This window comes from Desulfatibacillum alkenivorans DSM 16219 (assembly GCF_900142135.1).
Taxonomy (GTDB): domain Bacteria; phylum Desulfobacterota; class Desulfobacteria; order Desulfobacterales; family Desulfatibacillaceae; genus Desulfatibacillum; species Desulfatibacillum alkenivorans.
Map to the genome: position 1 here is coordinate 1 of NZ_FQZU01000030.1, position 51,808 is coordinate 51,808.

Below are 51,808 nucleotides of genomic sequence, written 5' to 3' on the forward strand. Positions count from 1 at the left end.
ATACCAAGTTGCTGTCATTTGAGTAATTTGCTCATTCGTTTTCCGGGCTTTGGATCCACACCCCGGCGCTATTCGGGAAAGACGATGGGTCCCCGTTTCCGGGATTGCGTCACGATGATTGCAAAACAACCGCAATCATCCCGCCGCCCTCCCTCCACGGGGATGACGGAGAGCGGCGGCCATGCCGGACAAAGAGGGGGAGAGGCCGCCCCCGGCATCCTCATAAAAGGGCTTCAAGCGCCCTTTGCTCTTTCGCTTACCGCAAATAATCGTCATCCCGGCAAGGGCGATCCTGCTTTTTAGGATCGTCCGCAAGCCGGGACCCAGCGTCTTTTTGATTTTTTCCTGAAATATTCTTACCTTTTTGAACGCAACTTGGTATAAGAAGTCCGGCTTTGCACTTCACACGGGCGAAAGCGCTGATGGACTTCAAACCCGACATGAAACCGATCTCGGGGTGTATTGCTTGAAATAGATGTGCAAGGGATCATTTTGTTGGGTTTCGCAGGGAGAGAGAACCACCTGAAAGAGATCCCTCAAAACATATAGGTCATGGGACTTCAATATGCCGTCCCCACGCTCTACCCAACCTACATTTTATATGTAAAAATAGTAGGTTGGGTAGAGTTTTGGAGACCTTTCCTCTGAGGCTGTTTTCTTTGCGCCGGGAGCAATGCTCAAAGCCGGAAGCATATGGACGAAACCCAACAAATACCTTTTAAGTTGGAATGCCGCATCTTGTTTGCCGGCAACCTGGCGTCATTCCCGGAGGCATCTATTCCTTGTTGGTCACGCCCGCCTGCTCAAAGGTCAAAACCTCCTTGAACACCTTGACCGACGCTTCCAGAATATTCATGGCCAAGGCGCCTCCGGTGCCTTCGCCCAGCCTAAGGCCTAAATCCAGGATGGGCTTAAGGCCCAAATGGTCCAGCATGAGCTTGTGTCCCGGCTCTTCCGAGCAATGCCCGGCGAACATGTATTGCCCGGCCAGAGGGCATAAAGCCTGGGCGATCAAAGCGCCCGCCGTGGAGATGAACCCGTCGATAACCACTGGCTTCTTATGATAAGCGGCAGCCAGAACGATGCCGGCAATGCCCGCGATTTCGTAGCCGCCCACCTTGGCCAAAACGTCCAGGCCGTCCTTGGGATTGGGCTGGTTCACGTCGATTCCTTTTTGGATGGCGGCCTTTTTACGCTTGAGGCCTTGGTCATCCACGCCCGTGCCCCGGCCGGTCATGTCGTCCAGCCCGGCGCCGGTCAAAACCGCGCCGATGGCTGCGGAAGGGGTTGTGTTGCCAATGCCCATGTCGCCGGTTCCAAGCACCTGAACGCCTTCGTTTATCAGAGCGGACGCCCTTTCAAACCCGCACAGGATGGCCTTTTCCGCCTGCTCTTTGGTCATGGCCGGGCCTTTGGCGAAATTCTCCGTACCCGGAGCGATTTTGTGGGAAAAGAAAATGTCGCCGGTTTCCAGCCCCAGGCTCGTCGGGTCCACCTTCATGCCCATGTCCACCACGATGACCTTGGCGCCCACATGCCGGCACAGGCAATTAATGCCTGCGCCGCCCGCCAGGAAATTCTTGACCATCTCCCCGGTAACCTCCTGGGGAAAGGCGCTCACGCCCTCGTCAACAATGCCGTGATCTCCGGCCATGACGATCACGGCCTTGGAGGAGACGTCCGGATCCTGGACGCCCATAATTCCGCACAACTTTTCTCCAATATCATGCAACCGGCCCAAAGCCCTGGGCGGCACGGCCAGCTTGGCCGTGTGCTCTTTGGCTTGCTCCACCATGGATTCATCAATGGGCTGGATGCTGTCCAGGACGTCCTGAAGGTTTTTGATCTTTGTCTCCACTGCTAAACTCCTTTGATTATTTTAAGATGCCGCCGCTGCCAAGACGGCGAAAAGCAATCCCAAAAAAGACGCGGCCAGCATGAGGCGCCGCGCCTTTGTGATGTGCTCCGCTCCGGGATCGCCGAATTGTTCTCCCAAAAAGGGCTTGTCCACCAGCTCGCCGTGATACACGGCCGGGCCGTTCAGCCTGATTTCCAAAGCGCCTGCAAAGGCGGCTTCAGGGTATCCGGCATTGGGGCTTTTGTGGTTTTTCCCCTCCAACACGGCCGTCTTAAACGCCTTTTGGTGCGCAAGCCCCATCATGCGGGCCGCCAGGGCGATAATGGGGATGGAAAGGCGCGCCGGGATGAAATTGGCGGCGTCGTCCAACCGGGCCGAGGCCTTGCCGAAAAGGATGTATTGCTCGTTTTTGTAGCCCACCATGGAATCCAGGGTGCTGGTCATCTTGAACGCCATGGCCGCCGGAGCGCCTCCCACGGCGATCCAGAACAAAGGCGACAGAACCCCGTCCACAAAATTTTCCGCCACGGTTTCTACGGCCGCCTTGCACATCTGAGTAGGCGTTAAATCCCTTGTTTCCCGCCCAACAATCATGGAAAGCTCGGCCCTGGCTTTTTCCGTTTCTCCCTGGCGAAGGGGCTTCTCCACGGCGTAAGCCGCCTTGTCCAGGCACCGGGGGGCGATGCTGAAATACAGGATGACTATTTCCAGAACGGCGCCCAACCAGGGATGAATTGCGGCCCCTAAAGCCAAAACCAGCCAGCCTGAGAACCAAACCAGGGCAACAAGGCATAACGTGAACAAAGCCCCGGCCCAGACCGTAGGGACTGAAAGGCGCCGAAAAGGCTGCTCCCAGCCTTCAATCAACCGCCCCATAAGACGGATGGGATGGGGCATGCCCTGGGGGTCGCCCAGGATCATGTCCAGGACGAATGCGATGATAAGGGCCTGCCACAGAGGCAGGGGCAAATCGGGGGTCATGCACTTTCCTTTTCCATAAAATCGTTCGCCAGCGAGGCCAACAGGTCCGCGGCCCTGGCGTTGGATTGGGGATCTTTCAGGGAAATGCGAACGTAGGCCGGACCCAATCCCTGGAAGTTGGAGCAATTCCGTATCAATAGACGTTTTTCCAGCATCTTTTGCCAGACGATCTGAGAGTCGAGGCCTTCAGGGAGTCTAAAAAGCACAAAAGGCGTTGCACCGGGAAAGGCTGTCAGACCATCGGCCCGGGCCGCCCTGTCCTCCATGGCCTTTCGCTCCCGGGCCGTGTATTCGGCTGTTTTTGCAATATAAGCCAGGGCGTCTTCCCGGTTGTCCAGAGCGAATTGCACCGCCTTTTGGGCCAGGCTGCCCACGCTCCAGGGGAGTTGAAAGGCCTCCAGCTTTTCTTTCAGTCTTGGGGGAGAGATAGCAAAGCCGATCCGCAGGCCGGGAACCTTGAAAATTTTCGAAAAGGAACTCAGGACAATCACGTTATCCATCCCGGCTTTCGCCAAAGAATAGTCCGCATAGTCCCGGACAAAGGGAAGGTACGACTCGTCCACCACAAAAACCGTCCCGGGGCATTTCCCCGCCGTCCATTGGATTTTGTCTCGGGAGTACAGATCGCCCGTGGGGTTGTTGGGATTGCACAAAAAGACCAGCTGGCTGTCCTTGGCGGCTTTGACCATGTCCGGAAGATCGTGCTTGAAGCTGTCGCCTGGTTCCGTAAAGCCTCGGGCGAAAGGCATCTTATTCATGGCGCAGGCGTCGGCATAATCCGCATAGGTCGGCCCCAAAACCAAAGCTTTGCCGGAGGAAAGAATCCTTGGCAAGGAGTATATGAACTGGGTGGTTCCGCCCGCGGCCAGCACCTTTGCCGGGTCCATGCCGTGCAAATCCGCAAAGGCCCGGGTTGTGGAGCCCGCGTCCGCTTCGGGAAGATTTACGGCGCAGTCCATGGAGTTTTTAAGATGCTCCAGCATGCCCGGCATGGGCCCCAGTGGGTTGGTGTTGGAGCTCATGTCCATAATGCCGGAGGGCGTCAGACCCATTTTCGCCGCTGCTTCGGCGATGTTTCCGCCGTGTCCTGCAATCATGTCCAGGCTCCTGACAGCATGAGCAAGGCCAGAGCCTCGTTCACTTCGTTCATGGCGCCCAACATGTCGCCGGTGATGCAGCCCATCTTGGCCTTGTAAAAGGCCAGGAGAGCAAAGGTGGAAACGCCGAAGGCCGCAATGGTCATCACCCCGGCCGCGCCCATTCCCAGGATCAAGCATACGGGGATCGCCAAAGGGAAAAAGGCTTTCATGGGCAGGGGCTTTTCAAAAAACGATCCGCCCGTGCCGCTTGGCCTGCCGTAGGGCAAAAATCTCATGCCGAAAAGCATGCTTCCCCTGGCCAGGGCAGGCGCCGCCGTAATCGCTAAAAACCGGTGATGCTCCAGGCCTGACAGGCCGCCCCACTTGATCCCCAAGCAGGCGGCCGCGGCGACCAGCCCCATGACGCCTATGCGGCTGTCCTTCATGATTTCCAGGGCGCGCTCCCGGGGACGGTGGGAAAACAGGCCGTCGGCCGCATCGGAGAGTCCGTCCAGATGCAAGGCGCCGGATAGGGCCGCCAGCAAAACCACGTCCAAAACCGCAACCGTGGAAGGCGGCCAGACGTTAAGCGCCAAAAAATCAAAGCAAGCCGTGATAAAGCCCAGGATCAACCCCGCCACGGGAAACCAGGCGACCATGACCGAGGCGTCAAAATATTCAACCTCGCCCGCAGGCAGGGTGGTGAGAAACTGCGTGGCGCCCCGCAGTCCGCACAGGCGCTCCATGAAACGAGAATTTGTAAGCCGCTTTTTTAAATCCATTCTAAAACCAACTATCCTTTGATGGTTACGGGAATGCCCGCAACCACCCACTGCACCTGATCGCAGGCTTTTGCCATGATCTGGTTGACCTTGCCCGCCGCGTCCCGAAAAAGGCGCGACAAGGCGTTTTCCGGCACGATTCCGGCGCCCACTTCGTTGGAAACCAAAATGACCGGGCACGGCGCCTTTTGAATGGCCTCAGCCAATTCCTTCGCCTTATCCGCGATTTGATCCTGAGTCTTGTCCGCCAAAACCAGGTTGGAAATCCATAGGGTCAGGCAGTCCACCAGAATCACCCGGCCCGGACGGGCGTTGTCCGCAACGGCTTTGGCAAGTTCCACGGGTTCTTCCACGGTTTGCCAGTCGTCGCCCCGATCCGCCTGATGCCGGGCCACCCGATCCTCCATTTCATCGTCCAAGGGCTGGCATGTAGCGATGAAAACTTTTTCCGAAACATCCTGAGCGTTAGCCAAGTCCAAAGCAATGGAGCTTTTTCCGGACCGGCATCCGCCAATCACCAAAACCGGCTTCATTATTCCATGGCCTCCTTGATGAGGGCGTCAACATCCACGTGCTTTTCAAAATGCCGGGCCAGCATGTCGTATTGCCGGTCCCTGGCCTGCATGCCGGACTCTTCCGTGATTTCCAGACCTTCCAGGCCCAGGCTTTTCAGCCACTTCTTCAGGACCGCCGGAGAATCAAAGAGGCCGTGCATATACGTCCCCATCACCCGGCCGTTGTCCGACATGGCGCCGTCGTAGTCCTGACAGGCTTGCTGGTTGCGATCCAAAACCTTGAACAAACCTTGGGACCGCTCCTTTCCGGAATTCAAATCCTCGGGCAAGGCGGTCTGGCCCATGTGGATTTCGTATCCAGCGCCGGAAACGCCGTCCCATTCAAAGTTGGACAAAGTGGTGGTTTTGGGCGCCTTGAGAACCGTGACATGAGGCAGAAGGCCCAGGCCTTCGGTAGCGCCGGGCTTTCCTTCCAGGCCGCCTGGGTCCTGCACTTCTTTGCCCAGCATCTGGTAGCCGCCGCAAACGCCCAAAACGCGCCCGCCGCTTTGCACATACTCCCTAATTTTGGCGGTCCAGCCCGTCTGCTCCAGCCAGTCCAGGTCGTTCCGGGTGCTTTTGGAGCCGGGCAGGATGACTGCCTTGTACGGCGTCAGGTCCCGCACGCGTTCCACAAAATCAACGCCCAGGCCTTTCACCTGAAACAAAGGGTCGAAATCCGTAAAATTGGAAATATGCGGAATGCGGACCACCAAAACCGTGGGGGTTTTGGAGGGATCGGTTTTGGCCTCGGGGTGCTCGATCACCACCGAATCCTCGGACTGAATATGAAAATGATCGAACCAGGGCAGCACCCCGAAAACCCGTTTGCCGGTTTTCTTTTGGATCCAATCCACGCCGTCCTTGAACAGGGTTATATCCCCCCGAAAACGGTTGATGATGAATCCGGCTATCTGGTCCTGCTGCTCCTTTTCCAGGCAGGCCAAAGTGCCCACAATCTGAGCGAAAACCCCGCCCCGGTCGATGTCCGCGGTGAGGATGACCGGCGCGTCCGCATAGGCGGCCATTTTCAGGTTTACGATGTCCCGTGCCATGAGGTTGACCTCGGCGCAGGAGCCCGCGCCTTCCATAACCACCACGTCGTTTTCCGCGCGGAGGCGGTCCAGGGCCTGGCAGGCCGCGTCAAACAGCCGGGCTTTTTCCTTGTGGTATTGCACGGCGGAAAAATCCTGCAAGACCTTGCCCAGCAAAACCACCTGGGAGCCGATCTGGGTTACGGGCTTTAAGAGCACCGGGTTCATATCCACATGGGGGGGAACCCGGGCCGCCTCCGCCTGGACGATCTGGGCCCGGCCCATTTCCAACCCTTCGGGGGTGACGCCCGAGTTGTTGGACATGTTCTGGGCCTTGTACGGGCTGACTGCATAGCCTTTGTCGGAAAAAATCCGGCATAAGGCCGTGGCGATCACGCTTTTTCCCACGTCCGAGCCTGTGCCGAAGGCGGCCAGGCATTTGGCTTTTTTATTTTCCTGCTTCATATATCGTACTTCTTGCTGTATCCCCGGGGGGTGATCATCAAATCCCCATGGATGAAGGTTGAGGAGTTCCCTATAAACACGATGCTTTGCATGCCCACGTCCGCCTTATCCAAATCCTGCAGCGAAGATAACTGAATGCGCTGATTCTCCCGCATGGCGCCAGTGACGACGCCCACAGGCGTGGCGCCCGCCCGATGCTCCAGGATGATCTCCCTGGCCCGGTTCAACTGCCAGTCGCGCTTTTTGCTTTTGGGGTTGTATATGGCGATGACGAAATCCGCCGAGGCGGCCGCGGCAATGCGCTTTTCGATCAATTCCCAGGGCGTGAGCAAATCGCTCAGGCTGATGGCTGCAAAATCGTGGGTCAAAGGCGCGCCCAGCAAGGCCGCGCCCGCGCATAAAGCCGGAATGCCGGGGACCACCTCCACGTTCAGGCTTCCCTCAGCGCCGGCGTCACACGAATTGCAGGCGATATTACGGGTCGCCAAAATTTCCAAAACCAGACCGGCCATGGCGTACACGCCGGGATCTCCGCCCGAAACCAAGGCGCAGGATTGGCCTTTCAATGCTGCGTCAATGGCGGCCTCCACCCGGTCCACCTCTTTAGTCATGCCCGTGGCCAAAGTTTTCTTGCCCTGGATGACCGGTTCGATGATCTCCAGGTAGGTCTTGTAACCCACCACAATGTCCACAAACCCGAGCACTTCTTTGGCCCTGCCGGACATATGGAATTCGGCGCCCGGGCCGGTCCCCACTATGTAAAGGGCATTGCCGCTATGGCTACGGTCGCCGTTTTGCCGGCCTGTTTGGGCGTTATCAGGTTTCTCCGGCCCGTCGCCAGAATGGCTGCTGCTTCGCATACGCTTTTTACTCCTATGTGCTTGTCCACCAGGGGAGAGGGATTGGGAACCATCTTCACCTGATCCAGTTCGTCGGTTGAATAAAAATGAATGGGAACGTCCAGATCTTCGGCCAGTTGAAGCAGGCCGGGCTCATCCGCCTTGAGGTCCACGGAGACGATCCGGGCCAGGCTGTGCATGGACAAGCCCTGCGCCTTAAAAACTTCTCGAACGTGCGCTTCCAGCTCGTGTTTGGAAACGCCCCTCCGGCAGCCGATGCCCGCCACTAAACACTTGGGCCGTAAAACCAGCACCAATCCGGGCAGGTCCCGCGCCTGGTAATCCACAAACACCCCGGACCGGGTTGGGGTGAACATGGCCGGCTCCTCGATCAATTCGTGAGGGATGTGGGGTTTGATCAGATTGTAGGGGTCGTGCATGGGCAAGGCCTGGCCCTTGATGTACGCCATGCTCACGTGCTTGATGGCCCGCTTGTTTTCAATATACAGCCCCTGCTCCCTGGCGATGACGTCAATGCTGGGCGCCTGGTTGACGTCCGTGGACGTGGTGATGACCGGCTGGGCGTCCAGGATGGAGGCAAGCTCCCTGGCTAATTCGTTGGCGCCGCCGATATGACCGGAAACCAGGCTGATGACAAAATGCCCGGCCTCGTCGCCGCAGATGACCGCCGGGTCCTTGGTTTTGTCCTCCATCAGATTGGCGATCACCCGGACCACAATGCCCGTAGCCATGATAAAATAATGGCCGTCGTATTGGCTCCAGACCTGGCCCAGAGTTCGGGAGAGCAACGTGAACTCACCGTCGGCCCCGTCCATTTTCAGCTTGGAGGAGAAATACAACTCCACGCTTGGCCATGCAGCCTTAACCTTTTGGGCCAATTCTGCGGCGTTGGGCGTCATGGCCCAGACCGCCAGTTTTTTTTCGGACCAATCGGTCATGCTTCCTCCCGGTACCCATGGGAAAAGCTCTTGTTATACAGCAGGGACTGGGCGTTTCCCTTGGCGTCCAGAAACGGGCCCACAATGATCAAAGCCAGACGGTTGATCTTGTTATCTTCCATGATCCCGGCCATTTTGTCCACGGTTGTGAGGATGATGTTTTGCTCCGGATGACTGACCTTGTAAGCGATGGCGCAGGAAGCCTGCTCGCCGTAGGTCTTGGAGAGGATGTCCGCCACCTCGTCTGCCATGCTCGCGCTCAAGTAGATGGCCAGGGAAGCCTTGTGCTCGGCCAATGAAAGAAGGGATTCCTTCTCCGGCACCGGGGTGCGGCCGGAAATTCTTGTGAAAATGAGCGTCTGGGAGATGTTGGGCACGGTGTATTCCGCCTTCAGCTCGGCGGCTGCGGCAAACGCCGCCGTCACCCCGGGGATGACTTCATAAGGGATTTCTCGTTCGTCCAGTTTGGCCATTTGCTCACGCACGGCGCCGTACAAGGACGGATCGCCGGTATGCAGCCGGACAATTTTTTTTCCTTCGCTCCAGGCCTGGGCCATCTTCTCCACCATTTCGTCCAGGTGCATGCCCGCGCTGCTTTCCACTGCCGAGCCGCTCTTCGCCCATTGGAGCACAGCTTCCGGAACCAGCGACCCGGCGTAAAGGATGTAATCCGCGTTTTCCAGGGCTTTCATGCCCCTGACCGTGATGAGGTCCGGCGCTCCCGGGCCTGCACCCGTAAATATGACGGGATGTTTTTCCATATTATTTTCCTTTTTCTCCCATTATAATCCACACGGGGTTCAACGCCTCCATGCGCCTGCCCCATGGCATGTTTTTGGATTGACTGATCTGGGCCTGGGTCAGGCTGACCGCAAAACCCTTTTCCTCCAGTAAGGAGACGGCCTGATTCAGGGTTTCCAGCAAAACCGTGTTGATCACGATGTTTCCCTCATGATTCAAAGCCTGCATGGCTGCGCCCAATACATCAGAGAGGCCTTTCCCTCCGCCGCCGATGAACACCCGATCGGGCCGGGGTAAACCGTCCAGGCCTTCCGGCGCATCCGCCTGGAGAACGGATAGATTTTTCACATTGAATCGCTCTGCATTGGCCTGGATTTGCCCTACCCGCGCTGGGTTTTTCTCCACGGCGTATACAAAGCCCCGGGGCAAAAACAACGCGGCTTCCAGACCCACGGAGCCGCTGCCCGCGCCAAGGTCCCAAAGGATATGGGCAGGCTCCAGTTGCAGCATGGACAAGCTGAGGGTTCTAACCGGCGCCTTGGTAATCAACCCTTTTTCGTGAATGAACCAGTGATCCGGGGTTCCAAGCCGCAAGGGGCCGGGAGGATCGGATAGGTCCCCTTTTTGAAGCACAACCACGTTGGGCTGGGCGAATGCAGCGAAATCAAAGGCGCATGGATCGATTTGCGATACCTTTTCCTCGTCATCGCCCAGTTTTTCCAGCACCCGCATGTTCCAGGAATAGCCGTGCTTTCTAACAACCTCTGCGATGACTTCCGGGCTGTTGGCCGGGTCGGTGAGCACGCACAACAAGTCGTGCTCATCCATGGCTTTTTTCAAGGGAGACAAGCCCTTTTTACCGTGCAGGCTGACCCAATAAGCCTCCTGCCAGGGCAGGTTCAGCCGGGCGAAGGCAGCGGCCATGCTGGTGACGTTGGGGTGGATGACCACGTTTTCAGCGCCCAGGCGGTTGATGAGCGTCTTGCCGATGCCGAAAAACAGCGGATCGCCCGAGGCCAGCACAACCACCCTTTTATCCGCCATGCTTTCCTTAATGAAATCAACCAGTTCGGATATAGGGCCGGCAATCTCCCGTTTGATAGCATCCACGCCTTCAAAAGACTCCAAATGCCTTTTGCCGCCAACCAGCACCTGGGCCTGTTGGATGATTTCCAGGTGCGTCTGGGTGAGATCCCTGGGCGACAATCCCATGCCGACTACTTGAACCCGGTTACTCATGAGTTTGACTCCCTTCCATGGAATCAAAGGCCATATTACCCTCAAAGTCGAATATGATCGCCCGGATTCGAGACTTTCCATCGCAAAAGCCGGACGCGGATTTGATCATATGCTCCCCCACCCGTTCCAAAACCTTGGGATGGTCAGGATAAACCATGCCGAAAGCATGGCGGGCCGTGTTGGCCCGGGCGACTTCCCCGGCCAGGGCATCATCCTCTGTAAGCTCCCGCACATGCCCGGCCAGCCAATCCATGGTCAGGCTGGACTTGGATGCATGGGTGTGGGGTATGCCCTGGGCCATTTTCAGGGCTTTGCCGAAAAAAACCGCCAAGGTGGTTTGGGCCAACTGATTTTTTAACACGCCCTGCATGGACATTTGAAAAAAATCCCCAATCTGGATGAACGCCTCTTCGGGCAATTCCTTAAAAAAGGCCTGGGCGTGCTTTTCGGTCCGGCGCCCGGTGGTCAAAACCACGTGGTCCGAACCGCAGGCTTTGGCCACGGACAGGGCCGACTCGATGGCGGCGATGTAGGCCTCATGAGACAAAGGCTTGACCAGCCCCGTGGTGCCCAATATGGATAGGCCGCCCTCAATGCCCAGGCGATGGTTCAGGGTTTTTTTTGCCAGCTCCCGGCCGTTTTCCACAAAAATCTCCACGCTGACGCCCAAGGCGTTTTCGCAAAAAGCCAGGGCCTGTTCAGCGGACTGCCGGATCATTTGCCGCGGCCCCAGGTTGATGGCCGGCTCTCCGGGCGGGATTTCCAACCCCGGCTTGGTGACCACGCCCACGCCCTGGCCGCCGGTTATCTTCACCTCGCCAGGCTCCTTGATCAGACAAACTTTGGCGCCGATCCGGGCTTTGTGGGTGATGTCCGGGTCGTCTCCCGCGTCCTTGATGATGACCGCCTCGGCCTGGCCGTTTTCAACAAACACGGAATCCACAGGAATTTGCATGGATTGGCCGTTCAGCAAATCCACCTCCACAAATCCGGGCGCCTCCCGGGTCAGCAGATGCAGCAAGGCCGCCTTGGAAGCTGCAGCGGCGGCGGTTCCCGTGGTGAAACCCTGTCTCAGTTTCTTTTTTTCCTTAGCCTGCAAACCAGTAAACCGCTCCTGCCAAAATAATGCTAGCCACCCGAAACCCCTGGCCCATCAACAGCATTTGCAGGCCCATACCGGGGGAAAAAATGCCCATGTAACGGGGCAGTTGATGCCTGATCGCCCGAATGGGAAAAGCGATGATGTTCCCCAAAAGCAAGGCGATGACGGTTTGCTTGACCGTGATGCTTCCCGCGTCCATCAAGGCGCCGGCGGCGGCGAAACCGGCCGTAAACTCCGAGGCGAAGCTCAAAACCACCACGCTTAACGATTCCACCGGGATGAAAGCCTGAACCGCAAACCGGGTCATAAGGGTTTCCAACGCGTCAAAGGCGCCCGCAACGGTCAAGACGTAAACCACCGTATAAGTCGGGACCACAAAGGCGACAACCCGTACAAACCGGCTTGGAACCTTTGCCTTAAGCCCTTCCCAAAAGGGTTTTTTCTTTTTGCGGGAGGCGGGCTTTTTTACCTGCTCATCGAAATTCTGCTCGCCCTTGTTTTCCGGCTTCATGAAAAAATGCCCGTAGGACGCAAACAGCGCGGTCCTTAAGCAGGTCGCCAAAAAAGTCAGTAAAAAATACAGCAATCCGGCCGTTTTGGTCAGCGGAACCACGATGAAAAAACTCACGGGCAGATGCAGAAAATAAGCCGGAAACTGATTGATGAAATTGGTCAGGAACAACTGCCGTTTTGTGATCCGCTCTTCCTTGTAAAAATCCAAAAGCATGGCGTTGGCCGACACCCCGGAGAAAAAAGCCGCTGTAAACGCCGCGCTGCAGTGGGCGCCCAGATTGGCGAAGCGAAACATGGGCGCTGCCAAAAACCCCAGCTTCTCCGTCCAGTTTGTGGAGTCAATGGCCTGAGCCGCAACCAATCCAATGCTGACGAACAACAAAAGCCGGGCAAGGGGCAGCAGCAATTTGGAGGGAAGTTTGGCGGCTTCCAGGCCATCGACGGCCATGAGCCCCACGCCGAGCGCTGCAAAGGTTATTAGCAGTCCAATGGCCAGGGCTCTGGGGTTATTGTTCTTTTTTCTGCGCGACAAAATTCTTGCTCTTCTTGGAGATAATCAGGGTCCAGTAATTGGGGGCTTTTTCGCGAAAAACGTTGATGTCGGTGATGATCTGCTCGTCTTCCAAGCCGCATTTAACCACGCCTACGCTGTTTCCGTCCATGCCCGCCTCGCCCAAAGACTGGGCGATGTCTCCGGCGTTCTTGTAGGCTTTGAGAAAGACCACGTTGTCGGCGTGATCCGCTACCTCCCGAAACCGCCCTCCCCCGTTCACGCCGGAAAGCAGGGTCAGGGATTCCTCCCCTTCCACCAAAGGCGTGTTAAGACGGGAGGCCGCCGCCTGATACGACGTGATGCCGGGCACGGAGACCACGGCAATGTGCGGCGCCAGCCGCTGGATGTTCTTCAGCACATACCCGAATGTGGAATAGGTCATGCAATCCCCAAGGGTGATAAAAGCGGCGTTCCTGCCCTCTTCCAGAACGGCGATGATGTCCAGGGCGTTTTTCTCCCAGGCCTTTTCCATGGTTTCCATGTTCTTGGTCATGGGAAAAGGGATCATCTCGACCGGGACGGACTCCTTAAGATGGGGCTTTGCGATCTCCACGGCCTGGCTATGGGAGTTCTTTGTGGAGGATGCAGCGAACACCACGTCCACTTCGCCCAGAATGCGGGCCGCTTTGAGGGTTATGAGGTTCGGGTCTCCCGGCCCAACGCCTATTCCATATAGGGTTCCTGGATTCATACTAAGTCCTTTCGCGCGCGATCAATGCCAGGGCGTTGATCACGCTGACAGCCACGTTGGAGCCGCCTTTACGGCTCAGGTTGGAGATGTAGGGAATGTCGGTTTTAATAAGAGCCTCCTTGGACTCCGCCGCATTGACAAATCCCACGGGCAGGCCCACCACCAAGGCGGGCTTGGCGGCGCCGCTTTCGATCAGGTCCAGAAGATGCAGCAAGGCAGTGGGCGCATTGCCCACCGCGTAAATGCCGTTTTCCACCAGGGCGGCGCCTTTTTCCGCGGCCACGTGGGCGCGGGTCAGGCCTTTTTCCTTGGCTTCCTTGCCGACTTCCGGGTCAGTCATGAGGCAGGAAACCGTGCAGCCAAAAGGCGCCAGGTTGTCCTTGCGGATGCCCACCCTGGCCATGTTGGTGTCGGTGACGATGGCGCAGCCGCTTTGAATGGCCCTGACGCCCTCCTCAATGGCTTTGGGATGGATTCTCACCATGTCGATGTATTCAAAATCCGCCGAGGTGTGGATCATCCTGCGGACAATCTTCCATTCGTCCAGGCCGAATCCATGATTTCCGGCCTCTTCGTCAATAATTTCAAAGCTCTTCTCTTCGATTTCATGGGGCAGCATCAGCGGTTTTTCCTTTCTTTTTGATACTCAAGACAAGCCTGCACAAAGGCCTGGGGCGCCTTGGGCTGGCTCATAAAATGCAAGTGCAGGTAGCTGCCCAGGCAGCGGTTCACCTGAAACCCGTCCACGCTTCGGGCGCCGCCGGACCGGTCAACGGCGTCGTAAACCGACTTCCGGCCGTGTTCGTCCAGTTGGGAGTAGTGAAACTCATGCCCCCTGACGCACAGGCCGGCCTCGCCCAGGACGGTTTTTTGATTAAAGGTGACTTCCCGGTATCCTAAGGCCCGTAACCGGGAGGACATGCGGCAGGTCAGGTCAAAGCACCCGATCATGGGGTGCTCCCGGCCGTCCAGGTCTTCCAGGGTTTTGCACAAAACCATAAAGCCGCCGCACTCGCCGTAGATGGGCATGCCCTCCTGGCACGCCTGTAAAATTTCCTCTTTCAACGCCGTATTTCTTGCCAACGCCTCGGCGTGAAGCTCCGGATATCCTCCGCCCAAATACAGGCCGTCCACATCTTCGGGCAGGCCAGAGTCTTTCAAAGGGGAAAATTCCACAATCTCTGCGCCCCAGGATTCCAGCAACTCCAAATTCTCGGAATAATAAAAGCAAAAGGCCTGATCCCGGGCCGCGGCCATGCGTACGCGAGGCGCTGCTTTTTCCATCTGAGGAGCGGGTTCCAAAGCAATATCCGGCAGGGACGCAAGAAGATGGTCCAGGTCCAGGTTGTTCTCCACCAGGTCGGCCAGGGCGTTTTGGATGCCCGGGTCAAGGCCGTGGTCTTCGCTGGTGACAAGCCCCAAATGCCTGGAGGGGATGGATATGTCCTCGTTCCGGATAACGCCGCCCAGGCAGGGCATGGCGACTTTGCCTTCCAGGGCTTCCTGCAAATAGCGGTAATGGGTGGGGCTCCCGGCTTTATTGAACAAAACGCCGGCGAATTGCAGGTCGGGATCAAAATTTTCAAAGCCCTGAACCACGGCCGCTGCGCTTCGGGCCATGCTCCTTGCGTCCACAACCAAAAGCACGGGCAGGCCCAGCCACTTGGCCATCTGGGCCGTGGACCCGGCTTCGGTTCTGCCGTCGTATCCGTCAAACAGGCCCATGACGCCTTCCACCACGGCGATGTCTGCATTAGCGGCGTTTCTTAGCAAGATATCCAGGCTGCATTCCCGGGGCAGCATCCAGCCGTCCAGGTTGCGGCTTTGCACGCCTGTAATCGCGGTATGGTGGCCGGGGTCGATGAAATCCGGCCCCACCTTGAATGGCGCCACGTTCAAACCGCGCCGGCGCAAGGCGGCCATGAGGCCCAGAGTAATAGTGGTCTTGCCGCACCCGCTATGCACGCCCGCGATGACGATTCCCTTCATTGCACGCCTCCTTTGCCAAAGGCTTCGGGATACAGGATTTCCCCGATAATCCGCACGCCGTCCAACAGCGCCGCCGTTGGCCGGGAAACCAGCCTTTCCTCCACGATATAAACCTGGCCCTCGCGCACGGCTTTGATGATTTCAAAACCCGGCTCGTTGATGATCATGGAAAGGGTGGGCTGGTTCATGGCGCCGTCCTGGGAGAGAAAGACATCGATTTCACTGGCTTTGGATAAAATCCGCTCCTTGCCGTAATAGGCGATGTTGGTGCCTCGCACGGAGGTTGCGTCCGCCGCCGCGTTTACGCCTCCTGCGGCTTCCAGGGCGTAAACGGCCATGGAGCCCGGCGTGAAGGTCCTCATGCGGTCGTGTATGGCCTCGAAATAAACCCGCTTCTTATTAGGCAGGGCGTCGGAGATTTTTCTGATCCGGGCGATCTCTTCCTTGAAACGGCTGACCATTTCCCGGGCCTCGGCGGTCTTCCCCGTAAGCATTCCCAAGGAAACCCAATACTCGAACATTTCCTCCACCGTGGACGGCTGAAACGAAGCCACCGCGATCCCGGCCTTTTCCAGGCCCTCAATAAGCCTGGGATATCCATGGTTGATCATAGGACGCGTAAAGACCAAATCCGGCTTGTACGCCAGGAATTTTTCCAGACCGTCGTGGTAGGAAAACACGGCTTTGCCTTGCCAGTGGTCGCTTGGGCTGACGCCGATTATTTCCTCGTCCAGGCCGAGATTCCTCAGGTTATCGGTGTGAGCGCCGTATAAAGAGATGATCCTTGTGAACGGAGCCTTAACCTGGAGCGAAGCGCCGGTGTGATCCTGCAGCACAAGAATATCGTCATTCTCTGCAGCCTGAACAAAACCCGCCGAAAAAACAAGGCAGACAATCAAAATCGCTGTATTAACAAAAAATCGAATCATTACAAAAACACCACCTGCTTGCGCTGAATGGTTTCGTCAAAATATACTTTGGATTTCACCTCAAACACCGCTTGAATCACCGGCTCGGTCAGAATGTCATCCACCGGCCCGTGGGCGGCGGCCTTGCCGTTTTTCAAAAACAATAGGGACTGGCAAAACCGGGCCGCCAGGTTGATGTCCTGCATCACGCTGATGACGGTCAGGCCCGCCTCCCGCACCTTGTCCGCCGCCAGCCTCATGAGAGCCAGGGTGTGGCGGACGTCCAGATTGGAGGTGGCCTCGTCCAGAATCAGGGTTTCGGCGTTCTGGGCCAAAGCCCGGGCGAAAACCACCCGCTGCCTTTCCCCGCCCGAAAGCTCCGTGACGTTACGCTGGGCGAAATCCCTGGTCCCCGTGGACTCCATGGCCTCTTCCACCATGTCCCAATCCTCCTGGGAAGGCGCGCCGAACCGGCCTATGTGGGGATACCTGCCCATCATCACCACCTGGGCCGCGGTAAAGGGAAAATTCACCCGAAAATCCTGGGGAACCAAAGCGCATTTCCGGGCAAGCTCCCTGCGGGCTGCTTTGTCCACGGCCCGGCCTTCCAGAAAAACCCGGCCTTTGTTGGGCTTCAAGTGCCCGGAGATTAAATCCAGCAAGGTTGTTTTTCCGCTGCCGTTGGGCCCAAGCACGCCATGAAACAAACCGGACTCCAACTCCAGGCTGACGCCCGACAACACGCTCCGGTCGCCATAGGAAAACCATATGTCCTGCAACTCATGCCCCATGCGCCTAAAACCCGGTCTTTTGGGAAAATCCCCGTTTAAACACGTAACAGAAAAAAGGCCCGCCTATGAGCGCGGTCAATACGCCGATGGGCAGTTCCGAAGGAAGCACGGCCCGGGTGAATGTGTCGGCGCACAGCAATAATACGGCCCCCGCCAGTAACGAAGCGGGCATGAGCCTCTGATTGTCCGCACCCAATATCCCACGCATCATGTGGGGCACCAAAAGCCCCACAAAACCGATGATGCCGGAAACCGAAACGCACACCGCAGCTATCAGCGAGGCGGCCGCCAGCAAAATCAAACGCGATTTTTTTACGTCCACGCCCAGGGAGGCGGCGGCCCGGTCTCCCAAGGCCATCAAGTTCAAATCCCGTCCAAAGCACAGGCAAATGAAGGCGCCCGCACTCACAAAGGCCAGCACCAATCCTGCATCGGCCCAGGTTTTGGAAGCAAAACTGCCCATGAGCCAAAAAATGATGACCGACACCCTTTCGTCCGCCACGTATTTTAAAAAGCTGATTCCAGCGGATAAAATGGCGGCCACGATAATCCCTGAAAGAATCAGGTTGTTGGAGGAATATCCTCCCACCGAGTTCGACAAGTACAAAACCACCGCCAAAGTTATCAGCGCGCCGGCAAAGGCGCACATTCCCACGCTAAGGCCCTGGAAATGGATCATGTTGAACAAAAAAGCGATGCAGGCCCCAAAAGCGGCGCCCGCGGAAATGCCCAGAGTGTAGGGATCGGCCAGGGGGTTTTTCAAAATTCCCTGAAAAACCACGCCGGAAAGGGACAGCCCGGCGCCCACGATGGCCGCGGTAAAAATCCTGGGAAGACGCACGTCCCAGACCACGGCGGAAATCAACGGATCGACCCCGGCGCCGCCGGCAACCCGCTCCCAGATCACAGCCAATACCTGCCTGTAAGGCACGGACAAAAAGCCCATGCCGGCGGACCCAACAACCACGCATCCCAAAATCGCCGCCAAAACGGCGATGATGAGTGCGGGGGATTTTGCTTTGTCCATTTTAACCGGCATGAGCTATATTTCCTTTATACGTCAATCAGCCTCTATAGATGGGCGAAGGCCTTGGTAAGCTGGCCGACCCAGATGTCCACGAATTCATCGTACTCTGCGGCGCCTTTGAGCACGGTCTCGCATTTGAAACCCGCCTTGGTAAGCTGGGTTTTCCATGAGTCGTCCTCGGGACCGGCCATGTCGTTCTTGGCGTGATCGCCGGCGACCGACATAAAAGGCATGATCCAGACTTTCCTGATCTTGTTGGCCTTCAAGTAATCAATCACGTCGTTCAGTTCCGGATAGCCTTCCACGGTTCCCATGATGATGTTGGGATCCTGCTGCTGAAGCTGCCAGTTCATGGCCGAATAATAGATGTTGCCCGGATGATGAGTGCCATGGCCCATGAGCACCACGGCTTCGTTGGCTTTGCGGGCTTTGGGGATGGTTGCGATGACGGCGTCCACAGCCTTGGCGACGGAATCCTGAGCGCCCAGCATGGGATAGCCCAAGGTCAGCCTTTCGAAGCCTTCCGGCATGGCCCGGAAGCCGTTCACGGTCTGCACCAGGGCATGGTACTCTTCGCCGGGAATGGTATGCAGCGACTGGACCGCCACGTGGGTGTAGCCTTCATCCATCATCTTGGCCAATGCCTCCGCCGGAGACGGGATGACTTCTCCCTGCTTGGCCAGCTTGCGGCGGATGATGTGAGAAGTATAGGCCCAACGCACGTCCACGCCCGGAAAGGCCTTGGCGACTTCTTCTCCAATGTTCGTAAACGACACCTTGGCGGACTCCTCGCTGGTGCCGAACGCCGCCAGCAAAATGCCTTTCTTCACTTCCTTGGCTTCTCCGTGTCCGGCGTAAGCATTGAACGCGCAAAAAACCAAAGCCAAAACCAACGCTGCCGACAAAATCTTTTTCATGCAACTTCCTCCTCTTGCTCCTGGATGTTAAATCACGCGGCCAAACCCATGTTCCTCTTCATTTTTCACCGCGCCTTTTAAATTTCCGGCGGAAACGAGTCCTTGAACCCGCTCCCGCCGCCCATATTCCAGGGAGGCGGTCCCGCTTTTTCCCGGCCCCAAAACAAAAACAGCCCTTCAAGCAAAACTGCTTGAAGGGCTGCACCCAGTTTCTTGGCCCTGTAATTTAAAAACCAGCGCACGCGTTCCATCGCGCATGTCCGGATTATACGGTTAAGGCAGGTCTTCTGGCTCTCGGATCATCCCAAAACCTGCGCCTTCCCATCCGCCTTTTAGCGAACAGTGGCAATGTGCAGGTTTGGTCCCCGATTACAGCGGCGGGACCGCTCCCGAATTTAACGGGATTCCCTGTTAGGCCCTATTGGGCGCCTCAACTGTCAATCGTGTTATTCGATCAATGAGTTATTGTCAAGCCTCATCTTTCTTGTAAATACTTGCCGCAAACCATAGCAATGAATGGCGTGATTTTCCCGATATCAGGCCTTGACTCCTGCACTCAAAGCCTCGTTAAACAACTTGCCCGAAGCCCGGTTGGCGCAGAACTCGCCGCACATGGTGCACACCTTGTCGTCGCAGGAGGGAGAACGGTCGTCACGGATTTTCCGGGCGTCCTCGGGAAACAATGCATTGGCGAACTGGCCTTCCCAATCCATGTCCCGGCGTGCGCGGCTCATGTCCATATCCCGCATGCGGGTTTTCTCGGGCAGCTTGCCCATGTCGCCGATATGGGCCGCCAAACGGGCGACCTTTACGCCTTCCACCACATCGTCCACGTTGGGCAGGGCCAGATGCTCGGCCGGGGTGATGTAGCAAATCAGGTCCGCGCCGTAACGGGCCGACTGGGAAGCGCCAATGGCCGCCGCCAGGTGATCGTATCCCGCGCCCACGTCCGTGGGCAGGGGGCCGAGCATGTAGTACGGAGCATTGTTGCTCATGCGCTTTTGCAGGATGATGTTGGCTTCGATTTCGTCCATGGGCACGTGGCCGGGGCCTTCCACCATCATCTGGCATCCCATTTTACGGCCCAATTCCGCCAGCTCGCAATTTGTCAGAAGCTCCTGAACCATAGCCCGGTCAAAGGAATCGGCCACGGCGCCCGCCCGAAGCCCGTTGCCCAGGGAAAGCACCACGTCGTATTTCCGGAGAATCTCCACAACCCGGTCGAACTCTTCGTACAGGGGATTCTCACGCTTGTTGGTCTTCATCCAGGCTACCATGGAAGCGCCGCCCTTGCTCACAAGGCCGCCGTAACGGTAGCCCTGCTTTTCCAGGCGCTCGATGGTGTACAGATTGATTCCGCAATGGACCGCCATAAAAGATATGCCGTCCGCGCACTGCTTCTCGATGATGTCGAAAAGCATGCCGGAGTCCAGCTTGTTGGGATCGCCGTATTTTTCCGTCGCCTCGCAAAAAGCCTGATACAAAGGCACGTTGCCCACGGGCAGGTCCACGGCCGCCAGCACTTCCCGGCGCACCTTGTCCAGGTCCCCGCCCACGGAAAGCTCCATGAGGGTGTCGGCGCCGGCTTCCTGAGCCGCCTTGGCCTTGGCCACTTCAAAGTCAATGTTGCTGATGTCGGTAGAGGTGCCGATGGAGGCGTTGATCTTGGTGCAGAGCCCCGCGCCGATGCCCACGTTCCGGCACGGCCTGTTGGCGTTTTGAGGGCAGACGATCCGCCCCTGGGCGAAATGCTCGCGGATTTCCGAGGCGGCAACGCCCTCCTTGGCCGCGATTTCTTCCATCACAGGGGTTACCCGCCCCTCGACAGCCCATTGAACCTGGGTTTTTTCCATTGTCATACATCCTTTCCCTGACAAGCAGGATGTCGGCGAAGCCAAGGAAAATAAAAAAGCCCCAGCCGACAAAGATCATCAGCTTGGGGCGTTGCCATAACTCCAAGTTCGTTTCATGGACGCCGGGCAGGTCTTCTGGCTCACGGATCCTCCTAATCCCCGCGCCTTCCCGGGCCGCTAAAACTTCAGCCCAGTGACATAATGCGGGTTTCGTCCCCGTTCACAGCGGCGGGACCGCGCCGGAATCTCGCCGGCTTCCCTTTTCAATCCCCCTGAGAGGATCACCTTGCGTCCGCTCCGAATTTTGGGTGGTGGTAGCACCGGAAAAACAAGCCTGTCAAGCGGGAATTTTTTGGAAGTAAAAATTCCCGCTCATTTTCACACCTGTCAGGGATATAATTTTTATATTTGATATTAAATACTTACAAATACAAAGCATCCGGCTGAAAATTTTCTTTCCTATCGGCCAGCCGTAACATGCAATGCTGGGGGCCGCATGCCAATAAAGGCGACCCGGAAAGAAGATCGAAGTTGTTCCTGTTTAACGTCCGGCGGACCTTGTTCGCTACCTCTTTTGTAGTCGCGAGGTCTTTTCGCCATGGTTTTCCCGTGGGGTGCAGGCCATGCCCTGCTTGCGGGCGGCCCGGGCAGCGCTGTTTACTGCCTGGGTTCGCCAGAACAAAAGGGGCGACCCGGAACGCTTGTCAAAATGTGACATGTCCGGCGGCAGGCGGGCATAGCTGAAAACGTTTTTTCGTGGTTGCGAGGCCTCCTCGCCAGGGTAGTTTCGAGGTCTCCTCGTTTGTATTTGCGCGGTCCCTATGGTTTCTTTCTTTGCAAGGTTCCCTCAGCTATTTCGTTTGCCTACTATTTTTCAGGAAAACCAATCATGTCGCTCCGGGTCAGGGTAATCACCCTGCGGGTTCCCGGCCCGGTCAACAAAAGGTGCACCGAAGCCTGCTCGATATACAGGTCTGCGGAAGACAGGCAATCCACCGGAAGGATCACCTTTAACTTGCGAAACCCGGCCGCCGTAGCCGTGTGCAAAACCGCGCCGTGAGCCGCGGTCCCTGTGACGATGACCGTATCCACGCCTTTTTCCTTCAGAATTTTTTCCAGGTCCGTGTTCCAGAACTTGTCCACGCTGGAACTGACGATGGGCTCGCCCGGAAGGGGCTTGACCGGCGGCAGGATGGTCTCGGGAGTCCCCCGGGGCGTCAGGCTGTACACCACAGGCATTCCGGCTGCGCGAGCCTTGCCGATCAGGGCGGCGATGCGGGGAACGGTCTCCAGGCAACGAGGGCGGCGGTCGGCGTTGCAGGTAAGCTCTTCGATGTCCAGGACCAACAGGGCTGTACCCGCCGGATCGGGAGCGACCTGCTTCAATTCAGGCGCGGGAGGCGGCGTAACCTTGTCCCACAGGGCGTCTATGGACTCCGCCTGAGCCAGACCGGTGATAAGGAAGAGCAATATCAGGGCGTAGGACAAAAATCTCTGCATGGTTTCCTCCTTGACGGGCGTGTAAACGGACTAACGGATGCTCCGAAAATGCTGTGCTATTTCAGGGGATTTTAGCCCGCCCCGCCCTGTCCTGGCAAATTTTTATTGTGTGAAGCCAGAGAGGCCGGGCGAATGGGACGAACGCCCCCCCCCCGCAGGCGCAGGCAACGCCTGAGGCCTTCAGCGCTTCCTGCCAGCCCTGGCATGCAATGCCATGGACCGCAGGCCAACAAGGGCGGCCGGGAACGGGCGTCGTAATCCGTCAAAACCAGCGTTCGGCGAGCCTTGCTTGCCCCCCGATTTTCCTTCTGCAGTGTGCGGCTTCCTTTGAATTTTACGCCTTCTTAACACTTTCGGCTTGACGCCTGACAAAGCCCCGTGATACATGCCTTTTCCAACATCACGCCGACGTAGCTCAGCTGGTAGAGCAGCTGATTCGTAATCAGCAGGTCAGCGGTTCGAGTCCGCTTGTCGGCTCCAAAGAAATCAAGGGGTTACGTGAAAATCGTAACCCCTTTTTTCATTGGTTTTGACCCCATGCAGCCCATATGACGTCAAATATAACCTGTTCTTCTTTAAAAAAATGGCTGCATGCCGCCGCCCAAAGGCTGACTGGTCACCTGTTTAAACTTTTTTTAAATCATTTGCTGATGCATCAGAGAGAATTCGGGCCACTGCATTTACATACTAATATTATAAAAACTGATTTAAAGATGTGTTTATAAATGCAGCAGAGAAACTTTTATTTAACAGTGTTCACAATAGTGAAATACTCCAAAGATACATTTTATTCTGAATAATTTTGTATTAAAAATAAATAAACCCCGCATTTTCCGGATGGCTCAATCCTGGCGCCGGAAAATTTTAAGCGGATTTCACGCAGGAAAAAATGGATTTTTTGATGTGTGGAATATCATAGCCGCTTTCGCATTATGCCTTGACAATAAAGGGCCTCCAAGCTATATCCTCCAACCATTACCATAGGTTCTAATGGGTTCCCCGATCGGGAATATCATACCGATTTGTCCTCTGATCTGTACGGAAGATGTAATCGAGAGGGCGGAGCCATGTCCGCAAGACAAAACCGGCAAAACCCATCGCAGCGCTTCTGTTAGATAATTGAATATCAATCTAATATTCCCCTCACAAACAAAACGGGCGTTTGCTATAAGCGATTCGCGCAGCCCTTCCGGCAATATCGTCCGTTCAATCCTGTCAAACACGCCTTTCCCGTCTGAATTATACAGACGCCTTTCATTTCCCCCTCCGCTCGTTTCTTACCGCATACCTAAGAGCAAGTTTTGACGACAGACGCAATAGATCGCCAACTCCCATTTGGTCTTATTGAGTAGCTCCATCGGATCAGAGTTGTGCAAGCAGATTGAAGGATACGGGCCGAAAAAACTGCTCATGGCGGATAGAAATGAATCGGGCCTGCATGACATCAACCTGCAAATCAGGGAAATGTACCCGCATCTGGAAACGGATGAGCTTCTTTGCGCCGTTCAAAACCGGGAGTTGATGAACCGGCTTTTTTCCGCCCATAAACCGGGCGTGGACATTGAGATCAAGAACATCGGCCTGCGTCCGGGGGAAAAATTATACAAAGAGCTTATCACCGCTGGGGAAGACGTGATGCAGACCCAACACAAGGACATCGTGGCGCCCAACACAGACCATCACAAGGCAATCGAGGGCCTGAACGCCTTGGTGGAGGCTGCCATGGCCGGGGACGGCCTGACCATCAAGCAGCTGCTTAAGGAGATGGCGCCTGAGTACACACCTGAAATCTAAGCATTTCAAATAGGCTGCCGAACAGCCCCATGAGGACGAAATTATGGCTAATCAAGACGCCGAAAAAATTTTGGTAATGGAAAAAGACGGCGAATGCTCCCATCTCCTGGCCGGCAGGCTGGGCCAGCTCGGCTACAAGGCCGACATAGCCGGCTCCTGCGACGAGGCCCGGGCCGCCCTGGAAAGAAGCGAGTACGCCGTGGTCATCGCCTGTTCGGAGATGCCCGACTGGGGAGGCCCCAAAGGCATGGCCGGCCTGCGCTTCAGCCGCCGCAAGCCCGCCATGCTGGTGACCTGCGACCAGGAATGCCGGGACGAGGCCCTGAAATGCCTTTCCAAGGGCGCCTACGACTACCTGCCGCGGCAGTGCGAAAAATCCAGGCTGGAAGTCACCCTGGAAAGGGCCTTGACGGAAAGGGCCTTGGCCCAAAAAACCCGGCGGTGCAAAAAGGCGGCCCTGGGGCTGGTTTTGTCCACGCCCGCCTGGGTTGGAATTGGCATGGTTTTGGCATACTTGACGGTCTAAGCCGGAAAGCGCCCGCGCTGGGCGGCGCATTTTTTCGCGGCTTGAAGTTTGCCGCCGAAGGGACGGTTTTCAGATCAAGACCCTTGTTGCCATGAACCGGAAAACAATGGTATTCTTTCGGCATGTTTTAAACTTGGAGGGCGGGAACATTGGGGCAGCCTGAAATTGCTGAAAGAATACTTGTTATCGACGACAACAAGGAGTTCGCCGATACCCTTGTGGAGCAGCTTGACGACCTGGGATACTCCGCCCAGGCCGTGTATGACGGCGCCCAAGGCATAGAAGCCTATTCCAAGGGCGAGTACGCCCTGGTGATCACGGACCTCTCCATGCCCGGTTTGGACGGCATGGATGTGCTGGAAGGCATTCTGGCCCAGGACTCCAAGGCCACCATCCTGATGGTCACCGGATACGGCACCATAGAAACCGCGGTCCAGGCCATCAAGCTCGGGGCCTTTGATTTTATTCCCAAGCCCTTTAAACTGGCTGAACTTGAGGCGATCATTCGCCGGGCCTTCGGCCGGAAAGACCTGGAAAAGCAATTCAGCATTTTCCGGGGCCTTGCCTGGGGCCTGGCCATTTGCATTCCCATCTGGATCGCTTTGGGCTACTTCTTGTACAAGTTTTTTATCGAGTGATTGCAAGGCGGGCGCCGGACCTTTAGTAGGTCTGGGGGGCGTTCGGATCCATAAGATGTTTGCCCACGTATTTCGCCAGGATGTCCGTCGCCTTGCGGGACGGTTTAATGATCAGGTAGTGGTTGGCCACGGCGTGGGCCATTTCCCGGGCCAGGGAGGCTTCGTCAATCTCTGACGGCACGGCGTACACGGCTTTGTCCTGGGGGATGTACCGGGCGCTGACGCCTCCCGAGGGGCGTTCGTTCAATGCGTTTTCATAAGCGACTCGGAACTGAACGTCGTCGGGAAAAAGATACAGGACGATTTTGGGGGTTCTTTTTTTCATGTCCAACAGGATTTGGACCCGGTCGAACAGACTGTCCACCTTTTTGGAAATGTCGCCGGAAGAGCCCCAGGAGATGCTTCTGTTGAACAGAGTCCATCCTCCTGCATCGTACTTGACGCGAGAGCCCAATAATCTCAAATCGTCGGGATTTTGATAATAGACCACCATGTATTTCGTTTCCAGGGTTCTCCAATCCCCCTGGGGGGCGGCGGCGGCTGCGCCGTAAAAAATCAAGACCCCGATGAAAGTCCCTAAGACAGTCAATTTTTTGTATGCAGTAAAACTGAACATTTTTGTCACAAATCCCAACAATGCTTGCTCCTCCTGTTTGACTATCGGGAGGCCAAGGCGAATGCTTTAGGCGAAGGAGCGGGATTTCATGAAAAAAGTTCTACTGTGCCTCATCATTGCAGCAGTGTGCATCTATGCCGTTTCCTGCACGTCCGAAGAACAGCCTGACCAGGGTCCGGTTGTGCTTCGCGTTAATGATTACTGTTTATGCCAAAAGGAGTTCCGGGATTTGCTGGCCCAGGAAATGCGGCTGGATGAACACTACAAACTCACTTTGGACGCCCAGAAGCAGTTTTTGGAGGATCTGGTCGCCCGCCAGGTGCTGATCCAGGAAGCCAAGCGCCTTGAGTTGGACTCAAGGCCCGATTTTGTGCTTTCGGTGCAGCGCTTTTGGGAATCCACCCTGATTCGGGATTTGATGGACATGAAGGCCCGGGAGATTGAAGCAAACACCCTGGTGACCCAGGAGGAAGTGCTGGATCTATACCGGAAGCAAAAGCAGAGTGATCCGTACCTGCCCGCCTTTGAAGACATGCGGGAGGAACTTTTTGACAGGGTGATGGAAGAAAAAAAGACCCGCCTTCTTTCCGAATGGATCAAGGGCCTGGAAGCCGGCAGCCGTGTGGAGATTTCGGAGAAATCCCTGTTCGGCCAAAGCGGGGCCTGATCCGTCGCGTTCAATTGCGTTATGGCGGCTTTATGCTTACGATGGATTCGAAACCTGAAATTGAGGAGGGGAAAATGCCGGAAAAGGCCATCATGCCCCGCCGCAGGCAATATTTTGTCAAACGGGATTTTCAGGGCGCGTTTATTCTAAAGTTCTGCCTGCTGGTCTTGCTGGGCGCCGTTGCTTCAACCTTGCTTATTTTTTATTTTAGCGGAGATACTCTTACCTCCGATTTTTCCAATTCCAGGCTGGTGATACAAAGCACTTCCCGGGCCATACTTCCCGCCGTGATCATGACCAATTTGATTACCCTGGGGATGGTAGCCCTGGCTGTCCTGGTGCTTACCTTGGTGATTTCCCACAAAATCGCCGGGCCTTTGTTCCGCCTGGAAAAGGAGCTGGAAAAAATCGGCGGCGGAAATCTTAAAACCGTGGTCACCCTGCGCAACAAAGACCAGGTGGAGGCTTTGGCGCAAAGCATCAACTCAATGGCAGGACAATTGCATACTAAAGTTTCCGACATTCGCGACTCGCTGGACCAGATGGCCCGGCGAATGGAACATGAAGATGCAACCGGGAAATGGGCTGAGAATATAGAGGATGTCAAGAAGAGGATAGATGCTCATTTTCAGTTGTAATGTCGGGAATAAACGCTTATGGGGTGGAAGATATCCTGCCCGAAAATCGCATGCTTTGTCTGGGCCCTGGTCCAGGTTTTTGGGCTTGCCCGCCCCGGGCTGGCCGCCCAAAGCGGCGATTGGAACACGCTGGAAACCCAGTACACCCGGATTCAGTATCTTTCCCGGGAGGATTTGCGCAGGTTCAACGCCTCCATAGACTACGGGCCCGGGCATTGGGGCGCCAAAAGAGTCCTTCAGGCCAAACCATCCCCCAGCCTGGAAGAGGGTTTAAGCAACAAAGTGGACGCCCTGTTCGAGCGGGTGCAGGAAATCCTGGACATGCACCCCAAGATGGGCAAAGTCCGGATCCTCCTGCTGCACGACAAAAAACATCTTGCCGCAGAATATCATAGACTTTTTAAGGCCCCGTGCCACATACGCTCCTGGTACCTGCACATAGGCTCCACCATTTATGTTAACAGTAAAGACGTCCGCGTGGGCGTTCTCGCCCATGAAATGGGCCATGCCGTGTCCGAGCATTTTTTGGTTTTTCGCCCCCCGAGAGTCAGCGCCGAAGTCTGGTCCATGTATGTAGAAGCCCACCTTTTTGATGATTGATTTACATTCGCATATTCTCCCCGGATTGGACGACGGTCCGTCCTCATTAAAGATGGCTCTGGAGATGGCCCGGGCGGCCGTGGATGACGGCGTTACGGTCATGGCCGCCACCCCCCACACGCTGAACGGATCGTACCACAACCCGCGTGCGCGAATCCTGGAAGCCCATCGGGTTTTCAGCGAAGCCTTGGCCAAGGAAAACATTCCCTTAAAGGTGCTTCCAGGGTGCGAGGCGCATCTTTGCAGCGAATTGTTAAAGGAGATTCAATCCGGAGACATCTTGTCCTTCGCCGACAAAGGCCGGTATCTTTTATTGGAATTGCCGCATCCTTTTCTTCTCCAGGGCGTGATCGCCTTTATTAACCGCCTGAACGTCATGGGTTTGACGCCCGTCATCGCCCATGGAGAAAGACTGCCTCTTGTCCAGCAAAAGCCCTCGATCATGCAGGACATAGTCAACGCCGGCGCTTTATGCCAGGTCACTGCGCAAAGCCTGGAGGGAAGCCTGGGCCGCCGGGCCAGAAAGTGTTGCCAGGACCTTTGCAGCCTGGGGCTGATTCATTTGGCGGCCTCGGACGCTCATGATTTGACAAACCGCAGGCCGGGATTGTCCAAGGCCTATAAAATACTTGGGGAGATGATGGAAGAAAGTGAAGTGCATCACATACTAAACACTACTCCCCTGAAAATCATTGGCGCCGGGTAAAATTAAAGACGTCAGGGTATTAATTAATTGCTTTTTTTTTGGTATCCACTGTGATATATATTTCCGCTGAGAACTATGCATAGACAGGTCGATATGCATTAATAGTCTGTTATTTCTCAGTATACTTTTTGAGGAAGGACAAGCCGCGCTTGTAATTCCGTGGTGTACAGGAGGTGTGATATGAAAGGTGTTATTAAGCTCCGCCTTGCTAAAACCGGACCGGCAATGGCTCTTCTGATGGCTGTTGCGGCCTTTCTGGTTTGCACAAACGCCTATGCGGCGGGTAATGTTGATGCACTTGTGGCCGGCAGTTTCAATTCGGTAAAAGCAGCGCAGGAGTCAGGGGATCCCATTGATCTTGAGAACGCCATGACTGAGGCGGAGAATGCCTTGAACGCTCTTGCAGACGCTGTAGAGGGGGCCGCCCCTGACGAATTACAGGCCCTTTTAAACGCCTATGTCGTGATGCAAAACGTCGTGGCTGATATTGCCAGCGCAGCCGACGCTATTGGTGCAGAGAGCATAAAAAGCCGGGCTGCAGCGGCGCAAACCAGCCTCTCCACGCCCATGGATGCCTTGATTACTGCGGGGGCGGATTTGTCGGCTGCCCAGGACCAAGCCCTGGCTTATCAGCCTCCTTCTGCGCCCTCGACGCCGGCCGCGGCTGCTGCAGCAGGTCCCGCGTCCTTAGCCCCTGGAACGGTTGCCGGCGGCGGAGGCGGTGGAGGCGGCGGCGGAACCGGAATTAACGATACGAATCCCGCTTCCCCGATTTAAGCGGGACAAAAACGGCGATAATGCTTTTGAAATCCAGGTTTGAATTATAAGGAGTTCTTCCTCATGGGAAAAATTCGTGCAATAACTGGCCTTACAATTTTGATTACGTTTGTTTTGGCTGCGTTTGTCTGGGCTGGGCCGGCTTTGCTGATTACTCCTAAGCTGGGGCTGGGGTATCGCTACGACAGCAACTATTATACCTCACCTGCCAATTCCGCCGGAGTCCATACCTATCTGGTGGAGCCCGGGATCGGCGTGCAGTTTTCCACGGCCAAAAGCATGATCAGTTTCGACTATACGGCCAGCCCGACGTTTTACGATGATGCGGACGACCTGCAGCCCGGCCAGATCAAGGCCAGCAAGGCCGATTACGTGGGCCACGATTTGGCGTTGAACGCCATGACCCAGCCTAGTGAACGCCTGGAACTTGCCCTGAGCGAGACCTACAGCCTGACCAGGGACCCTGACAAGCTGGACCAGTACAGCAACGAGACGGGCAAGGATAAGTACTACATCAACACCCTCTCCCCCCGTGCGCTGTACCGTTTCACCGATCGCTTTTCAGGCCAGGCGACCTACAGAAACACCATTACCGATTACGATGATGATGCCAGCGAAGACAACCAGGAGAACAGGGGCATCTTCGATGTCATATACAACCTGAACTCCAAGTCGTCGCTGGACCTGGAATACCAGTTGTGGGCCCGGGACTATGACATGCTAACCTCGGACTACACCTCGCACCAGGGCAAGCTGATCTACCGGCAGCAGTTCCATTACTTCCAGTTGGAGGCCGGCGCCGGCTACCAAAGCCGCGAGTTTGACGCCGTGGGAATTAAGGATATTGAAACCTTTACCTACAGGGTCGCCCTGGAAGGACAGAATCCTCCGGATGACGGCGATCCCCGCAGCTACGTCAGGGCGGCTTTTTCCAGCAACTTCAACGACGCCGGGTCCGGAAACGAGTACTACAAAGGCCCTGAGCTTTCTCTTGCCGGAGGGCATCGGTTCCTGGAAAAGATCTACCTGGATGTGTGGACGTCCTATAGAAAAAGCGATTACGAAACCACGTACGGCCTGAATTCATCCAGTGTTTTGGTGCTGCGCGAAGACGACACCTATGAGATGGGCGCCCGTTTGGGCTACAAGATCATTGAACCCGTCATTATATCCATCGAGGGGGGATATAAGAACCGGGATTCCAATGTCGCGGCTTACAGCTATGACAACACCTACGTGATGGGCAGAATAGACACGGCCCTGGAATTCGGACGCCGCGCCAATTAGTCATTGATTTTAAAAACATTTAAATTCCAACCTAATACACCCGGCGGGCTTCGCCTTCCGGGTGAATTCGGATTAAAAATGAATAAACAATGCAAGTTGAGCAGTATGACCGTAGCAATTTGCTTGGCGGTGTGCGTATTATTGCGCCTTGCGCTCCCTGCAGCGTGTTTCGCGCAACGGGACGAGTACCGCATCGGCGCTACGGACGTTCTTAGTTTGAAGGTTTATGCTGGCGGCGAGCAGCAGATAGACATGGAGTTGACCGTATCGGTTCAGGGAACGATTTCCGTGCCCATGGTCGGACAGGTCATGGCTTTGGATCGGACGGTGCCCCAACTTGAGGAGTCCATTCGAATTCCTCTGGAAAAAGATTATTTTGTGGATCCCCAGGTGCATATTGTCATTACGGAATATCACAGCATTCACTACTACATTTCCGGCGCCGTTAAAAACCCCGGCAGCTATGAGTCCACCTCCCGCCTCAGCCTGATGGAGCTTATCGCCAAGGCGGGAGGCGCTCTTCCCGAAAGAGGCAACGTCGCCTACCTTTTGCGAAGCGCCGCCACGGAAGTGGAAGCAAGTACGGACATGAATACGCTGGTCAGCGCCAAGGATCCCGACAAGATCGACTTAAGGCGCCTTCTCGACCAGGGGGACCTGAACAACGACGTGGTCCTGGAGGCGGGGGACGTGGTTTACATCCCCTTCCAGAAATCCCTCAGCCTGGCTTCCAGTAAAATCTACGTGGACGGCCAGGTGGCTTCTCCCGGGGTGTACGATTACCAACCCGGGCTGACGGCTTTGAACGCTTGTGTGATGGCGGGCGGATTCGACAAGTTTGCCGCGCCCCACAGGGCGTCCATTATCCGCGTTGAAAACGGAGAGCAGCGCGTTATCAAGATCAACCTGGTGGCTGTGCGCGAGGGAAAACTCATCGATCCGGAACTGGAGCCGGGCGATCGGATCCATGTGCCTGAAACCTGGTTCTAACCTCTTTGATTATTTTTGATTCATAAGACCGGAGCAAAATATGGAAGCGCCCCAGCAACAGGAAATTGCACCCCACCTTGCTGATTATTATCACGTTATCCTGAAGCATAAATGGACCACATTCTTTGTTCTGATTGCGGTCGTCATTCTTACAGCGCTGTTCACCATTTATACGGAGCCTGTGTATCAATCCACGGCGACCCTGGTTATTGAACAGGAGCAAACGGCGTCTCCTCTCACCGGAGAAAGAATGGATTTCGAGAGTTTCGCTTCCCAAACCCTGACCTTTAACACCCACTTTAAACTGATTAAATCGCGCCCCGTCCTGGAAAAGGTCATCAGAAGGTTAAAGCTGGACAGGCCCGAGTACTCCAAGGATATGGAGATCAGCCCCATTCGCCAGATTCTGGCCCAGGTGAAAAACAATATCAAGCTGCTGCTCTCCCAGGAAGAGCCCCCCAAAACGCCCGACGAGGTCCTCCTGGAGCTTACCGAAGCGCTTAAAATGAAAATCTCCATTGAGCAGGTTCGGGACACGCGTCTGTTGAAAATCAGCGTGGAAGACCGGGACCCCAAGCAGGCTCGCGACATCGCCAACACCCTGGCCGAATCCTACATCGAGTTCAATACAGCCAATCGCCTGGCCGCGTCCCGCAACACCCTGGCCTGGATCGCCGATCAATCCTACGCCATGAAGCAAAATCTTGAGGCGGCGGAGCAGGATTTTGTGGAGTATAAGCAAAACCACCTGCTTTTTTCCGTGGAAGGAAAGATTGACCTCATCACGCAAAAGATTGAAGAGTTCAACTCCGCCTATCTGGAGACGAGAAATAAAAGACAGGAGTTGGACGCCAAACTAAGCAAGCTGAGGGAAATGCTTCAGTCGGGAAATAGCGGCGTGGAAGTCCGCTCTCTGATAGACAGCCCCATCATCAGCACCCTGTACTCCAAGCTGCTTAGTTTGGACACCGAGTTATCCACCTTGTCCCAGACATACAAGTCCAAGCACCCCAAGATCGTCCAGGCCAAATCCGCCCTGGAAGAGACGAGGCTCAAATTCCGGGAGGAAATCAAAAAGGAGCTTACAAGCATGGAGGCTGAACGCTCCGTTTTGATCGCCAAGGAAAACGCCCTGCAGAAGAACATCTCCGACTTTGAAAAGGACGCCCTGGAAACCAGCAAAAAAGAACTGGAATACGGCATTCTCCAACGCAATGTGGACACCAACCAGAAACTCTATGACACCCTTTTGGAAAAACTGAAGGAAGCCGACGTGGTGGAGGACGTGGACACCTCAAACATCCGCATCGCCGAACCGGCTTTTAGCGCGGTTAATCCCATCCGTCCCAAAAAACGCCTGAACATGATGTTGAGCCTGGTGCTGGGCCTCATGGCCGGTCTGGGCCTTTCCTTCTTGCAGGAATACCTGGACCAGACCTTCAGGACGGAAGATGAAGTTTTACGCTATCTAGAGGTCCCCGTGCTCACCGTGGTGCCTGTTGGAGATCCGAAAAAGTCGAAACAGTAAAGGCCTCGGCTTGACAGTCAGTCTATAAAAGGAACTTGCATGAAACCAAAAAAACTGAGCACCAAGAAACGCACCAGGGATTTGATCTCCCTGTTTCTTGCCAATTACAAAGGCAAAAGCCGTTTTGCCGAGTCCTATCGGACGCTTCGCACGAACATAGACCTTTCTTTTCTTGAGTCCGAGTTGAAATGCCTGCTGATCACCAGCGCCGGCGAGGCGGAAGGCAAAACCCTGACCGTGGCCAATTACGCCTTTAACCTGGCCGAGGCCGGGCGCAGCGTTTTGATGGTCGACGCCGACCTTAGAAAGCCCTCTTTAAGCAAGCTCCTTGTGAATAATGAGGTCATAGGCCTGACCGGCCTGCTGTCCCGGGTCATGGGAACCCCCGTCACCGAGGGGGACTTGGGCAAGATGAGCGTGGGGGATCTCATTCGTCTGCTTCAACAGCAACGGAGGACCGGCCGCCTGCAACTGTCCTCGCAAACCGAAAACAAGTTAATTAATTTGGATTTTCTGGCCGGAGACTTGGCGGACTGCACGTGGGTCAACTGCCCGGAGGAGCGCAGCCTGGCCAGCCACTTGGTGCAGCTTGCCCTGATTACTTCCCAGCAGGCCCAACAAGCGCTTAAACGCGCCAGGGACACGGGGCAGAAGTTGCCCATGGTCCTGGTAAACGCCGGCCTTTTGAAAAAAAAGCAAGTGCGCGGACCGTTAAAAAATCAGCTTGCCCAAAACCTTCGCCTGGCTCTCGGCATGAACGATGGAAAGTACGAATTCAAGCCGGCCATGGATATGAAGGCGGAACCCAAAACTGTTTTCGCCATTAACCTGACGGAGATTTATGAGCGTGCAGCCGCCGATGAAGAGCCGCTGCCTTTTATCAATGCAGGCATAAAAGCCGCCATGCTCAAAACGCCTCAGCCCGGTTTATTCCTGCTTCCTTCAGGCGCGCTGCCGCCTAATCCATCGGAATTGCTGGGCTCCAAACGGATGCTGTTTTTGCTTTCCCGTTTTAAGGAGCTTTTTGACGTGGTTATTCTGGACTCCCCCCCTATCCTGCCGGCCAGCGACGCCCTCACCCTGGCGCCCCATGTGGACGGAGTGGTTTTTGTGGTGAAGGCCGGAGGCGTGAACAGGGACCTGGTCAGGAAGGCGGTGGATCAGCTTAAGAACGCCAGGGCCAATGTGGTGGGCGCAGTGCTCAATCAGGTTGACGTGCATCGCGAGGGTTATTATAAATATTACGAAAAGTATTACTCCAGCTATTACGGAACCTGACGCCGTTCGAACCAAGCAGGCGCCGGGAAAGGATTCCAGTGGCCAGGCCCCATAATCACGATTCTTCAAAAGCCCCTCCTGGGGCTTTTTTTTCGGCCAGACTTCTTGCAGCCGTCGCGGTGCTTGTGGTCTTTTTTGCAGGAACTTATGTCCTCGGGCATAAACTGACGGCGCAGATTTATTTTGAAAAAGCGAAAAATCAAACAAAGGCCGGCCATTACGGCCTGGCCGTTCAGGCTATCGAAAAGGCTTATCATCATGACCCCCACAACCTAAAGATTCTGGCAGCCTACGGCAACGCCTGCCTGGACGCCTCTTTCGCCACAATATCCATCAAACCCAAACAGGAGCGCGCGGCCTTGGCGCTTAGCGTCTTTGAAACCGCCGTGGAGGAAAACCCTCTGGACGCGGCATGCTGGTTCGGTCTGGGGAGAGCTCAGGCCCTGATGGAGGAGTTGCATCCTGAAAAGGGCAGGAACTGCTCCTATTTGGATTCGTTCCGGCAAACCGTGTCTTTGCGGCCCAATGGCATAACATACAATATGCATTTGGCCAGATGCCTGGCCTACTGCCGGCAGGATCAGGAGTTGAGGCAGGTGGTCAAACATATCGCCCGAATCTATCCTCCTTCCGTTTATCACTTGACCAAGGAGAACTACTGGACCCCCGAGCTGGAGCCTCAGCTTAAGGCGGGCCTGGCCGAAGCCATCAACCAAAGCATCCTGCCCAGACAGGCCCATCAGGCCATGGCTTCCCTTTTGGAGCGGGAAGGGGATTACGCCCGGGCCATTGACTATTATAAGCAGTCCCTCAACTATTTGAGTTTTGAAAACACTGGCTGGAATTATATCCATTTGGGAAGCCTGATGCTTAAAAACAATCAGCCGGAAAAAGCCTCGGAGGAGTTCCTTTACGGTCTTTCCTACTCTGAATACCTGGAAAAGGACGTGGAGAGAATTTTCCACATCTATCGGCGGGAAAAGCAGTTGGCGTTTTTCGCCCCGTTTTACAAACAGGTCGTGGAGGATTTTTTTGTCTCCTCGCGCCTGAAAATCCTCATCGGCAGAGCCTATTTTGAACAGGAAGATCTTGAAGACGCCCAGGTGATTTTTGGGGAATTGGCTCATAAGGAAGAAAACGCCGAGGCTTTCTACTGGCTGGCGAGGATCGCCGATAAAAACAAGGATTGGCCCGCCATGGAGCTTAGCATCCAAAAAGCCACGGTCCTGGAGCCGGATAACAGCCGGTACCACCTCCTGTTCTCGCAGGTTCTCAGCAGGCTGAAGAAGTACGAAAGGTCGGAAAAGCAGGCTTCGCTGGCGATTTCCACGGCGGAAAAGCCGTCCCCGTGGCTGCATAATCACAGGGCCTATGTGCTATGGAGGCTTGAAGACTACAGAGGCGCGCTGGAAGACTGGCAGAGGGCCATTGAATTGAAGCCGGACAGGGCCTCCTTTTACGCCCAGGCCGGCAAATCGGCCGAAAAGCTGGGCTTGCACGATTTGGCCAGGGAATATTTTCAAAAATCCCTGCAATTGGAGCCCAATAACCCGACCTATCAAAAGCTGGCGGACGGCGCCCCTTAACAAGGCCTGATTCAAAAAATGAAAAAGCCGGAAAAGACGTGATAAGGTCTCTTCCGGCTTTTGTTTTTTTATGCCTGAAAAGCCGGCTATCCGGCTTTGCGGTACGACTCCATCAACTGAACGTCGGCGCCGCCCATCTCCACCGCCACGGACTGCCCCAAGGCGTCTATGTTTACCAGGATTTTGCCCCCGCCCTTGTTCCGCATGAAAACGCCCGTCACCCCGGCGAAAGGACCGGAAACAATTAAAACCAGATCTCCGGCGTGATAGCAGGGGCCGGTTTCCAGCGCCTCCTTCTGAGAGACGATTCTCAGAGAACTGATGGTGTCCTCGGGAATGGCGATGGCGCCGCCGGTGTTCCCAATGAGGGTGACGGCGCCAGGGGCTTTGAGAATGCTGAAATGCTCCTGGGACCTTAAAGCGGCTCTGACGAATAGATAACCCGGAAACATAGGGACATCTATCATCTTTCTGCGATCTTTACGGCGGCTAAGCATCCGCATTTGCGGATAAAATGACTCTATGGATCTCGCAGCCAGATAGTTGTTTACACTCGCCTCGTGGCGGCTCTTGGTATAAAGGGCATACCACTGTTTCTTGTCAACATGGAGGGACGCATTCACAGTAAAAAACCTCTATTTGAGAAATCATTTGAACGTTCCGCATTCGTAGCAAGCCGGGCGCAATCTGTCAATATCAAACGTTCGTGAAAATCCTAAATAATACCAGTTAAATGTAATATATTTCACACTTTTTGAAAATAGACTGTAAAATCAACAATAAAGAATTGCTGTTTAGATAGTATTGGTTATCATCACCTTTTATCATTTTCTAACAATTGCAGGTGAAATTTGGCCACAATAGGAGTTTTTGGGACACATAGGTTGTGTTTTATTCTTTATGGTTTGTTTCCATGATTTGCGGTATACTGTGGTTATTGATTGGCTTTTATTTGGATTTTGCGAGTGGGCCTTTTATGTTTTCGGAGAGCGTGATCCAGCCAGTCCGCCCATGCGAGCCCGCAGGCCTCATATATAATGCATTTCTATTACGCCGTTGGCCGCCTTATGGGGGAGTCAAGCCCGTCCTTACTTGCACGCCTCGTTTAGTTTAGATGGGATGCAAAGATCTCCTGCAGCTTATGATCCACCCAGGATGTGCGGGTGAATGATTCGATGAAGGCGTTGTGGCCGCCGTATTGATGGATGATCATCCGGCAGGCCGCGCTGGTTTCCAGGCCGAAAAAGTCCTGCACGGGGATCACCGGGTCGTCTGCGGCCGTTACAATCAGAGTGGGGACGAGAACGTCCTTGAGCCAGCCGTTGTTCACCGCGTAAGCGTCAAAGTAATCATGGGCCTTTTCATAGCCCGCCTCATAGATGTCCAGCAAAGCCTGGGTCATATCCCGAAGATTGGCTTCGGCCAGGACCTTTTCCAGGCCCAGGCTGGGGAAGAGCTTGTTTTTGACGGCGAGGGACCTTTTCCATTTGCGCATGAAATACCATTGGATTAGAGGATCGGCGTCAATGGCGTCGCAGGCCCGATTGGGCGAGATCACAGGGCTTATCGCCGCAACCTGCTTGAGGTTGGGGATGCGATGGCCCGGCTCTTTGGCGGCGATGCGCAGGGCGAAGTTGCCGCCCAGGGAAAATCCCGCCAGGAAAACCGGCTTGCCGCCGCTCAATCTTGCGGCCTGATGCACTCCCTGGAAAACCTCGTCCAGCAGGATGGACAAAAAAATGCCTCTGTTAAGATAATGGGACTCTCCGTGATCCCGGAAATTCAGCCGGAAAACATCATAGCCCAGATTGTACAGACGCCGCCCCGAACTGAGGATATAGGACGAGTTCACGCTTCCTTCCCAGCCGTGCAGCATAATCACCAGGCCCTTGGAATCCCTCTCCGCCTGGGGTGAATAAAAGCCCTGGAGCCTCACCCGGTCTTCGCAATGAAGGATCACCTCCCGGGAGGCGGAAACCATGGGGTTTTTCCCCAAAGCCCTGTACCGGCTGCTTGCCATCAGCGTTTGTATATACGATCCCCGCAAGGGGCGAATCGGTAAGAACAGGTCATTCATGGTACATCCTTTGCAAAAGAAAGAGGCGGCGATGGAATGATCCCCGCCGCGAGAAAAAGAGCGTTTGTTCGATTTTTGATCAAGACCTTAGCCCTGTCGGGCTGAAAATGCAAGCCCGCCTTGACATGCAAGGGCGGGGATTCTTAACTTATGCAGGGTGAGAGACTTAAAAAGGACGCAGCTATGAACGAAGCATTTATCAACGAAGACGAAGCGGAGATAATCAAAGGGCGCATACTGGGCGAAGCGGTTCAGATCATGTTTAAAGGGGCTTTCCACGGGCTTGGCATCAATAAACTGGCTGTGGCCCTGGATATGACGGAAGAGGAAATCTACGCCCAGTTCAATAATAAAGATGAAATATACCTGGAAATACAAAAACGTGGATTTGAGCTTTTAGGGGGCCTGTTCTCCCAGGTCTCCGCCCAGAATATCTCCCCCAGGGAAAAAATCCGCAGGATGGCCGTGGTCTACGTTTCCTTCGGCCTGGAAAACTCCGCCTACTACGAGGTCATGTTCAACCGCCAGGGCCCTAAATACGCGGATTACAAAGACACGCCCATGGAGCCCGCCGCCCTGGCGGAAAAGATGGCGGCCCTGCAAGTGCTGGTGAATGTGGAGACGGCGGTGCGCGAGGTTTTGAGCGAAACGCCCAACGCTGCGGACGCCGACATCTGGGAACGGGTTATCCGCGGCTGGATGCTGTTGCACGGATACATATCCTTGATCAATAACCGCACCTTACAGGAATTGGAAGCCCAGCCCACAGACCTGCTGGAAGGAATTCTCGACTCCCTGACCTCCATCTGATCCTTCTATGCCCTCATAACCTGATGATTCACTTCCCTTGCCCCCGCGCATCGCCGGACCCGTCCGGCATTTTTTTTTCGTCCAGGCCTTGAAAGACATGGTTGTATTGTATAACTTTCTGGTTAGCCTGCAAGGGGCCTGGACCGGCGCCGATTAATTAAAGCGTCGAAATGCAAAAACGTCTTTTTTGTAAATAAATCTTTAATTTAATACAGAAATGTATTCTTGAAAGAGAAATAATGACGGAAAAAAGCCTGGAACAGCGCATCAAAGAGGCCGTGGCGGAAAAAATCGACATGGTCCCCTATAATCCGGAGTGGCCTGAAATGTTCCGGCGAGAAGCGGAGTTTCTCCAAAATCGCTTTCCAGCCCCCCTGATTCGCCGTGTGGAGCACTTCGGCAGCACGGCCGTACCGGAGTTGACCGCCAAGCCCATCATCGACATGCTGGTTGAAATCTCCAGCGAAAAGGACGCAGCCCGGGAGATCGTTCCAGTCCTGAAATCTTTGGGCTACGATTATTTCTGGAGGCCGGAGTTTGACAAGCCGCCCATGTATCACTGGTTCATTAAAAGGAATGAGGCCGGGAAGCGCACCCGCCATATCCACATGGTGGAGGCGGATTCCAGGTTGTGGGAGCGTTTGCTTTTCAGGGATTATCTGATTCAATTTCCGAAGGCCGCCCGGGAGTACGCCGCCTTAAAGCAAAATCTGGCCCGCGCCCATCCCAACGACCGCATTGCATACACCCGCGCCAAGGGCGAGTTCATCGCCGAAATCATGGATAAAGCCCGCGCCTTGTTTGCCTGAGGCCATAGCAAGACCCCTCCGGGCGCTGGAACTTCTATAACCTGAGCCAAAACGCCCTTGTTTCAGGGGCTTCATCCTAGAGCCTTTTGGGGAGGGTGCGGTTATTTTTTTTGGCGGCCATTACATACGAGTTTCTTGAAGTCAAGTCTCTCAAAATTTATACCAACTCAGGCCAAACGTTCCAGAGGCCGATCCGGAACGCCATGCCCTGAAATCTCCAGACTTACGGCATGGTTTGGACAGACGTTGACGCATCTTCCGCATCCCCGGCACGCCTCGGATATTTCGGCCATACCGTCATTTATTCGAATGGCGTTCACAAAGCAGGCCTTCTCACAGGCCCCGCATCCCACACAATCCTCGCCAATGCGCACCGAAACGCCCTCCAACTTTTTGAGGGTGTTGTCGATGGGTCCGTACATCTTTGGGTAAGCTCTGAATATGCAGCAGCACTCGCAGCAGTTGCAGATGGAAACCAGGCGCTCACGGGTTTGGCATCCCAAAAAATCGCGTCAAAAAGAAAATGTCCCACCACATGAACCAACCAAAAGTTCACCGAAGGCTTGTTTATGGACTTGGTCACTTTAATAAACTGGATGAGATTAACATAAGAAGCAATTGGTTTCCCATAAAAAAAGGGGCTGCGAGCAATCTCGTAATCCCTTGTTTTTATTATGGCGCCGAAGGCCGGATTCCCCCGGCCCTGAGGCAATTCAGTAACTTACTGAAATCATGACTACTGTTGAGGACAAAAAAGTCCTCGATGTACAAACTTGGCTATACAATTGCATATTCTGCATATGGCGAAAGGGGCCTTTTTAGGGTCCCTTTCTTTTTTTCACCAAGGGCTTCCGACCCGTTCGGACGGCCCTTTTTTTGTTCCCATTTTTTAGGAGGATTTTCCATGAAATTTACCAGGGGGCCTCCCCAAGATTACTGTTCCCTTCAACCTGACAAAATCACCCGGAAAGGGGACGCCAAGATTCGGTCTGCATCCGTAGCTTTATACTCTGCGTGCACCCGTTACCGGCGCAGCCTTTCCCAACCATTCGCCCAAACTAATAGAAAGGTCATTAAAAATGACAAAAAATAGTAAAAAAAACGCGCCCATTATGGACGAAAATCAAGTTGAACACAACCCGGAAACAACCCTGGCCGAGGAACAAAATCAGGAATCTTCCCTTTCAACTGCCTCTGATACCGAATCAGGAACGGAAGACGAAACGGAAGGCGATCTGGAAAAAGGAGATACGGAAGAAAATCTTGTCGATTCCACCTCTCCGGCCCCCCCTCCCGAAACGGAGGAGCCCCAAGGCCTGGCAGTACCCCAAATGCAGCGCGCTGCATACGCCATGCCTCTTGGTCAAGACAACCAACACTACCTTCTATGCTCAGATAGCACGGGTTTCTTGGAAATTTCTGCGCACATAGTATCATCAAGCGTAGAACAGTTTGATATTCAAGAGCTTAGAGATGAAATGACCGAGTTCAATGAGCTAGACGCAAAAGAACTTGTTCAAGATAGAGGCGAGCAAGGCGCTTTAGATTATGCAAAGTCGGAATTTGCAATCTTTCATACAAAAATTGCGCGTGTAGGAAACTTCGCGGAAGGCTGCTTGTTTTATCTAAGACTCGAACAGTCTAAAGCATTGGAAAAACTGAAAGAGATCTGCAGAGAGGCTGAATTTGATTTCAATTTGAAGGTTGTTCAAACCATGCCGCAAATCGGCCTGCGCTCCCTCAAGGACTATGAACGTTTGCTGAAATACAAGGATATCTTCGACTTCATTCCAATAGGCAAGAACAGAGCCGTCTCTCTCATTGCCGTTATTGAGAAGGATGCTGGAAAAGGCGCCCGAAAAGCACGAGCGTGGCAGGGAGACACGCCATTAAAGGATTATCTAGAAAAGGGCGGAGTCATAATCCCTAACAGCGACAGCGATCAAAGCCTTGAAATATTCAAGTTTGAAACAGACCTGCTTATTAACACCCGACGTGTAGAACACGAACATATTGAAATCACAGAGGATCTATTAAATGAGTTTACCAAAGAGTGCGGCGAGCTCAAACGCAGCTATTTAAAAGACCTTGAGCAATTCAGCGGCGATGAAGAAGCGTTAAAAATCCGCCTAGAGGAGTACAAAGCTAACGATGGAAAAATTCCACCTAACGAGAGCGCACCCAACAAGATGGAAGGCGTTATTAAGAGGATAGATGGAATTCTGAGTAGTGAAGATGCCTTGGAGACAGTCACACAAGAGACAGTGGATGTTCTCAAGGCCAAGGTAGCCGAACTGGAACAGAAGCTGGCTTCCAATGTCTAAAAACAAGAAATGAGTCTTGTTTAGAACGCCCCCTTCGCTAAAACAATACGCGGAGAGGGCGTTCCATTCCGTAGTTGGGCATTAGTTGCTCAAAAAAGGAGAATAACATGTCAAGTATCGATGCATCATTATTGAGTCAAGCCTATTTAAATTTTGAATATGAGGTGATGTACGGGATGCTCTTCCTTGGTTTTGATCACTACTGGATCCATATTCAAGGAGATGGGAAGACCATCATTAAAAAAGAAGTCACCAGAAAACGCATTGATAAACGAATTACAATGCGTGCTCTTTATTGTATTCGGCCTAAAGATGCCCCTGGCACTCTGTGGGATTGGATCGAGGGGTACTTTGATTATGAAGCGTTCGAACAATTTGCTCCTCTTGGCTTTAAAACAATCAATTTTGGCATTTACGACAAAAAACATAATTATTTCGGCACAGTGATGAGAAAGTCCGCTCCCTGAGAATGCTGGGTAGTCAAAGACTACTCCTAAATTAAACGGGGAATCATTTGTGCCAAAAATATCAACTCCAAAAATGAGAGGGAACCATGGTTCGAATGGTTCCCTCTTCGCGTTTGCGGAAGTGCTGGCAGCGTCTCCATGTCTCATTTTGTCAAGGACAAATATTAAATGGGCCATGGGGATGATGAGCCATGGAACATTTTCACAGGGCAAAAGCAACCTGATTTTAGCCCGTCAATAGAACCCACATCATTTAATTAAGGAATAACATTTTGAATAAAACAGAAATAACTTATGCTGCCTCAAAAGAAGATATACCCAAAACCTCTCCCGTAAACGATTATTTAACTGAACTCCAAAACAATCAAGACAGAATATTTTCTGGTGAAATGGAAATTTTTATAGCCCCAAAATTCCGTGTAGAAGATGAAGACTTCTTTTTTCCCATTTTTGAGATCTCTGTGGAACTTGAACCTGTGTACGGGGACGAGTCAAACGAATTCCAACGCGCCATGTATTGCGCGTCACGCACCTTGGACATCTTGAAGAACCTGGAGGTCGATGGATACTTCAAAGTCATTGCAAAGGAAAATGGGGCAATACGGTTGGCGTCCCGTTTGGCTATACCCATTGAATTTCAGGGAGCATTTGCACACTTCGTATTGAAGGAACTGCCCATAGAGTATGGTTTAGAGTTCATTGAACCAACAGATTCACCAGAACCGCTGCTTACCAATGGATTCCATAACGATCCATCTTCCCTTGGAGGTCTATTGTCTTTTCACTCGGAAATCATGGACGGATGCTGGAGGGATCTATCAATGGCGGAATTCACAGCTTTGATCCAAGGCAACCCCGATCCGGAATCATACATCGCTTTTGTGGCATGGCTAACCTGTTTTCAAGCCCTTAACCCAGACGAGTCGGATAGCAAATTTGCCCAGGAACTAAGTAAGTATAAAGTGCTGCTGGATGGTGATACGATACTTCCGTTCAATCCACAACAAATAAAAAAACCGCCCAAGGCATTGTCCCTGGATGCTGTACAAACCCATCTGACATCCAAAGGAATCCGATCCAAAGTTGAAAAGCGGGGCGAAAGTCTTGCCATTTCTTTTGACAAACTTCCATGTCCCATGTGCGGTAGAACAGACACAAGAGCCTGGGCATATCCTCCATTCTATCGCCTCAAGTGTTTTAATGCCAGGTGTGAAGCATCATACGAGGGAGAAGGGGTTCCTCTTATCACCTGGGCGGGACTGGTTAACGAGTACCAGGACCGGCAGGATTCCATTTCACAGACCTGCTACTTTGCACCGCCGGAAAGCTATATGAATTGCGACCAAGCCAGAGCCATAGTTCCCCAAACTTTGAGTACTGCCTTAGAAACAGGAGAAAGCGCCTTGCTATTGGTAACTCCCGGCGTTGGCAAGTCGCATGGAGCATTGGAGTATCTGGCTTCCCATTGCACCGGCAAAACAATCATATACAGTTGCCTGAACAAAGCCCTCAAAAATGAAGCCTACCAAAAGTGCTTAGATTTCGCCTCCGATAAATCCAAAATCCACAATTTGGAGGCCAGGGACGCACTATGCAGCATGAAGGATGAACACAAAAGGGTTGTTGAACTGGGTTATTCACCGGGAAAAATCATGTGTGCAAACTGCTCCCACAAATCGACCTGCCCATATCAACTACAAAGACAGAATATCGGCCCGGGTATCCATTTTGTAACCCATGCAATGCTCCGGTATTTGGAAGAATACATTCCCGGACCCGATCTCATCGTTCTGGACGAAAATTTGCTCCAGGGTTTTGTTACCGATGAATTCGCCACTGAAGCCGACATGCGAACTCTGATGAAGGTGTTCCACGGTCAAGAAAAAGTGTTTGTCGAAAACATTATCGCCATAGGATCACATTTCGCCACCCAAACAGCCGCTTCAAGCAGTGGTCAAATGGCCATTATCAACAGTCATCGCTTGTCGGAATACTACAGTTCCGAAGACACATTTTTAGACTATTTTGGCAGAAAATACGAATGGACGCCGGACCAAATAGATGAAGCCATCGATCTTTCATGGACGGTTTTTGCAGACAGGGATGAAAAAGCACTTCATGATGAAAGTTTGAATTATAAGGCGGCCAAATGGATTCGTGGTCTAACACGGCAAGAACCTCATCAATTTTCCTATATTCAAGCTACTCCTGCAGGTGAAGTTCGGTTTAGGACAAAAGAAATAGTCAAATTGGGTTTCGGATTAGCTCCTGTGGTTATACTGGATGCTACCGGCGATCCAAAACTGGCTAAAGCTCTGACCGGAAAGTCACATACAGTGCATAGAGCAGACGTTAGATGGGAAGGCAGAGGAATTCACATAAAGCAGAAACTCTCCAAATCTAATCTCGCGAAGAAAAGCGATTCTGATCTGAAAAACATCCTGCGCAAGGCCATAGAAAATATATCAGCCGAAAAAATTTTAATTCTCAGCCACCAAAGAATCAAAGGGGCTTCTTTCAAAAGTAAAATATTAGGCATGGCTAACTCCCTATCACCGGAAAAGGAATTCGCTTTCCATCATTTTTACGGTCCCAGAGGCATCAATGATTATGCAGATTATGAAGCGGTAATCGTGTTAGGCCTGCCCATACCAAACATTTCCATGAAATGGCAGGAAGCGCTCATATTGTTTCCTGAAGAGGCCGACGAGGCGATCCGCAATTCCTGGGTGGAACTTAATACCAACTGGGAACTGACGCAATGTTTCCATCGAATTCGCCCTATATATCAGGAACAGACGGAATTCGTCTTCGCAGGCGATCCTTGGCCAAACTGGCTGCCTTCGCCAACCAAAGTCATCGATGAATCAAGAGATACTAATAAAGTGGACAAGGCGTTCAACATACTAAAACCAATAGTGCAGGCGTTCGGATTTGTGAATAGGGATGCAGCATTTTTAGCTGGCGTACTCCAAAAACGCCATGAAAATCTTTTTGAGCAATTTAAGAGTGATTTCTATAAAATGGACGACTGGCTAACTGCTTCGAACCTGCACGAACAGCTTAGATATGCCAAAAATAACCGGACCTGTATATCCTGCCTCGGTAATCAGCAATTTGGTAATTCAGCGAAGTTATCTGCAACTAAGCTATTATTATATAATATAGCTAAGCTACAGATAGATTATGATATTAGCCAGTATAATCTTACAGAGAACTTTTGTCATGAAACCTTAAAAATATCACTATATCATGTCGCTAAATTGATGGATAATGAAACCGTATACGTCTCCGAAAAGCAGTTCAAAAAAGTTATGCAAAAAATAAAAGCGTGGAATCCTGAGTTGCAGGATTTCAAAGTAAAATCTGGTTATGGAAAAGGTCACGACATAAAAGGGATCGGCCTTCGAGATCAAGTGCGTGAGTTTTACGGCGCACTCAATGCATCAGATCTATTCCCTAACACCAATCTGAACAGTATTGAATTTAACGAACAACCGAGCGGTGAACCTTTACCAGATGGCGTTATTGTAGTTGAACTCAACCGAACATCTTATGATTCTGTCACAGTGTGGGAAAAAGACCGAACTAAGACAATGAGCCTAAAGGATTGCGTCAAAAAGATTGGCAACTTGCCGTCTTCTGGCGGTTCTGATCAGGATGCGCCAAAGGTGGTTACGAACGACGGTAAACGCCTTGCCAAAGAAATGCTGGATCAAAATGTTTCTGCTTCCATTCATGACGTTTTCCTGAGCGAACGGATATTAAAAAATGGAAGGGCATCGTCTCGTCATATAACGGAAGGCGGGCTGTTTCAACGATATGAACTTCAGTCAGATATGGTTCGTAGCTGGAGTGGATTACAGCAAATTGCGGTAAGTCAGCTACAGAGCATTGAAAAACAGGAGTTAGGGTGGGTGTTGGGGGTGGAAACGGAAATGATGCGGATTGCGGCTAAAATGGAACGAAACGGAATTTTAGTGGATAAAGCGCACCTGGAATCTCTTGAAAAGGATCATCCGCAATTTGTGGACAAGGCGCTAAACCGCATTCAACCCGATGGCAGGTTTTATGATGAAATCGATCAATTAGGAGAAGTAAGCGCGAGAATGGTCTCTAAACTAGATGGCATTCCGAGGGATGAGGCCCTGAGATCATGTTTCATTCCTGCGCCGGGAAATAAATTCATCATTGCGGATTATAAGCAACAGGAATCCAGGATATTGGCTGGATTATCTGGCGATGAACATATGCTTGCTGTTTTTGAATCGGGAACTGACTTCTATGAGTATGTTGGCGAAATGTTCGAGGCAGAGACCGGCGTAGCATTTGATAGGAAGCACATGAAACAAGTGGTCAACGCTATAAATTATTGGGCAAGTGCAGAGAAAGTGCACCAAATTTTAAAGGACAAAGGTTATGTCATACAAGAATGTGACATTATATCTGCTGTGGGGAAATATAGACAGGAATTCAGTAAGTTATTTGCATGGCGCGATGAGGCTGTGAGGCAGGCCAAAAAAGATGGGATTGTCAAAACTGCAAATGGACGCAGGCAATATATTGACGAAAGCATAAAGACCGCAAAAATTTCCAACTATGTAGTTCAAGGAACTGCCGCAGACGGCTTCAAACACGCCCTCACAATGCTTGATTCGGAGTTAGATGGCACAAATGCCCGCATTGCACATACCATGCGGGATGGGCTGATCGTGGAGGCAGAAGCCGAATCGGCACCCCAGGTTGAGAGATTAGTACAGGCTATTATGGAAAATGCTTTCGATGGCATGGTGCAAGGTGTGAAGTTTCCCGTAGATATTTATATTGCTGACAGCTGGGGATAAAAACAACTGCCCTTCGAACACCTTACTCGTCAACTCCTACCCTCCTATTCTCATGGCCTAACGATGTCGTGTTTCCATGAGGACAAATATATAAATAGCATAGGAGGAATTTGTCCATGAAGCAACCCAAGTTAGTTCCATTGACGCTCAGCGTCCCAGAAGAGATTAGATCAGAACTCCGCACCATGGCGGCGAAAAAAAATTTGGATCATCCGGATAAGGTCACATCGGCGGCTGAAATCGCCCGAGAAATCATTTTATCGTATTTAAAAGAACAATAATTTAAAGGAGAATTTTTTATGTCAAAAGATTCCAATGACTCACAATCTTTAATAGAAACATGGTTCGATAGTCTGTATTCAGAAATGGGAATATCACTCACGGATGAGTGGTTTAGTCCAAACAATTTCGCTCATATTCATTGCATAGAGCATGATCCAACCACCGGAGAGGCGAATGGGAATGTTCATTGCCTGAAAGCCTCTCTTTCGGATATGCAAGACCTTGAGGATGCCATAAATTTGGTAATGACCGAACCTTGGGAACAACATTCTCAATATTATGTATATTTAGATTCCCTTACATCCCAGGATAGCGACATTGTCCAGGTGACAATCGAATGGCGAATGGACGCAGAAACTGATGAGCGGGTCCTTTTGTTGTCTTTTGAGGATGAGCAGGGAAAAACTTGGCTTCATGCGATAGATCCATCTACTGCGCTTTTGCTGGCTGAATATATTCATTTTTTGATTGAGATGGGAAGAAAGTTGGTTGTGCTGCAGGGAAACGCTTCTGGCTATCCCGTGGATGTCTTCAGAAAAGTGCCAATAGACAGGCAACTCATATCTACCCCATCTGATGAATTCGCTCAGCAGGTGGTTGATTCACTTGAGAAGCAGTTTTCTGGCGCCTAAAACACAAATGCCCATCGCTTGCAGATTTAAAGGCTGCAAATGGTGGGCATCTTTTTAGTATGAATAATTTTTGTTTGTTAGCCGGAAGACATAGCTTTTAGCAGGATCGCTAACCTAAGAGAAATAAAGCCATTTCCCTTGCTTCCCATAGCTTTCACGCCGTCTATGCCAGAATGCACTATTTTAAAGGCATAGCCAAGTTTGGAGAGTTGTCTTTTTTTGAGTGCCTGCGTAGGCGTTGTCCAATTCAACAATCAATATTCTCGGTATATGAGTTTCGTGATTTTCCTTGCTAAGCCTTCAGATAAAATCGCAAGGTAAAAATCACAGCAATGTAGAAATCCCCAAAAGGCAGAATAGGTGAGCTAACTGATCTGTTCCTAATATGCCGCCCCAAATCAGAAAGCCTTTTTTATCTCGTTTGATGGCGCGATCTTGTTTTGAAACCAAACCACTAATAGTCTGAAAAGGTTTTCCTGGCCCCCAAACAAGCCTCTCGATGCGACAACGGACAAAATCAATAATAAAATGTTGCCCAAATACCAAAGCAGCACCAAGCAATGCTGCGCATCCGAACAATTGGAGCATAATATAAGAAGCGACTGCGTGGAACCCGCAATGAATAGCGATCCCAGCTAGTTGCCTACCTACTTTAGCATCCCTTTTTAAAACAGCTAAACGCTTGGACGATATTGCTACATCTCCGATCGCATGTGAAATAAGCAAAGGGATGATTGGAGATGCCGTCAAACTTTATCGTCGTATCCATTCGGGTGAGCCTGGTGCCATTTCCACGCCGTGGCGACAATCTCCTCTGGATCTTCATACTTTGGAGACCAACATAGTTCGCTTCTGGCCATTTGGGAGGAAGCAACCAAAACCGCCGCGTCCCCTGGCCTGCGCGGAGATTCTATTTCCGGAATTGATTTCCCGGTTACCTTTCTCGCCATTTCAATTATTTGACGAACAGAAAACCCCTGTTGGCATCCAAGATTATAGATTCCGCCCTGATCGCCGTCCATGAGTTGCTCAGCCGCCAGGAGATGAGCCTGAACTAAATCGGTCACATGTACGTAATCCCGGAGACAGGTTCCATCCGGCGTAGGATAATCTGTCCCAAATATGCTGATTTTCTTCCGCTGTTCCAAAGCTACTTGGAGAACAATAGGTATCAAGTGGCTCTCAGGATTATGATCTTCTCCGATTAAGCCGGAAGCATCAGCTCCCGCCGCATTAAAATATCTTAGACATGTGCTCCGAATTCCATACGCCTCCCGGCAGTCTTGCAGAACGGCCTCCAAGAATTGTTTCGACCTCCCATAAGGATTGACGGGGATCTGGGGCTGGCATTCCTCTATAGGCGTTTTCTCCGGCTCTCCGTAAACAGCCGCAGTTGAAGACAGGATGAACTTGTCAACCCCATGCTTCTTCATGGAACTCAGCAGTTCAAGGGTCTTTCCTGAATTATTAACGTAGTATTTTAAAGGATCTTGGACGGATTCTCCGACCTCAATAAATGCAGCGAAGTGCATTACACAATCAATTTTCCGGGTGGAGAATATCTGTTTGAGAAGGCTGGGATCGCCCAGGTCGCCCTGAATAAATTCGCCTCCGAGCACGGCTTTATGATGCCCCTTGGAGAGATTATCCAACGTAGCCACGGAATGGCCCTCATCTAATAGGGCCTTCACCATGTGTGATCCTATATAACCTGCTCCGCCAACTATTAGAAAAGATGCCAAAAAATACACCTCGAATAATGATCACAGTGACTTACTTACTGGAATATCTTCTATCATCGAAAGTAACCTTGCTACCGCCGCGTTCTAGCATAAAAGGCAACTCTCTGTATTCCGCCATGGCTTCAAAAACAGAACTTTGTTTTTCTCTTGGCACCATGAGCAAAAGGAAGCCTCCTCCTCCTGCCCCGCATACTTTGCCGCCTAATGCGCCTGCGGCTTTAGCTTTTTGATACATTGCCTCAATCTGAATATTCGAAATGCCAGATGCCATTGTCTGTTTAAGTTGCCAATTTTGATCAAGTAATCGACCAGCCTCTTCCGAGTCTCCTTCTTCGACGGCTGTTTTAAATGGTTCAACTAACCCAACCATTTGTTGCATAATTTCTGCTTTCTGGGTTTTGAAAGTATTTTTGGTTTGTTCACTGAGGATTGCATCTGCACTACGTGTAATTCCAGTAAAATATAATAATAATTCAGAGGAGAACTTTCTAAAAAAAGAATTCTGTGTTTCAACAGGATGTCTATTAACCGCACCATCTGACTGAAATGTAAACATATTTAGGTTGCCATATGCAGCTGCATATTGATCCTGTTTACCTATTGGTTTACCCAAAATATCAATTTCAATTTCACATGCTTCTTGAGCCAGTTGTTCGGCTGTAACCAAAATATTTTGTCTGTTATAAAACGCATGTAATAAAGCAACCGTAATTGAGCTTGAACTTCCAAGCCCTGAACCCGAAGAAGGAATGTCTGCCAGTGTGGTTATCTCCACTCCATTTTCAATCCCGGTTTTTTTCATTGCCTCTCTAACAAGGTCATGCTGAATATCGGAAACTTGAGAAACACACTCTTTCTTTGAATAGTTGATATATATTTCATCATCAAATCTCTCTTTCACTATAACAAATACATACTTATCTATGGCCGTACTAATTACGCCCCCTGGATACTTTTCATAAAACGCCTTAAGGTCAGATCCTCCTCCTACAAAACTTATTCTCAAGGGCGTTCTTACAATTATCATGATTGCAGTCCTTTCACCTTCCGTTATTCACAGAGAAACTACTACTTTCCTGTTCCTGCAAACACGACCCAAAATGTCTTGAACAGAATTTTTATATCCAGCCATAGGCTCCATTCATCAATATACTTCATGTCTAAGCTCATCCACTCATCGAAATCATTGATGTCATTGCGGCCTGAGACCTGCCATAGACACGTAATTCCCGGCTTGACGGACAACTTTCTCCTGTGCCATCCGTCGAATGCCTCTATTTCACTTCGCAGTGGAGGTCGTGGTCCCACTAAAGACAAGTCTCCTTTAAAGACGCTCCACAACTGAGGCAATTCGTCCAAACTGTATTTTCTAAGAATATGGCCGGCTTTTGTAATTCTAGGATCATTGCTCATTTTAAACGCAGCGCCTTTCATTTCATTTTGAGCCATCAATTCAGCTTTTAGTGCGTCTGCGTTTTCCACCATTGTTCGGAACTTGTAACTGACTACTGGTTTTTTGTTGTATCCAAGAATTTTCCAGTGATAAATAATAGACCCTTTTGAATCTAACCTAATCCAAATGGCTATAGCTAAAAAAACAGGGGCTAAAAGCATTAAACAAATGGAAGACACCGTCAAATCCATCAACCGTTTTGCAATAATTTCAAAGTCGCTTCTTTCAACAGAACTATAGGAAACCATTGGCACCCCATGAAAATACTCTGCCCGCGCTTTAGATATTAAATTTTTGACAGGACTTTCAGAGTTAATGGCCTATATGCATCCTAATGATTTGATATAATGGACGATATTTCA

The 51,808-nt window shown here is 52.7% G+C and carries 50 protein-coding genes, 1 tRNA gene and 2 riboswitches; of the genes, 22 read left to right on the forward strand and 29 right to left on the reverse strand.

Going from position 1 to position 51,808, the window contains the following annotated elements; translation table 11 throughout:
* Positions 1–303, forward strand: a 303-nt coding sequence (locus BUE18_RS28340) for a hypothetical protein (protein WP_211482825.1), incomplete at its 5' end; no start/stop codon positions are given.
* A gap of 472 nt (positions 304–775) precedes the next feature.
* On the opposite strand, the gene cobT is transcribed toward BUE18_RS28340, so the two are convergent.
* The 21 genes from cobT to BUE18_RS19675 all read right to left on the reverse strand — a co-directional run bounded on the left by cobT (position 776) and on the right by BUE18_RS19675 (position 22,375).
* Positions 776–1,858, reverse strand: coding sequence for a nicotinate-nucleotide--dimethylbenzimidazole phosphoribosyltransferase (gene cobT / locus BUE18_RS19575; protein ID WP_073477877.1), 1,083 nt, complete (start codon positions 1,856–1,858; stop codon positions 776–778).
* Between the two features lie 21 nt (positions 1,859–1,879).
* Positions 1,880–2,839 (reverse strand): adenosylcobinamide-phosphate synthase CbiB, encoded by a 960-nt coding sequence (gene cbiB, locus BUE18_RS19580; RefSeq protein WP_073477878.1) that lies wholly within the window; start codon positions 2,837–2,839, stop codon positions 1,880–1,882.
* Positions 2,836–3,936 (reverse strand): pyridoxal phosphate-dependent aminotransferase, encoded by a 1,101-nt coding sequence (locus BUE18_RS19585; protein ID WP_073477879.1) that lies wholly within the window; start codon positions 3,934–3,936, stop codon positions 2,836–2,838. The genes cbiB and BUE18_RS19585 overlap by 4 nt, the downstream gene beginning before the upstream one ends.
* Positions 3,933–4,700 carry an adenosylcobinamide-GDP ribazoletransferase gene (gene cobS, locus BUE18_RS19590; RefSeq protein ID WP_244549347.1) on the reverse strand — a complete coding sequence of 256 codons (768 nt, stop codon included), beginning with the start codon at positions 4,698–4,700 and terminating at the stop codon, positions 3,933–3,935. Before cobS ends, BUE18_RS19585 begins: the two co-directional genes overlap by 4 nt.
* Before the next feature lie 11 nt (positions 4,701–4,711).
* Positions 4,712–5,233 (reverse strand): bifunctional adenosylcobinamide kinase/adenosylcobinamide-phosphate guanylyltransferase, encoded by a 522-nt coding sequence (gene cobU / locus BUE18_RS19595; protein WP_073477880.1) that lies wholly within the window; start codon positions 5,231–5,233, stop codon positions 4,712–4,714.
* A complete protein-coding gene (locus BUE18_RS19600) occupies positions 5,233–6,753 on the reverse strand; it encodes a cobyric acid synthase (protein WP_073477881.1) in 1,521 nt (506 codons plus the stop codon). Before BUE18_RS19600 ends, cobU begins: the two co-directional genes overlap by 1 nt.
* Positions 6,750–7,478, reverse strand: coding sequence for a precorrin-3B C(17)-methyltransferase (gene cobJ, locus BUE18_RS19605; protein WP_244549348.1), 729 nt, complete (start codon positions 7,476–7,478; stop codon positions 6,750–6,752). The genes BUE18_RS19600 and cobJ overlap by 4 nt, the downstream gene beginning before the upstream one ends.
* Before the next feature lie 29 nt (positions 7,479–7,507).
* On the reverse strand, positions 7,508–8,551 hold the full coding sequence (locus BUE18_RS19610) for a cobalt-precorrin 5A hydrolase (RefSeq protein ID WP_073477883.1): 1,044 nt from the start codon (positions 8,549–8,551) through the stop codon (positions 7,508–7,510).
* Positions 8,548–9,312, reverse strand: a complete 765-nt coding sequence (gene cobM / locus BUE18_RS19615) for a precorrin-4 C(11)-methyltransferase (RefSeq protein ID WP_073477884.1) — start codon at positions 9,310–9,312, stop codon at positions 8,548–8,550. Before cobM ends, BUE18_RS19610 begins: the two co-directional genes overlap by 4 nt.
* Position 9,313: 1 nt before the next feature.
* Entirely contained in the window at positions 9,314–10,531 is a 1,218-nt protein-coding gene (locus BUE18_RS19620; protein ID WP_073477885.1) for a bifunctional cobalt-precorrin-7 (C(5))-methyltransferase/cobalt-precorrin-6B (C(15))-methyltransferase, read from the reverse strand.
* The gene (gene cbiD / locus BUE18_RS19625; RefSeq protein WP_073477886.1) at positions 10,524–11,630 is read right to left on the reverse strand and encodes a cobalt-precorrin-5B (C(1))-methyltransferase CbiD; all 1,107 of its coding nucleotides are present in this window, start codon (positions 11,628–11,630) and stop codon (positions 10,524–10,526) included. The genes BUE18_RS19620 and cbiD overlap by 8 nt, the downstream gene beginning before the upstream one ends.
* Positions 11,620–12,678 carry a nucleoside recognition protein gene (locus BUE18_RS19630; protein WP_083611166.1) on the reverse strand — a complete coding sequence of 353 codons (1,059 nt, stop codon included), beginning with the start codon at positions 12,676–12,678 and terminating at the stop codon, positions 11,620–11,622. Before BUE18_RS19630 ends, cbiD begins: the two co-directional genes overlap by 11 nt.
* The gene (cobI, locus tag BUE18_RS19635; RefSeq protein WP_073477887.1) at positions 12,653–13,390 is read right to left on the reverse strand and encodes a precorrin-2 C(20)-methyltransferase; all 738 of its coding nucleotides are present in this window, start codon (positions 13,388–13,390) and stop codon (positions 12,653–12,655) included. Before cobI ends, BUE18_RS19630 begins: the two co-directional genes overlap by 26 nt.
* A 1-nt stretch (position 13,391) precedes the next feature.
* The gene (locus BUE18_RS19640; RefSeq protein ID WP_073477888.1) at positions 13,392–14,009 is read right to left on the reverse strand and encodes a precorrin-8X methylmutase; all 618 of its coding nucleotides are present in this window, start codon (positions 14,007–14,009) and stop codon (positions 13,392–13,394) included.
* The gene (locus BUE18_RS19645) at positions 14,009–15,379 is read right to left on the reverse strand and encodes a cobyrinic acid a,c-diamide synthase CobB (protein ID WP_073477889.1); all 1,371 of its coding nucleotides are present in this window, start codon (positions 15,377–15,379) and stop codon (positions 14,009–14,011) included. Before BUE18_RS19645 ends, BUE18_RS19640 begins: the two co-directional genes overlap by 1 nt.
* The gene (locus BUE18_RS19650) at positions 15,376–16,308 is read right to left on the reverse strand and encodes an ABC transporter substrate-binding protein (protein WP_073477890.1); all 933 of its coding nucleotides are present in this window, start codon (positions 16,306–16,308) and stop codon (positions 15,376–15,378) included. The genes BUE18_RS19645 and BUE18_RS19650 overlap by 4 nt, the downstream gene beginning before the upstream one ends.
* Positions 16,308–17,066 carry an ABC transporter ATP-binding protein gene (locus tag BUE18_RS19655; protein ID WP_244549349.1) on the reverse strand — a complete coding sequence of 253 codons (759 nt, stop codon included), beginning with the start codon at positions 17,064–17,066 and terminating at the stop codon, positions 16,308–16,310. Before BUE18_RS19655 ends, BUE18_RS19650 begins: the two co-directional genes overlap by 1 nt.
* Before the next feature lie 16 nt (positions 17,067–17,082).
* On the reverse strand, positions 17,083–18,117 hold the full coding sequence (locus tag BUE18_RS19660; protein ID WP_073477892.1) for a FecCD family ABC transporter permease: 1,035 nt from the start codon (positions 18,115–18,117) through the stop codon (positions 17,083–17,085).
* A gap of 32 nt (positions 18,118–18,149) precedes the next feature.
* Entirely contained in the window at positions 18,150–19,022 is an 873-nt protein-coding gene (locus tag BUE18_RS19665; protein ID WP_073477893.1) for a sirohydrochlorin cobaltochelatase, read from the reverse strand.
* A gap of 260 nt (positions 19,023–19,282) precedes the next feature.
* A riboswitch (cobalamin riboswitch) is annotated at positions 19,283–19,470 on the reverse strand.
* 88 nt (positions 19,471–19,558) lie between these two features.
* The gene (gene thiC, locus BUE18_RS19670) at positions 19,559–20,881 is read right to left on the reverse strand and encodes a phosphomethylpyrimidine synthase ThiC (protein ID WP_280173712.1); all 1,323 of its coding nucleotides are present in this window, start codon (positions 20,879–20,881) and stop codon (positions 19,559–19,561) included.
* 102 nt (positions 20,882–20,983) lie between these two features.
* Positions 20,984–21,179: riboswitch (cobalamin riboswitch) on the reverse strand.
* Between the two features lie 563 nt (positions 21,180–21,742).
* A complete protein-coding gene (locus BUE18_RS19675; RefSeq protein ID WP_073477895.1) occupies positions 21,743–22,375 on the reverse strand; it encodes a cysteine hydrolase family protein in 633 nt (210 codons plus the stop codon).
* A 404-nt stretch (positions 22,376–22,779) separates the two neighbouring features.
* Here BUE18_RS19675 and BUE18_RS19680 point away from each other — a divergent pair.
* From BUE18_RS19680 to BUE18_RS19695, 4 genes are all read left to right on the forward strand, one after another.
* A tRNA-Thr gene (locus tag BUE18_RS19680) sits at positions 22,780–22,855 on the forward strand.
* 864 nt (positions 22,856–23,719) lie between these two features.
* Complete coding sequence (locus tag BUE18_RS19685) at positions 23,720–24,169, forward strand: polysaccharide biosynthesis protein (RefSeq protein WP_280173713.1); 450 nt, start codon at positions 23,720–23,722, stop codon at positions 24,167–24,169.
* A 43-nt stretch (positions 24,170–24,212) separates the two neighbouring features.
* Positions 24,213–24,695 carry a response regulator gene (locus BUE18_RS19690; protein WP_073477897.1) on the forward strand — a complete coding sequence of 161 codons (483 nt, stop codon included), beginning with the start codon at positions 24,213–24,215 and terminating at the stop codon, positions 24,693–24,695.
* Between the two features lie 149 nt (positions 24,696–24,844).
* A complete protein-coding gene (locus tag BUE18_RS19695; RefSeq protein WP_073477898.1) occupies positions 24,845–25,333 on the forward strand; it encodes a response regulator in 489 nt (162 codons plus the stop codon).
* Between the two features lie 22 nt (positions 25,334–25,355).
* Here the strand turns inward: BUE18_RS19695 and BUE18_RS19700 are convergent, their stop codons facing one another.
* Positions 25,356–25,970, reverse strand: a complete 615-nt coding sequence (locus BUE18_RS19700) for a hypothetical protein (protein ID WP_073477899.1) — start codon at positions 25,968–25,970, stop codon at positions 25,356–25,358.
* A 67-nt stretch (positions 25,971–26,037) separates the two neighbouring features.
* Between BUE18_RS19700 and BUE18_RS19705 the strand changes: the two genes are divergently transcribed.
* The 10 genes from BUE18_RS19705 to BUE18_RS19750 all read left to right on the forward strand — a co-directional run bounded on the left by BUE18_RS19705 (position 26,038) and on the right by BUE18_RS19750 (position 36,006).
* A complete protein-coding gene (locus BUE18_RS19705; protein ID WP_073477900.1) occupies positions 26,038–26,616 on the forward strand; it encodes a hypothetical protein in 579 nt (192 codons plus the stop codon).
* Between the two features lie 74 nt (positions 26,617–26,690).
* A complete protein-coding gene (locus BUE18_RS19710; protein WP_073477901.1) occupies positions 26,691–27,254 on the forward strand; it encodes a HAMP domain-containing protein in 564 nt (187 codons plus the stop codon).
* An 18-nt stretch (positions 27,255–27,272) separates the two neighbouring features.
* On the forward strand, positions 27,273–27,854 hold the full coding sequence (locus BUE18_RS19715; protein WP_073477902.1) for a hypothetical protein: 582 nt from the start codon (positions 27,273–27,275) through the stop codon (positions 27,852–27,854).
* Entirely contained in the window at positions 27,847–28,560 is a 714-nt protein-coding gene (locus tag BUE18_RS19720) for a tyrosine-protein phosphatase (RefSeq protein ID WP_139264811.1), read from the forward strand. The genes BUE18_RS19715 and BUE18_RS19720 overlap by 8 nt, the downstream gene beginning before the upstream one ends.
* Positions 28,561–28,740: 180 nt before the next feature.
* Positions 28,741–29,337, forward strand: coding sequence for a hypothetical protein (locus tag BUE18_RS19725; RefSeq protein ID WP_073477904.1), 597 nt, complete (start codon positions 28,741–28,743; stop codon positions 29,335–29,337).
* Between the two features lie 144 nt (positions 29,338–29,481).
* On the forward strand, positions 29,482–30,624 hold the full coding sequence (locus BUE18_RS19730; RefSeq protein WP_170868416.1) for an outer membrane beta-barrel protein: 1,143 nt from the start codon (positions 29,482–29,484) through the stop codon (positions 30,622–30,624).
* A gap of 105 nt (positions 30,625–30,729) precedes the next feature.
* The gene (locus BUE18_RS19735) at positions 30,730–31,614 is read left to right on the forward strand and encodes an SLBB domain-containing protein (protein ID WP_244549350.1); all 885 of its coding nucleotides are present in this window, start codon (positions 30,730–30,732) and stop codon (positions 31,612–31,614) included.
* 40 nt (positions 31,615–31,654) lie between these two features.
* Positions 31,655–33,142, forward strand: a complete 1,488-nt coding sequence (locus BUE18_RS19740; protein ID WP_073477907.1) for a GumC family protein — start codon at positions 31,655–31,657, stop codon at positions 33,140–33,142.
* 39 nt (positions 33,143–33,181) lie between these two features.
* Positions 33,182–34,420, forward strand: coding sequence for a DUF4388 domain-containing protein (locus BUE18_RS19745; RefSeq protein ID WP_073477908.1), 1,239 nt, complete (start codon positions 33,182–33,184; stop codon positions 34,418–34,420).
* A 38-nt stretch (positions 34,421–34,458) separates the two neighbouring features.
* Entirely contained in the window at positions 34,459–36,006 is a 1,548-nt protein-coding gene (locus tag BUE18_RS19750) for a tetratricopeptide repeat protein (RefSeq protein ID WP_073477909.1), read from the forward strand.
* Positions 36,007–36,092: 86 nt separating this feature from the next.
* On the opposite strand, the gene BUE18_RS19755 is transcribed toward BUE18_RS19750, so the two are convergent.
* Both BUE18_RS19755 and BUE18_RS19760 read right to left on the reverse strand, forming a co-directional pair.
* A complete protein-coding gene (locus BUE18_RS19755; protein WP_073477910.1) occupies positions 36,093–36,629 on the reverse strand; it encodes a UpxY family transcription antiterminator in 537 nt (178 codons plus the stop codon).
* Between the two features lie 482 nt (positions 36,630–37,111).
* Positions 37,112–38,083: a YheT family hydrolase gene (locus tag BUE18_RS19760; RefSeq protein WP_073477911.1), complete on the reverse strand. Its 972-nt coding sequence runs from the start codon at positions 38,081–38,083 to the stop codon at positions 37,112–37,114.
* 183 nt (positions 38,084–38,266) lie between these two features.
* Here BUE18_RS19760 and BUE18_RS19765 point away from each other — a divergent pair, with 183 nt between their 5' ends.
* Together BUE18_RS19765 and BUE18_RS19770 are read left to right on the forward strand one after the other, a co-directional pair.
* Positions 38,267–38,893 carry a TetR-like C-terminal domain-containing protein gene (locus tag BUE18_RS19765; protein ID WP_073477912.1) on the forward strand — a complete coding sequence of 209 codons (627 nt, stop codon included), beginning with the start codon at positions 38,267–38,269 and terminating at the stop codon, positions 38,891–38,893.
* A 239-nt stretch (positions 38,894–39,132) separates the two neighbouring features.
* Complete coding sequence (locus BUE18_RS19770) at positions 39,133–39,702, forward strand: GrpB family protein (protein ID WP_073477913.1); 570 nt, start codon at positions 39,133–39,135, stop codon at positions 39,700–39,702.
* Positions 39,703–39,869: 167 nt separating this feature from the next.
* Here the strand turns inward: BUE18_RS19770 and BUE18_RS19775 are convergent, their stop codons facing one another.
* The gene (locus BUE18_RS19775; RefSeq protein ID WP_170868417.1) at positions 39,870–40,205 is read right to left on the reverse strand and encodes a DUF362 domain-containing protein; all 336 of its coding nucleotides are present in this window, start codon (positions 40,203–40,205) and stop codon (positions 39,870–39,872) included.
* Between the two features lie 576 nt (positions 40,206–40,781).
* Between BUE18_RS19775 and BUE18_RS19780 the strand changes: the two genes are divergently transcribed.
* The 5 genes from BUE18_RS19780 (at position 40,782) to BUE18_RS19795 (ending at position 48,251) form a co-directional block, all read left to right on the forward strand.
* Positions 40,782–42,026, forward strand: coding sequence for a hypothetical protein (locus BUE18_RS19780; protein ID WP_073477915.1), 1,245 nt, complete (start codon positions 40,782–40,784; stop codon positions 42,024–42,026).
* Between the two features lie 107 nt (positions 42,027–42,133).
* On the forward strand, positions 42,134–42,493 hold the full coding sequence (locus tag BUE18_RS19785) for a hypothetical protein (RefSeq protein WP_073477916.1): 360 nt from the start codon (positions 42,134–42,136) through the stop codon (positions 42,491–42,493).
* A gap of 272 nt (positions 42,494–42,765) precedes the next feature.
* A complete protein-coding gene (locus tag BUE18_RS19790) occupies positions 42,766–47,337 on the forward strand; it encodes a DNA polymerase (protein WP_073477917.1) in 4,572 nt (1,523 codons plus the stop codon).
* 116 nt (positions 47,338–47,453) lie between these two features.
* Complete coding sequence (locus tag BUE18_RS28035; protein ID WP_170868418.1) at positions 47,454–47,618, forward strand: hypothetical protein; 165 nt, start codon at positions 47,454–47,456, stop codon at positions 47,616–47,618.
* A gap of 18 nt (positions 47,619–47,636) precedes the next feature.
* Positions 47,637–48,251 carry a hypothetical protein gene (locus tag BUE18_RS19795; protein ID WP_073477918.1) on the forward strand — a complete coding sequence of 205 codons (615 nt, stop codon included), beginning with the start codon at positions 47,637–47,639 and terminating at the stop codon, positions 48,249–48,251.
* A gap of 324 nt (positions 48,252–48,575) precedes the next feature.
* On the opposite strand, the gene BUE18_RS19800 is transcribed toward BUE18_RS19795, so the two are convergent.
* Genes BUE18_RS19800 through BUE18_RS19815 form a run of 4 tightly spaced genes read right to left on the reverse strand, consistent with a single transcriptional unit; the run spans position 48,576 to position 51,694 of the window.
* The gene (locus BUE18_RS19800; protein ID WP_073477919.1) at positions 48,576–49,001 is read right to left on the reverse strand and encodes a DUF3307 domain-containing protein; all 426 of its coding nucleotides are present in this window, start codon (positions 48,999–49,001) and stop codon (positions 48,576–48,578) included.
* Positions 48,998–50,002 (reverse strand): UDP-glucose 4-epimerase GalE, encoded by a 1,005-nt coding sequence (gene galE, locus BUE18_RS19805; RefSeq protein ID WP_280173714.1) that lies wholly within the window; start codon positions 50,000–50,002, stop codon positions 48,998–49,000. The genes BUE18_RS19800 and galE overlap by 4 nt, the downstream gene beginning before the upstream one ends.
* 22 nt (positions 50,003–50,024) lie before the next feature.
* Entirely contained in the window at positions 50,025–51,020 is a 996-nt protein-coding gene (locus BUE18_RS19810) for a GHMP family kinase ATP-binding protein (protein WP_073477921.1), read from the reverse strand.
* 41 nt (positions 51,021–51,061) lie between these two features.
* Positions 51,062–51,694, reverse strand: coding sequence for a sugar transferase (locus tag BUE18_RS19815; RefSeq protein ID WP_073477922.1), 633 nt, complete (start codon positions 51,692–51,694; stop codon positions 51,062–51,064).
* Positions 51,695–51,808 lie beyond the last annotated feature (114 nt).

Excerpts from the sequence above, each read along its gene's own strand:
- cbiB (WP_073477878.1), bottom strand. The coding sequence starts at position 2,839 with ATGACCCCCGATTTGCCCCTGCCTCTGTGGCAGGCCCTTATCATCGCA.
- BUE18_RS19585 (WP_073477879.1), bottom strand. The coding sequence starts at position 3,936 with ATGATTGCAGGACACGGCGGAAACATCGCCGAAGCAGCGGCGAAAATG.
- cobS (WP_244549347.1), bottom strand. The coding sequence starts at position 4,700 with ATGGATTTAAAAAAGCGGCTTACAAATTCTCGTTTCATGGAGCGCCTG.
- cobU (WP_073477880.1), bottom strand. The coding sequence starts at position 5,233 with ATGAAGCCGGTTTTGGTGATTGGCGGATGCCGGTCCGGAAAAAGCTCC.
- BUE18_RS19600 (WP_073477881.1), bottom strand. The coding sequence starts at position 6,753 with ATGAAGCAGGAAAATAAAAAAGCCAAATGCCTGGCCGCCTTCGGCACA.
- cobJ (WP_244549348.1), bottom strand. The coding sequence starts at position 7,478 with ATGTCCGGCAGGGCCAAAGAAGTGCTCGGGTTTGTGGACATTGTGGTG.
- BUE18_RS19610 (WP_073477883.1), bottom strand. The coding sequence starts at position 8,551 with ATGACCGATTGGTCCGAAAAAAAACTGGCGGTCTGGGCCATGACGCCC.
- cobM (WP_073477884.1), bottom strand. The coding sequence starts at position 9,312 with ATGGAAAAACATCCCGTCATATTTACGGGTGCAGGCCCGGGAGCGCCG.
- BUE18_RS19620 (WP_073477885.1), bottom strand. The coding sequence starts at position 10,531 with ATGAGTAACCGGGTTCAAGTAGTCGGCATGGGATTGTCGCCCAGGGAT.
- cobI (WP_073477887.1), bottom strand. The coding sequence starts at position 13,390 with ATGAATCCAGGAACCCTATATGGAATAGGCGTTGGGCCGGGAGACCCG.
- BUE18_RS19640 (WP_073477888.1), bottom strand. The coding sequence starts at position 14,009 with ATGCTGCCCCATGAAATCGAAGAGAAGAGCTTTGAAATTATTGACGAA.
- BUE18_RS19645 (WP_073477889.1), bottom strand. The coding sequence starts at position 15,379 with ATGAAGGGAATCGTCATCGCGGGCGTGCATAGCGGGTGCGGCAAGACC.
- BUE18_RS19650 (WP_073477890.1), bottom strand. The coding sequence starts at position 16,308 with ATGATTCGATTTTTTGTTAATACAGCGATTTTGATTGTCTGCCTTGTT.
- BUE18_RS19660 (WP_073477892.1), bottom strand. The coding sequence starts at position 18,117 with ATGCCGGTTAAAATGGACAAAGCAAAATCCCCCGCACTCATCATCGCC.
- BUE18_RS19665 (WP_073477893.1), bottom strand. The coding sequence starts at position 19,022 with ATGAAAAAGATTTTGTCGGCAGCGTTGGTTTTGGCTTTGGTTTTTTGC.
- thiC (WP_280173712.1), bottom strand. The coding sequence starts at position 20,881 with ATGACAATGGAAAAAACCCAGGTTCAATGGGCTGTCGAGGGGCGGGTA.
- BUE18_RS19675 (WP_073477895.1), bottom strand. The coding sequence starts at position 22,375 with ATGCAGAGATTTTTGTCCTACGCCCTGATATTGCTCTTCCTTATCACC.
- BUE18_RS19690 (WP_073477897.1), top strand. The coding sequence starts at position 24,213 with ATGGCTAATCAAGACGCCGAAAAAATTTTGGTAATGGAAAAAGACGGC.
- BUE18_RS19705 (WP_073477900.1), top strand. The coding sequence starts at position 26,038 with ATGAAAAAAGTTCTACTGTGCCTCATCATTGCAGCAGTGTGCATCTAT.
- BUE18_RS19710 (WP_073477901.1), top strand. The coding sequence starts at position 26,691 with ATGCCGGAAAAGGCCATCATGCCCCGCCGCAGGCAATATTTTGTCAAA.
- BUE18_RS19715 (WP_073477902.1), top strand. The coding sequence starts at position 27,273 with ATGGGGTGGAAGATATCCTGCCCGAAAATCGCATGCTTTGTCTGGGCC.
- BUE18_RS19720 (WP_139264811.1), top strand. The coding sequence starts at position 27,847 with ATGATTGATTTACATTCGCATATTCTCCCCGGATTGGACGACGGTCCG.
- BUE18_RS19725 (WP_073477904.1), top strand. The coding sequence starts at position 28,741 with ATGAAAGGTGTTATTAAGCTCCGCCTTGCTAAAACCGGACCGGCAATG.
- BUE18_RS19735 (WP_244549350.1), top strand. The coding sequence starts at position 30,730 with ATGACCGTAGCAATTTGCTTGGCGGTGTGCGTATTATTGCGCCTTGCG.
- BUE18_RS19740 (WP_073477907.1), top strand. The coding sequence starts at position 31,655 with ATGGAAGCGCCCCAGCAACAGGAAATTGCACCCCACCTTGCTGATTAT.
- BUE18_RS19745 (WP_073477908.1), top strand. The coding sequence starts at position 33,182 with ATGAAACCAAAAAAACTGAGCACCAAGAAACGCACCAGGGATTTGATC.
- BUE18_RS19760 (WP_073477911.1), bottom strand. The coding sequence starts at position 38,083 with ATGAATGACCTGTTCTTACCGATTCGCCCCTTGCGGGGATCGTATATA.
- BUE18_RS19765 (WP_073477912.1), top strand. The coding sequence starts at position 38,267 with ATGAACGAAGCATTTATCAACGAAGACGAAGCGGAGATAATCAAAGGG.
- BUE18_RS19770 (WP_073477913.1), top strand. The coding sequence starts at position 39,133 with ATGACGGAAAAAAGCCTGGAACAGCGCATCAAAGAGGCCGTGGCGGAA.
- BUE18_RS19780 (WP_073477915.1), top strand. The coding sequence starts at position 40,782 with ATGACAAAAAATAGTAAAAAAAACGCGCCCATTATGGACGAAAATCAA.
- BUE18_RS19785 (WP_073477916.1), top strand. The coding sequence starts at position 42,134 with ATGTCAAGTATCGATGCATCATTATTGAGTCAAGCCTATTTAAATTTT.
- BUE18_RS28035 (WP_170868418.1), top strand. The coding sequence starts at position 47,454 with ATGAAGCAACCCAAGTTAGTTCCATTGACGCTCAGCGTCCCAGAAGAG.
- BUE18_RS19795 (WP_073477918.1), top strand. The coding sequence starts at position 47,637 with ATGTCAAAAGATTCCAATGACTCACAATCTTTAATAGAAACATGGTTC.
- BUE18_RS19810 (WP_073477921.1), bottom strand. The coding sequence starts at position 51,020 with ATGATAATTGTAAGAACGCCCTTGAGAATAAGTTTTGTAGGAGGAGGA.
- BUE18_RS19815 (WP_073477922.1), bottom strand. The coding sequence starts at position 51,694 with ATGGTTTCCTATAGTTCTGTTGAAAGAAGCGACTTTGAAATTATTGCA.